This is a genomic window from Helicobacter sp. (assembly GCF_014799995.1).
Classification (GTDB): Bacteria; Campylobacterota; Campylobacteria; order Campylobacterales; family Helicobacteraceae; genus Helicobacter_D.
Genome location: NZ_JAAVGY010000058.1, coordinates 1 through 56,461 on the forward strand (window position 1 = coordinate 1; position 56,461 = coordinate 56,461).

Below are 56,461 nucleotides of genomic sequence, written 5' to 3' on the forward strand. Positions count from 1 at the left end.
CTAAATCTATTTAGCACTATAAAGCCTGACATATAGTATTTGTCAAGGCGAAGACTAAAATTTATCATAAAAGATTTTGTTATAATAACAGCATAAGGATTGATAATCGCAGAAAAAGCGGGGTGTAATGCTAACTTGGAATAAATCACTACAACCACACAAAGATGAAATCTTGTATGAGTTTAAGTATAGTTTTCCTAAGGGAAAATTTAATCGTTTTGAGCGGATAGTAGATAGAATAGCAACAATAATAGTTTTATTTGTCTCACTTGGATTGATTGTAGATTTTTATAATTATAGTGCAATCTATGATACGATGATTCTAATCTTTAGTTATCCTACATATTTGAGCTTAGAAAATTGGCTTGTTTTGGGGTTATATAGTATTCTTATTCCTCTGCCTTTTGCGTTGGTTTTATGGAGTTTAAACTCACTCTTGTTTCGTCAAAGAAATGCGATTTTTCTTACTAATGAGGGAATGTATATACGCTCTAGTGGTTTTTTAAAGCTATGGTATCAGCATAGATTCTATAAATATGGGGAATTTGGGTTTTATGTGCAGAAGATAGGTGGTGCTATCTATACGAGCAATTGGACGATAAGAATAAATGATATAAATACACAATATCGCCACTACTTTCATAATCTTTCAAACAAAGAATCTAAAGTTTATGTGATAGTTGATAATGATGAGCAAGATATGAAAAAGCTCCTTGAAATCCTAAGAGAAAAAACACAAGAAGCCTTAGAAAGACAAGGCAAGGCAAATCAATATGATTTGCGTGAGAAAATTAAACATTTACATATAAAGGAGTGGTAATGGGATTAGATTGGAGCAATTTTCCCTATATGAATGATTCAGATTATTTCCAAAGAGAAAAGATAAAACAAGAGGAGGAGCAAAGAAAGTTTCTCTATCGTAATGAAAAAATAGTATTTTTAAGATTAAAATACATTTGAAATTATAAAACCTGATACCTAGTATTTGTCAAGGCGAAGACTAAAATTTATCATAAAAGATTTTGTTATAATAACAGCATAAGGATTGATAATCGCAGAGAAAGCAAGGGGTGTAATGCTAACTTGGAATAAATCACAACAACCACACAAAGATGAAATCATTTATGAGTTTAAGTATAGTTTTCCTAAGGGGTGGTTTTATCGCGTAGAGAGATTAATGATAAAATTAGTTTTTTGGGTCGGTTCTTTGTTTACTCTTTTGATGTTGCAATACCAAATAGAATCTACACTCAACTTTATAACCTCTAATTTAATAATGCTACAAAATATTGAGATATTAGACTATATTATTCTTGCTTGCTTGTGTTTTATTATTTATATCATTCCTTGTCTTTTACTCTTTCTTTTTATTTGTGCTTGTATTAATATCCTTTTCTTATGTCCTTATCATTCTATCACCTTAACACACAAAGGTGTATATATCAAATATGCTCCTCTTTTTTCCATATTATCAATACAAATTTTATGCTTATGGGAATTTTTCATTTCATAGTTATTTTGGTGGAAAGATTTTTTGGGCAGTAAGAGTTTGTGATGATATAAGCAAAAATTATAAATTCTTTGATTTTAAGCACTCACATACAATACCCTTTTTAGAATATGTGGGAATGCAGTATGAACAAGAAATCATTAGAATCTTGCGCGAAAAGACGCAAGAAGCCCTAAAGAAACAAGGCAAAGCAGAAATATATAATATAAATGATAGAATTAAAAATATCCAAAAGGGGTAAAAATGAATGGTAATTGGAATAAATCACTACAACCACACAAAGATGAAATCATTTATGAGTTTAAGTATAGTTTTCCAAAGGGGTGGGGAGATAGGGTAGAGCGAATCATAGACAGGATTAATTGGCTTATTGTTTTATTGGCATCTTTATTGTTTTTGTGTGCTTTTTATGAGGGCATTTTTTACCCAACGATAAAGCCTATTTTTGCATCACATTTCAATATGCAAACATTGCTTGGAATATTTGTATTATTGCTTGTATTTTTTATCTTGCAACTCCCTCTAATCACTATGATAGTCTTTAGTCTGCACACTTTTATTTTACAACCCCACAATACTTTTGTCCTTACTTCTGATGGTATTTACATCAATGCTACACGTGGGATTTTATTATGGAAAACAAAACAATTCTATCCGTATGGGACATTTTCGTTGATGACGCAGAATATTTGGGGGCTTGGTTTCTCTCAATCCTCTTTGGCGATAAAAATTTGTGATGATATAGATAAAGAGTATAGATTATTTGATTTTAAACACTCAAAGTTTTTTACTTTTGCAATCAATGGCGAAAATGATATTAAAGAATTCTTACAAATCCTAAGAGAAAAAACACAAGAAGCCTTACAAAGACAAGGCAGAGCAGAAAAATATAACCTTAAAGAAAAAATTAAAGATATAGATATAAAGGAGTGGTAATGGAATTAGATTGGAGCAATTTTCCCTATATGAATGATTCAGATTATTTCCAAAGAGAAAAGATAAAACAAGAGGAGGAGCAAAGAAAGTTTCTCTATCGTAATGAAAAAATAGTATTTTATCAAATCGGGGATACTTTAGAAATTATGGTGCAAGGTGTTAAGTTTCAAGGCAATGGTTCGGATATTGGTATGGGAGTAATTGGGAGTATATTTGCCGCAATCAGTGAGGGGATTAAACAGGTTGGCAATCAATTTAAGGATACCAAAGGAAAAATACCTAAATCTTTTGGATTTGCTAAATGGACATTTATCCTAGAGGGATATTCTCTTGTGTTTGTGTATAATCAAGGCACAAAAGAATGGTATAGAGGGTTGGCAAGTGTTGGGTATGAAGTGATTATTTTTGGCATTACTGCTTCTATCATAGGCTTAATAAGTGCTTCTTGGTGGCTTGCCCTCATCATTGCAGCATTCATTGCCTTTATAGCTGCTCTTTTTGCAACCTCAAAATGGGGTAAAAGCGCATTAGAATTGATTTCAGAGAAAATACAGAATCTTACAGAAACCATTAAAGCCAACCTAGAAAAGGCAAAAGCATTTTTTGAGGCAAACGAGCAAGACTACTACAAGCCCTTTAGAAATAAAGATTTTATGAAAAATCTCTGTGAGGATTTGACTTGTAAGGATTTCAGTGAGCAGAGTTTGCGCGATTTACTCGTATATAGTAGCTATAAGAGAGATAATAATGAGTGGCAAACCTTTGTCTATTATCATACTCGCTTAAGTCTGCAAGATATATTTGATAGAGAAAATGGCACATTCAAAGCAAGCTATAAAGCAATGCGTGATACTGCTTTTGAAAGAGGAGTTGAATCTCAAAAAGAAGCACGACTTACCTACAATGCAAGTAAGCCAAAAATAACTTCTGTGTAGCAAAGATTTTATCTTGCTTAGAATCTCCTCTCCTCAAAAACTTTTTATTTCTTTTTGTCCTTATCTTTCATTTTGCCTCCTTGCTTTTTATGAGAATCTGCCCTCTAAGCATTAAAAATATAATGCTTAAAATCACCAAGCACACTGCCGCCAAAACTGCAAAACGTGAGCCGTTGAGTGAGATAAACAGCCCACAAAGCGAAGTGCCAAGCGTAAGACCGATATTTCCAGCACTGATAAAAAGCCCATTTGCGAGTTCCTTTGCCTCTGGGATAGGTGAGGTTACAACAAATTGCGCCATATTATTACCAACCCCCGCAAAGATTCCAAGAATGATGAGAATCACACTCGCACCCCACGCATTGCCTCCACCAAAAAAGAGTGCGACATATAACACAATGAGGCTCAAAGGCACGATTCTTAAAGTCGCATTGGGCGCACTCACAAGACTTTTACCCGCAATGAAATTGCCGATGACATTGCTTAGCCCATAGATAAGCAAAAGCGCGCTAATGAGATTAAAAGAAACCTGTGTGAAATTGAGCAAAAACTCACTCATATAGCTATAAAAGCCAAACATTGCGCCATTTAGGAGCATTACAACAATGACAGAAACCCACACTATGGGCTTTGCCAACACCTTAAATTGCCCTTTTTGCGTGGCTTTTTGCTCCTGCTTTTGACTTGGAATAAACGCAAGTGTAGCAAGGAGGCTTAAGGCATTTAGCGCACCAAAAAGATAAAAGACATTTCAAGGCTCGTATTGCTTGCGATAAAGCTAGTAAGCGGCACACCAAGCGTCATACCCGCAGAAACAGCGATAAAAATCTTTGCGATTGCCTTTGGGGATTCGTTGTGTGGGACAGAATCCGCTGCCATACTAAAGGCAAAGGCGCAAAAGATAGGGTGAAAAAACGCTGGAATTGCACGCAAGATAAGCAACACAATAAAATTTGTGCAATCGGCACAAGGATAGAAGAAATCCGCGCGGAAGCTTTGTTGCTTCCAAAGAAAAATATCGCACATAAAAGAGCTAACAATATCCCTACATAAATGGTGATTTGTCCATTATGATAAGCCTCACTCCCAACAAAAATTTCAAAGCTAGAAGTCAAAGTATAAGCTTGCAATCCATTAAATCCATAGGTAAAGCACAAAATCAGCGAAATCGCAAACACGATTCCAAATGCCCTAGAACCCAAAGCACTTTGTATATAATATGCAGGACCACCTTTATAGCCATTCTCTCCATCTTTTTGCTTATACACTTGCGCCAATGTGCTTTCAATAAACGCACTTGCCCCACCTAAAATAGCAGTTATCCACATCCAAAATAACGCGCCAGCTCCACCACTGCTAATCGCCACAGCAACCCCAACGATATTCCCAATGCCCACACGCGAAGCCGTAGAAATCATCAATGCACCAAAAGGAGAAATATGCTCCTTATGGCTTTTCTCTAGTAAAACAGAAAGGGCGGAGGGCAAAAAGCGAAGTTGTATGAAATTCGTGCGAATCGTGAAATAAAAACCACAAAACAATAACACGAAAACGAGAAAATAAGTATAAAGAAATGTGCTCGACACATTAACCAAGTTTGTTAATATTTCCATAAATTCCCCTTTGTTAGTCCAACTTTTTGCCTTTGTTTAAATTTTCGCAAAACTTAAAGGAGCGGATTTTAGCCATTCTCTCTTGAAATCTACTTTAATCATTAGAATATCTACCGAGTTGGGATACATTATAAAAGAGCGATTCTAGCCCTTGACAAACACCGAGTGTAAGGGGCTATAATATCAAGATTATTTTATAACAAGGAAAGTAAATGATAATTTATTATGGCATAGCCTTAATGATGGGGATTACTATCGCTATGCAAGCACCCATTAACGCCGCGCTTGGACGCTCTTTGCAAACGACTCCTTTAGTGGCGACTTTAATTTCTTTCATTGTAGGCTCACTTTGTCTTTTGTTACTTGTTTGTTTAAGTGGCGATTTTTCTATTGATACCATAAAGTCTTTGCCTAAACAAAGTTTGTGGAAATTCTTAGGCGGAATCTTGGGCGCATTTTGCCTTTTTGGTATGGTTTGGCTTGTGCCAAAAATTGGACTTGTTCATCTATTCTTATTTATGTTAGTTGGACAACTCATAATGGGAATGCTATTAGACCACTTTGGTGCTTTTGAATTAAATATAAAACCCATTTCTTGGTATAAGATTCTAGGGCTTAGCATTATATTCGGTGGGCTTTTAGTATTTTTTGCCAAAGAGATTAAAGAGGGATTCTAAACATTTGCTTGAAATTAAAATATTTTGTGCAATAGAATCATTCTTGGAGTTGTGCTTTGACGCCTAATTCTGTAACAAATAATTAATTTTTAAGCATATCCCACAAGCCATCTCCAATACCACAGATAAAACCACCATCGGTTTGGTTTCGGTTTCGGGTAAGAAACTCTCCGCTGCTCACTCAAAAATTCCCAAGTAAAATTATGCAGAAAAAGTCGTGAATAGCCATATTCTGCGCCATAATCATACACTTCTTGTTTCTTGCGTTCGTGCAAGGAGTAATTTGGAGATTCCCTTGTCCTTATTAAATTATGATAAGAGCTAGAATCCATTGTATTAGTTGATTCAATCCATTCCTTAGAACGAAATTTTTTGGGTAGATATTTTAATTTTGAACCGCTCCATTTATGTAGTTTTTTGAAACTATCATCTTCTCTGCCATAATGCCCAGCAAACTCTTCATCATACCCAAAAAACCGCATAAATCTAGCACGACTCATAAAAAACATATTGACATGCCCTCGGATACATTCTCCTTTTTCATTCTCACGATAAATCTTATATACATTGCGTCCGCAAGGCTTATGGCGCACCAAATGCCACAAAGTATTTTCAAAGAGATAAAAGTCCAAATCTGACAATACAATTTTATCGCTTACTGCGTAAGTTACTCCTAGATTCCTAGCCCCTGCTTGATTCCACGGAATATCTTCTTTGATTTTTATCCAACGCAAATTGAGATTAAAATGTGGAATCTCATAATGTAGTGGAGAACCATCATCTACTACTACAAACATTATCAAGTCTAAAAGTTCTGGGGAATAAGATTCGTAAAGCCTCAAAAGAGAAATCACAGAATCAATGTTTTTTTGATTACAATAAAAATGCGTAATGTAGGTTAGTTGAATCTGTGCATAGCCTTTAGCAAATAATTGGGGGGGGGGGGGCACTAGGTAATAAATGCTCGCCTACCATTGTAACTCCTAGTTTAAATTATTAAAGTTAAAATAATACAAAATATTTTGATTTATTTCAATGAATTTAAAGCCACCCAAAACAAACAACAAGAAACTTTATTCATTCCTCCCAATCTCCAAACTCTAAAGCCTTGCCACGATACAAATCTTTGCTTGCACATTTACCCAAAATTGCGTTTAAATACTTTGGTGCGATTCCATATCCCGGACGAATAGAGCGGATAGAATCCCTTGAAATCCTTTCGCCCTTTTTAATGTCTTTAATGACATACAAAGAACGCATAAAGGCTCTGCCCTCTTTGGATTTTTCACTTAACTCATAAGTTGGAATCCCAAGCAGCTCTTCTACTTCTCGCACCGCTTTTGCCATCTGTGAAAACTCCTGCGGCTCAAGGCTAAAGGTACTATCCACACCCCCAAGTTTGCGCTCTAAGATAAAATGTTTTTCAATCACCCTAGCACCAAGAGAAGCGGCGACAATAGGCGCAGTGATTCCTAATGTATGGTCTGATAGTCCAACTTCTACTCCGAAATCCTGTTTGAGCTTAGGAATCAAACGCAAATTTCCGCTTTTGAGCGGTGCAGGATAAGAGCTCGTGCATTGCAAGAGTGTAACCTCCGAATTTCCCGCTTGCCTGCATACTTCTATGGCTTCTTGAATCTCTTCTTTTGTCGCGATTCCTTTAGACAAAATTATCGGCTTGCCCAAACGCGCTATATAGGCAATCAATTCTAAATCCACAATTTCAAAAGACGCAACTTTATAAATAGGATTCCCTAACTCCTCTAAAAAATCCACGCCCTTTTTGCTAAAAGGGCTAGAAAAGCACACAAGCCCGAGTTTGTGCGCATAGTCAAATAGTTCCGTATGCCATTCCCACGGCGTCATTGCCTCTTGGTATAAATCATAAAATTTTTTCCCTTCCCACAAAGTTCCCTCTATACGAAAATCTTTCAAATCACAATCAATGGTTAAACAATCTGGCGTGTAAGTCTGTAATTTAATCGCATCTGCGCCAGAATCCTTTGCTGCCTTAATCGTCCGCAATGCCAAATCTTTATCTTGATTGTGATTCGCAGAGAGTTCAGCGACAAGAAATATTCTATCTTTTCTCACCCACACCTCCTTAAAAGTCTTTCAAATTTTGCTTAAGATTATATCGGAAAATATTATAAGGCAACAATAAATAGAAATTTTAATGAGATTCTAGGAGGAAATCATAATCCCTATAAAGCCATTATTATATAATTCTTCCTTGAGAATCTCTTATTGCTTTGGGATAATTGCGATAATGAATCTCTAATAAGCATCCAATTTCAAGCGTCCGACTCTTATTGTTTAAGATTCTTAATATCCTCATTGCACAAACGTGATACTCTTCAAATTCTATACCTTCTAGCCCATTGTCTGATTCATAACAAGTCTCTACGACTGCCTCCACTATATCTCCACTCTGAAGCGTCAAAAGATATTTTTCATAAATATTTGTAGAAATTGCTAAAAATAAATTTTCCATTATTTCCTTTTCTTTTTTGGAAAAAAACATAAAAATCCTTTTATTTTAAAACCCTTTAAAATAAAATAGTCTTTGCGAATCAGCCAAAATAACCACGAAAATCTTTTTTATATTGTCGTTAAGTTAAAAATGAAATTTAGAATAAGGTATAAAGAGTAAAGAAAAGTGGCTCCGGATGTAGGATTCGAACCTACGACCAAGCGGTTAACAGCCGCCTACTCTACCGCTGAGCTAATCCGGAATAAGCTCTATTAAAAAGAGGCAAAATTATATATAAAATCCTATTTAATGTCAAGGAATCTTATCGTTTTTTAAATATCTTGTAAATTTAAACTTAAAAATACTACAATTTGCTTCAAGTTAAATTACACAAAATGAGGTTTTTATGGGACGAGCATTTGAATACCGAAGAGCAAGCAAAGAAAAACGATGGGATAAGATGTCAAAACTTTTTCCAAAACTAGGCAAAGCAATCAGCATCGCCGTCAAAGAGGGCGGAAGTGGCGACCCTGATATGAACTCCAAACTCCGCACTGCCATAATGGCGGCTAAGGCACAAAATATGCCAAAGGATAATATTGAAGCGGCTATCAAACGCGCCTTAGGAAAAGACGGAATCCAAATTACAGAGGTAAATTATGAAATCAAAGCCCCTCATGGTGCTTTATTTTTCGTAGAATGCGCGACAGATAACACCACGCGCACGGTAGCGAATCTCAAAAGCTATGCCAATAAATTAGGCGGACAAATGCTAACCAATAATTCCTTAGAATTTATGTTTGCACGCAAAGCACATTTTGAGATTGACAAAGCCACTGCGGGAGATTTAGAGGAGCTAGAACTCACACTCATTGACGCAGGATTGGATTCTATGGAAATAGAAGAAGAAATCGTCCATATTTATGGAGATTATACGAGTTTTGGCACGCTTGCAAATGCGCTTGAAGAACTGAAATTAGAAGTCAAAAAAGCTGCATTAGAACGCATTGCGACAAATCCTGTTGAATTTAGTGAGGAACAATTAGTGGAGATTGAAAAACTGCTTGATAGAATTGAGGAAGACGATGATGTACAAGCGGTATTTACCAATATTGCTTAAATTTTGAATCTCTATTATTAAAAGATTCGGTTTTTAAGCACTTCAAATTTTGTAGATAAATCATTTAAGGATAATAAATGTTAGAAAAATTAACAAAAGCTACTTTTGAAAACACAATCCAAGAGGGAATCTGCCTTGTCATAGTCAGTGCGCCTTGGTGTCCGGATTGTCGCAAAATTGAACCCATTATTGAAATATTACGACAAGAATATGGCACACAAATGAAATTTTTTGCCATTATGGCAGACGAGGAAGAGGCACTTAAAGAATCTTTAAATGTGCGTAGAATTCCTACACTTATTTTTTATAAAAACGGCGTGGAAGTGGGCGAAAGATTAGTTGAGCCAAACTCCAAGCCTCTCATTGAAGAGGCAATCCATTCCGCACTCAAGGCTTAAATCATTTCTTGCGATTCTATTTTAAGAATCGCAAACTTTTTCACCCTCCCCTTAAAATCAATCATACGGCTTTAATTTCTTTAATTTTATTTATAAATAAGCACTTTTGGGTTAAAATGAAAGGTTATTTTTATAAATAATTTATAATTTTCAAGGATAACTCAATGCAAAATCCTCACGCCAAAGGTGGTTTTATCAAGATTCTTGGGCTTGTAGTGTGCATCATTGTCATTTTATTTGGAATGTTTATGTTAAGCTCCGATGGGTTTGAAAAAGAATCTCCTACGATTCATCTCAAAAGCACCTCTTGGAATCTCAAAGGCACATTCCCTATTGAAATCAGCGACAATGCAGGAATCAAAAGCTACAAGGTTTCCTTGATAGATAATGGGCAAAAGATTCCACTTGAGATACAAAATCTCACAGAACAAAATCCAATGTGTATGATAAAAAATGCAAATACTGCTCCTTTAGCGCAAAATATTACCACCCAATCCCCTGTAAAAAAATTTTGTATTGGTATCCAAAAGCCCGAAAATATCAAGAACAATGTGCAATCTCTCTTGCTTGAAATCAGCGTAACAGACACAAGCAAATGGAATTTCTTTAAAGGCAACACAACCACAGAGAAATTCCCGATTCAAATAGACACCAAAAAGCCGCAAATTGCGGTGATTGCAAACTCTTATAAAATCACCCAAGGAGGAAGCGCGCTTGTCATTTTCAAGGCAGAAGACGAGAATTTAAAAAGCGTCCGAATCACCAACGGGGATTTGGATTTCACACCCCAGCCTTTTTACAAAGACGGGTTTTATATCTCCCTCCTTGCTTGGTCTAAACTCCACGAGAACTTTAATGCCAAAATCATTGCAGAAGATAGCGCAGGCAATCTTAGCGTTGCACCCATTAACTATTTCAAGCAAAAAAAGCAATATCGTAACTCTACGATTCCGCTAACAGATGCCTTTATTGATGGCAAAATTTCTAGCCTTGTAGAAGAAATTGGAGAGAAAAATTTAGGAGATTTTGAAGATAAACTCTCAATCTTTCGCTATATCAATGAAGAAGTGCGCGAAGACACCTTTAATCGCATTTTAAAGGCTGCTTCGCTCATAGATACAGAATCTCTTGTAGAAAATTTCTCCATTGGAGCGTTCGCCCCTCTAAAGAATGGCGCGGTAATGGCAAACTTTGGCGACCACCGCACCTTTATCTATCAAGGAGAAAATGTCAGTGAATCCAATCATATGGGGTTAGACCTTGCGAGCGTGAAACAAGCACCCGTGATTCTTAATAATGCGGGCATTGTTACCCTCAATGAATTTGTAGGCATTGATGGAAATGCTCTTGTGATTTATCACGGACTTGGACTTTCTACACTCTATGCGCATTTGACGAGCACGGAAGTCAATGTAGGAGATACACTAGAAAAGGGTGTCATCATCGCAAACACCGGAAACACAGGACTAGCATTAGGCGACCACTTGCACTTTAGCGTGCTTGTGCAAGGCTATGAAGTATGGAATGCGGAATGGATGGATTCTGCTTGGATTAAAACAAATATCACCAATGTGATTGCACAAAGCAAAGAAATTATAGACAAACTCTAAGGGCAACGATGGTCATAGCAAGACAAAAAAACTTTCGTGCATTTATTTTTATGCAAGGAGACGCGCAAGAAACCATTACTTATATTGAAAAAAACTTTGTTTTGCTAAAAGACTTTTTGATGATTTTCGCTTATCCTGTCAAAACAGCTGATTCCACTTCGCTTTATGATTATCTTCTTTTTAAGAATCTAAATTTCATAGAATCGCCAGAAATCAAAAAGGGTGAAACGCTTGGGCAAATCCATTTGGGTTTGGAAAATCCTCAAACTCTTTCTGCGATTCCACCCAACAATCATAGCAGCATAGATTCTAATGCAGAATCCCAAACTACCAAAGACGAAGCAAAACCCACGCTCGTTTTTCATCGCACGATTCGTAGCGGGGAAGAAATCATCACGCAAGGGGACTTGACAATTTTTGGACGCATTAATAGTGGCGCACATATTCAGAGTGAGGGGAATATACAAATCTTCGGCAGTATTAGCGGCAATGTCTTTTGCAACGGAGATTATATGATTTTGGGCAAAGTTGTAGAGGGAAATGTCCTTTTTCACGGAGAAATTTTAGATAAGGAACGCCTACAACATAACCAAAACAAAATTTATAAAAAACAAAATGAAATTATGATAGAGGAGCTACAATGAAACAACAAACCATTGCAAAAAAAGTAGAATTAGTCGGCATTGGATTACATAAAGGCGTGCCCGTCAAAATGACTTTAGAACCTTTAGATGAAAATTGTGGCATTCATTTTTATCGCAGCGATGTAGGTGTCAGTATCCCTCTGCACCCAAATAATGTTATAGATACCACAATGGCAACGGTGATTTGCAAGGAGGGGCATAGAATCTCTACCATTGAACATTTGCTCTCCGCTATCCACGCCTATGGCATTGATAATCTAAAAATCACCTTAGATAACGAAGAAGTGCCCATTATGGACGGCAGCAGCATTGGATATTGTATGCTTCTTGAGGAAGCAGGCATTATCAAGCAATCCTCCCCTAAAAAAATCCTAAAAATCAAAACACCCATTGAGGTTAAAGAGGGGGATAAATTTGTGCGATTCGAACCCAATGACGCGTGTATTTTTGATTTCTCTATCCATTTTCCTCACCCAGCAATTGGCACACAATCTTACAAGTTCAAATTCTCTACCAAAAACTACAAAGAGGAGATTGCGCGGGCAAGAACCTTTGGTTTTTTAAGCGAAGTGCAATACTTACGTTCTATTGGTCTTGCGCTTGGAGGCTCATTAGACAATGCTATCGTGCTAGATGAGACAACGATTCTTAACAAAGAGGGTTTGCGCTATAAAGAAGAATTTGTTCGCCACAAGATTCTTGATGCAATTGGCGATATGTCGCTACTTGGGATTCCATTGCTTGGTGCATATGTCTCTTATGCAGGCAGTCATAAGCTCAACCACTTATTGACAAAAAAACTTTTTGAAAATAGCAATGCGTTTGAAATTTTAGAAAGTGAAGAATCCCAAAAGATTTACGAATACGCCCTACAAAATGCGTAAAGTCTTTATCCTACCTAATATTGCGGATCAGCCTACATTCGTTGGCGTTTATGCCAAGATTCAAGAATCTTGGAATCTCGCAGAATCTCACGCAATCACTTGCCCCCTAAGTGATGGGCTCGTGCCTTTATTTATGGATTTACAGAAGCAAGGAATCACATTAGAGAGTTTATACTTTGTGCGCGGTCCGGGGAGTTTTATGGCTCTTAAGCTCATTTACCTTTTTGCAAAGACCCTAGAAATTGCACAAAATGTGAAGCTTTACGCCACACACGCATTTCACTTTAACGAAAATTCCCCTATTAGAGCGTATGGAAATTGTTATTTTATCCGAGAAAATCCGCTATGTGCGAATAATGGAGATTCCATTCCCCACACACTAGAGGAGGAAGCCCAAAAGCTAAAAATTGCCTTACGAAGTTTTGATACTCCGCCACAAATCAAGCCCTTTGTATTGCCCAATACCTTAAATCTCACGCTTTTTGACACGCAATTAAAACCTCTTTATTTACTTCCACCTGTTTAAAGGTTCTCAATGTCTATTTCACACGATAACGCACCCAACCATTACCTAGCAGATTCCACAAAAAAACCCAAAATGAGCCTCCAACGTCAAGCCACGATTGTCTCAAGCCTCACTGCTTGCATATTGATATTAGTCAAATTTATAGTTGGAATCCTAAGCGGTTCTGTCGCCATACTTGCAAGCGCGATTGATTCCTTGCTTGACTTATTTGCCTCACTTTTCAATCTCTATGCCGTTACAAAATCCGAAAAACCTGCGGACTTCAAATATAATTATGGTATGGGAAAGATAGAATCGCTTGCTGCGGTGATTGAGGGGAGCGTGATTTTAGTTTCTGGTATTTTTATTTTATACCAATCTTTCAAGAAACTTATCTTTGGCGGGGAATTGGCTTATCTTGGTTATTCGGTTTATGTAATGGTTTTTTCACTTGTTTTGACGACTGCACTCGTTGTTTATCTCAACTATATCGCCAAAAAAAGCAATAACCTTGTCATCAAAGCAGACGCCCTCCATTATAAAACAGATATTTTGAGTAATGGCTCAGTGCTCATTGCGCTTATTCTAGTGCATTGGACAAACTTCCACGCAATTGACGCAATTTTTGGAATAGGAATCGGAATCTATGTAGCCCATTCCGCATTTGACTTGCTAAAAGAAGGCGTATTTATCTTACTAGATAGAACCTTAGATGCACAAAAGATAGATTCTATCAAACAAATCATTGCTGCTGCTCCACAAGTGCAGAGCTATCACGACTTGAAAACGCGTCAAAGCGGCGAAACAAACTTCGTAGAAGTCCATTTAGTCTTTGACCCACAAATCTCGCTACTAGACGCACACCAAGTTGCAGATTCTATTGAACACGCAATCTACAACCTAGAGGGAAAATGGGAAATCATTACACACCTTGACCCTTATGATGATGAAGGAACAATATGCAATATTTGCTAGATTTTTTGCAAACCAATCCCATTAACAAAACTAAAATTTATCCTTTTTTGAAATGCAATCACGAAGAAGCTTTGATTTTGCGCCATTTATGCGCGGAACTCTTAAAAGGCAATGATGAAAATCTCTGTTTGGACATCATTAATGCTCTCTTTATCCCGCAAGATGAAGCAGCGATTCTAGGATATTTGCCTCATTTTAAAAATCTTTTGGAGCTAGGCTGGATTAACCAACAAAGCTTTTTAAAGAATCTTAGTCAAGAAGTTATCTTGCTAGAATTATTAAACACGGCTTTTAGCTTAAGCTCTAGCTTTTTAAAGCTTCTTGAAGAGGGCGGAATCAATCCTAAGCTCCCAAAAATTGCCCCCTATAACAACCATTTAGAATATCTCAAAGACCAATTCCTCTCCATTGAGCTAATGCACAGCCTAAGCCCATACAAAAAAGACCATTCCACTTCCCCGCTTTTAAACAAAGGTATGCAGAAATTTAAATTACTCCAACAAAGAATTAACGAACGTTTAGATTTGACAAAAGAAAAGTTGAGTTTGGAAGTTTTATTTAAAGAATACAACCTCAACCCACAAGAAAAAATCATTTTTATTGCGCTCTTGCGTGAGGAATATTTAGGCAAAGAGAGCGAGGGAAGAGAATTAAACGCCCTCATTAATCTTGTGAGTATGAATGATTATGAAAGAATCAAGAATCGTGCCCTTTTAGACGATAGAAGTCGCCTAGTAGAAAAAGGCTTGGTGGATTATGATGAAATTCTAAGCCCTTTTGGAGGAATTAACCGCACCTTTTTTATCCCTGACGCGATTCTAAAAAGAATCACGCACCCACAAAATTACAACAAAAAAGAACGTATCAGCCTAAAATCACTCGTCTTAGAGCAAGAAATTTTTGAATTTTTACACCCAAAAATTCCTTTGAGCGAAGTTGTGCTAAGCCCAAGCACGAGAGCGACACTTGAAACACTGCTTAAACAAATGGATTCTAAAGTTTTACAATATTTAAAAGATTGGGGAATCAAAGATAAAAAACGTGGGATTGATGCGAAAATTATTTTCTATGGTGCGGCAGGCACGGGCAAAACATTAACCGCCTTAGCCCTTGCAAAATCCCTTAAAAAGCCTGTTCTAAGCTTTGATTGCTCTAAGATTCTCTCTATGTATGTGGGTGAGAGTGAAAAAAATGTCCGCAAAATCTTTGAATCCTACAAGGATCTTTGCACACACAGCAAACAAACTCCTATTTTATTGCTAGACGAAGCAGACCAATTTTTGAGCACACGCACGACTAATGGAAGCGGAGCGGATAAAATGCACAACCAAATGCAAAACATTTTCCTAGAACAAATTGAACGATTTGACGGAATCTTGATTGCCACAACCAACTTATTAGAAACACTTGATACCGCGTTTTCAAGACGTTTTAATTATAAAATTGAATTTAAAAAGCCAAACTTTGAAGAACGACTGCAACTTTGGGAAAAACTACTCCCCAAAAACGCGCCTTTTGAAGAAAATTTCAATATTAAAAAACTTGCAGAATTTTCTTTGAGCGGAGGACAGATTGCCCTTGTCGTCAAAAATACCGCTTACAATATCGCAAGCCTTAAAAAACCGCAATTTAGCACACAGAGCTTTTTAGACGAAATCAAGCGGGAGCTTCATTCTAATTTTGACGGAGGGCGCGAAATGGGATTCCACACTTAATGTTTGCCACAAATGCTGCGCAATTTTGCAATGGTAAAGGAATCGTGGGGAGTTTTATAAACTTCCGCAACCTGCAATAAGTTTGCAATTCCCAAAAATCACAATTTACATAAAATCTCTTTAAATTTCTTGAAAAAGCCTTTTATTTTGGCTTCCGATTCTGCTAAGATACGCGAAACATTTTAGGTGAGTTTGATGACAAGATTTTCCAAAGCGGGATATGTATTATCCACTGCTGGCAGTGCGATTGGACTTGGTGGAATCTGGGGATTCCCTTATTTGGTGGGACAAAATGGAGGATTTGCATTTGTTCTTGTTTTTGTGCTTGCGTTTTTGTTCTTTGGCGTGAGTGTATTTATCGTGGAAATGCTCTTTGGGCGCACAAGCGGACAAAATAGCGTAAGCACCTTTGAGGAATTTGCCCCTAAGAATCTGAAATTCTTAAAATATGGCGGATTTATGGTGATTTCTGGCGTCCTCATCTTTGCCTTTTATGTCGTTGTTTTAGGCTGGTTGGTACATTATATGTTCTTAAGCGTCATTGGATTACCAAAGACTTTAGAAGCTACACAAAACTTGTGGGGGGGGTTTATCAGTAGTCAAATTGGGTGGCAAATGCTCTGGCATTTTATCGTCGTCGCACTCTGTGCTTATGTCCTCAATCGTGGAGTTAAAGCGGGAATTGAGAAGCTAAACTTAATTCTAATGCCCTTGCTTTTATTCATCTTTTTAGGCTTGCTTGTTTATTCTATGGCTCAAGACGCTTTTATGGAATCTTTTAAGTTTTTGTTTAGCCCAAACTTTGAAAAAATCAATTCCGAAGTCATTATCCGCGCAATGGGGCAAGCCTTTTTCTCGCTTTCTCTGGGTGTAGGCGTGATTCTAGTCTATTCTAATTCTATGCCCAAAGAGGGAAATTTCGTCCGCTTTGCAGTGGTGATTGCCCTGCTTAACTTTGTCTTTTGTTTGGTGGCGGGTTTAGTGATTTTTACCTTTATTTTTGGTTATGGCGCAGAACCAACCGAGGGCGTTGGGCTAGTCTTCATCTCCTTGCCGCTCATCTTTGCCAATATGGGCACAGCAGGACAAGTGATTGCGTTTTTGTTTTTCGTTTCTTTAATTTTCGCCGGCATTACTTCAGCCGTCTCTATGCTTGAGCCTCTCAATAGTTATTTGATAGAACGTTTTTCTATGAAACGTCATCTTGCAAACCTCATTAGCGTTTTGAGTGCCTATCTGCTAGGTATTATCGCACTACTTAGCAATACAACTCTTTTTGCAACAGACTTAACTTTCTTTGGAAAAAATCTTTTTGATTGGTTTGTTTATCTCACAAGTTCCTTTATGTTGCCATTGGCGGGTGTTTTTATGTGTCTTTATATGGGTTGGCTTCTACCAAAAGAACGCGTTTATGCTATGTTGGAGGGGAGATTAACAGGAATCTATTTCAAGGGTTGGTATTTTGTGATTCGTTTCATCGCACCGATTGGAATCCTTGCGGCGATGATTAACCTCATCTAATTGTAATTCACAAAATTAAAAATTGGCTCGCGTTGCAAGCCCCAAAATCTCTTAAAATGTGGAATCCTTAAGGATTCCACATTGCATTTAGCTAATGATTTTTGGTTCGCTAAATGCAGTAACTTCAGGCAATGTGCCTGTGTATTTTTCAATATTAACCAAGCCGGTATGCGCGATATTGCCATTGGCTAGTTTTGAAGTAGGTAAATCTAGTGTGAGGACATTGGCGTTTCCGTATTTGCACAATCCGTTCGCGTCAGGGTCATACCAACCCCCTTCACAAAGGCGCACAACACCTTGCAAAATATCATTGCTCACCACAGCCCCCGCTAAGACTTCGCCTCTTTTGTTAAAAACACGTACCACATCGCCATTTTTGATTCCTAAATTCTTCGCATCTTGGGTGTTAATCAAAATCGGCTCTCTCCCTTTAACCGCATAACTTTCACGCAAAGCGGTATGACACATTTGTGAATGCAATCTGCCTGCGGGGTGATTAGTAAGCAAATGGAATGGTGCTTCTTTGGTTGCATTTCCCAACCATTCAATTGGTTCAAACCACATAGGGTGCGCCTTACAATCCTCGTATTTATATTTTGCAATCGTGCGAGAATAAATTTCAATTTTGCCTGATTCTGTGCCTAGTGCATTCAGAATCGGGTCTTCTAAAAAGTCGCTAAATCGCACATAATCTTCACTCTCTAGCGTAGGAATAAAAGTAATCGGCTTATTTTTTGCCCAAAATTCCTCAAAGCTAGGCATTGGAGTCGCAAACTCTTCTCCATAGGATTTTGTTTGTTGCAATGCACTTTCGTAATATTCTTTAATGAAATCTTTTGCATTCTTACCATTCTCTGTATAAGCGTTATAGACTTCCTCGCCATATTCCTTGCACAAATCCGCAAAAATCACATAATCATCGCGACTTTCACCCACAGGCTCTACCGCTTGTTTCATTGGCACAATTTGTAGATTGGAATAATCCCCCGCCATTGTCAAATCATCTCTTTCATACGAGCTTGTCGCAGGCATTACAATATCTGCCATTTTTGCTGTGGGCGTCCAATAGATTTCATTGACAACAATCGTTCTTGGTTTGCGCCACGCTTGGACATTGGTATTGGTATCTTGGTGATGCACCAGAGGATTCCCTCCAACCCAATAAATAAAGTCTATCTTTGGATAAGTGATTTTCTGTCCATTATGGTCTATCTTTTTGCCCGGATTTAGAAGTGCATCTGCGATTCTTGCGAGAGGAAAAGAATAGCTTGCGGTATTTTGCAACCATTCCGCTCCTCCTTGTGCCGCTCCTGCTTTGGGCAATCCTACGAATTTTCCATTTTTCCAAATCCCAACAGGACCTGCGCTGATTCCACCAATCACGCCTCCCTTACAAGTTGGCACGCCACCCCCGCTATAATGATAGCTCAAGCCGAATCCTCCGCCTTTTGTGCCAATTTGCCCCAACATTCCGCACAATGTTACTAACATCCAATGCGGCTGCTCTCCGTGGTGTGCTCTCTGCATTCCCCAACCGCTCATAATCATTGTCGGATTATCATAAAATCTTTCGGCTAGAGATTGAATCACATTTTCAGGGATTCCACAAATCGCACTCGCCCATTTCGCGTCTTTTTTAATGCCATCTTGCTTGCCCTCTAAATACTCCCTAAATTGCTCAAACCCAATTGTATAATTTTCCAAAAATTCATAATTCACTTTATTTGTAGCGATTAAATGGCTTGCCATTCCAAGCATCATCGCGACATCAGTATTTGGTCTAGGCGCAATCCACTCTGCATTTAAGAACTTCGCAGTCTCTGTTTTGATTGGGTCAATACAAATCACTTTAATTTTGCTCTTTTGCAATTTCTCAAAATATTCCATTCCTTTTTGTTCGTTTGCCGTCCAAGAGATTCTTAATGTCGTGATTGGGTCTGCCCCCCAAATCACCACTTGCTTGGAATGTTTCAAAAGGTTTTCCCAAGAAGTTTGCTGCTCATAGACTTCTAAAGAGCCAACCACATAAGGCATAATCACTTGTGAAGCACCGGTGGAATAATCTCCACTTACACCTACAAAACCTCCAGTTACATTTAAGAATCTGTGCAATAAGATTCTGCAATTTTGCATATTCCCGCTAGATTTCCAACCATAGCTTCCACCAAAGATTCCTTGAGTACCACTTTTTGCTCTTGTTTTTTTAAGCTCTTTTGCAATAAGCTTGATTGCTTCCTCGTAGCTTACGCGCACGAATTCTTCCTTGCCTCTTAAATGGGGTTTGGGATTGTCTGGATTCTCTAAATAGCTTTTGCGCACATAAGGATATTTGACGCGTGATTTATAAACCATATCCGCAGTATGATACCATAGCGGATTATCTGTTTTAGTGATTTTATCGTAAGGCTCACTTTTCGTGATTTTTCCATTTTTGATTGTTAGATTCAAAACGCCCCAATGCGCAGCAGTCAGCACCTTACCATTTTGCACCAATCCGGAATCTACCATATTCTTTGGTGGTTCTTTACTAAAACTCATATTAGGAATTAATGGCAAAGCACTTAACCCCGCTCCTAGTTTCAAAAATCTTCTTCTACCTAAACTCATTTAATGCCTCCTTTGAAATCTTTTGCATTTTTTTGTAAATATTCAATAACAAGCCAATGGTCTTTTTTGTCAATGCCTGTCCTGCTAACCATTGAGCGAAAAGTGGATTGCCATTGATTGACGCCAAACTCTTGTTCTTTGTGAAGTGCGTGACAGATTCCACAATTTTGTTCAAAAAGATTCTTTGCCTTAAGGAACATTTCTTGATTATCCTTAGCGAAATCCTTTTTTTCTGTCCAAACTTCAAGACTTACCAAATCCCATTTTCCTCCCTTGCCCGCAACCCTTTGTGTAAAATGCAAAGGAGTATCTTTAGAAAAAGCCGCAACCATAATCCTTTGAGAATCGTTAAAATAAATTGCAAAGGGGGCTTGCGGATTGTTATAACCACTGATACGAATCTTTACCCAATCTCCCTCTTGCTTGAGAATTTGAAATGGATTCGTTGGCAACAGCCTACCTACTGCCTTTGTCCCTTTATCAAGATAGAGCGACAACACTTCCTCGCTATAAAAGTCCTCTTTGCTATGCAAAAGCGAGATAATCGCTAAACACAGCAACATTATTTTTTTCATTCCACCTCCTTTTAGATTGTAAAATCTTAAAAGTATATAACTTTCCGCTAGATAGATTCAAATATATCCCTTTTAAAAAAATTTGTAATTTTTAAGTAAAGTTCTACTATAATTTAACCTTTAGGCTTAAGGATTAAGCAAACAGCTCTTCTCTATCTACTTTCTTTAGCTGTCATTTAATCTTTTTAGGAGTTTTTTATGAAATTGGCAATTTGGCCTATTTTGGCAGGAATTGCGCTTGGAGTTCTCGCGCCTATTTTGGTGTCTTTAGGGAATCCGGGCAATATGGGTATGTGTGCGGCGTGCTTTACGCGCGACATTGCAGGGGCATTAAATCTACATCAAGCGGGCATTGTGCAATACATTCGCCCCGAAGTGATTGGATTGATTTTAGGTGCATTGCTTGCGTCTTTAATCTTTAGAGAATTTCGCCCACGCGCAGGAAGCGCGCCGATTGTGCGATTTATGCTTGGAATCTTCGCAATGATTGGCGCATTAGTCTTTTTGGGTTGTCCTTGGAGAATGTGGCTAAGACTAAGCGCAGGAGATTGGACGGCGATTGCGGGCGTGTTTGGATTAATCTTTGGAATCCTCATTGGAATCTTTTTCCTCAAACGCGGATTCTCACTTGGACGCAATCGCCCTGCTAGCAAGATTGTAGGGCTCGTGTTTCCACTCTTTGCATTAGGATTGCTTGGGCTTCTTTTTTGGGGACTTATGGGGGAAAATACACCGATTAAATTTTCTGCCAAAGGTCCGGGCTCAATGCACGCGCCTTTAATCATTTCGCTTGTTGCTGGATTATTTTTAGGCGTTATCTTCCAAAAAAGTCGTTTTTGTATGATTGCCGCCGTGCGTGATACGATTTTAACAAAAGATACACATATTTTACAAGGTGTAATTGCTTTAGTCGTTGCTGGGTTTATTACGAATCTTGCATTAGGATTCTTTAATCCCGGATTTAGCGGACAACCCATTGCGCATAACGACACACTTTGGAATTTCTTGGGTATGGCATTAGCTGGAATCGCATTTACATTAGCGGGAGGTTGTCCGGGACGACAAATTATCCTTAGTGGCGAAGGAGACGGGGATGCGGCAGTGTTTGTGCTTGGGCTTCTTGTAGGTGCGGCATTTGCACATAACTTCGGACTTGCTAGCTCGCCTGCTGGAATCGGAGCAAACGCACCTATGGCAGTCTTAGCGGGCTTTGTTTTCTGCTTGCTTGTCGCAGTCTTTGCGAGAGAAAAACGATAAGGAGTATTGAATGGTAGAACTTGATGTGCGTGGGCTTAGCTGCCCCGAACCTGTGCTAAACTTAAAGCCTCTTTTGGATAGAGGAGAAAGCGAAATCAAAGTGCTTTGTAGCTGTGGTGCGAGTAGCGATAACATTCGCCGCCTCGCCAAAAATAGTGGATATAATGTGCTAAGCGAAACACAGAATGATGAGGACTTGGAATTTATCTTAAAAAAATCCTAAATCCTTCTAAATACAGAATCTTGCTATTTTTATTATTGTGAAACTCGCAATAATAGGCAAGATTCAAGATTCGTGTCATCTTTGCTTATTTTAATCCAATCCACAAGGAATCCCAAAATGCAATCACTAGCCCAAAACCTTAAAAATCACATTTATTTGGATAATGCCGCAACCACTTTTCCTAAAGCCCCCGGAGTCAAAGAAGCAGTGAGTGAGTTTTTGGAAAATATTGGTGCGAGTGCGGGGAGAAGCGGGCACTCTCTCTCCATAGAATCCGGTAGAATCCTCTATCAGACGCGCAAGGCTCTCGCTGATTTGGTGGGCTTAAAAGATTGCAAACGCGTCCTTTTCACACTCAATGCCACAATGGCGATTAATATGCTTTTGCAAGGATTTTTAAAAGAAAAAGACATCGTGGTTGTTACACAAATGGAACATAATGCGATTAAACGCCCACTCAATGCGTTAAAGGAGCGTTTGGGGCTAGAGATAAGAGAGATTCCTTGCAATCCTACGCACACGCTTGACTTGGCAGCTGCCAAAGAAATGCTTAAAGGCGCGAAGCTTTTGGTGTGTGCGCATATCAATAATGTTAGCGGCGCAATGATTCCGCTAGAGGATTTAAGCACACTTGCGAGGGCGCACCAAGTCGCTTTCTTACTAGATGGTGCGCAAAGTGTCGGCTGCGTAGAAATGGAATCTGTAATGCAACAAGTGGATTTTCTCGCCTTAAGTGCGCACAAAGGCTTGCTCTCACCAATGGGAGTGGGGGCATTGGTGGTTGCAGATTACTTTGATATTCAAAGAATTACACCTCTTGTTTTTGGTGGCACAGGAAGCTTGAGTGAGGCGGAGATTCAGCCTGAATTTCTGCCCGATAGGTTTGAGAGTGGCACACCCAATATGCACGGAATCGCAGGCTTAAAGGCAGGTTTAGAATGGATTAAGACACAAGGAGTTGCGAGGATTTGTGCGCACGAATTATCCTTGCGCCAACAACTGCTAGAGGGGCTAAGCGGAATCCCAAACCTCAAGATTTATCACACGCAAGGACGCAGTGGCGGGACATTGTCTATTGATGTGTGCAACCAAACGCTTTCAAGTGTGGGGGAGATTTTGGATAGAGAATTTGGAATCTGCGTGCGCGTAGGTTTGCACTGCTCACCCTCAAGCCACAGAAGTCTTGGGAGTTTTGAGAGAGGAGGCACGATTCGCTTAAGTCCGGGCGTGTTTAATACGAGTGCAGAAATAGAATTTGTTATTGAAGCACTCCGAAAAATCGCAACAAGAGATTCCAAATGATTAAGGGCTATATCCTCGTATTCACGACTTCTAGCGCATTTGAGAGTGAGGCAATCTTGAAAGATTTGCAAATGAATGTCAAACTCGTGCCAACGCCACGCGAATTTTCAAGCGATTGTGGAATCGCGGTGTATTTTGAGGTAGAAAATGAAGCAAAATTTGATAAAATTTCCAACGCACTTGGAGAGCAAAAGATTGAGTATGAAATCAAAAGAATCTAAATGCGTCCTTGCGCAATTTCGCTTGTAAAATCAAAGATTCTATTATAAATTTTCGTATGCAAGAGGATAGATTCAAAAGCAAGATTCTTTCATCTAGCTTGCCCTGCAAGTTTAAAAACTTGCTCGCAATGATTTAGGAAAAATAAAAATTTTGCTTTACTCCACCGTTACGCTTTTTGCTAAGTTTCTTGGCATATCCACATCATTGCCCAATCGCACTGCAACTTCTAATGCAAAAATTTGTAAGACTACCATCATCGCAAAAAATTCCACCATATAATGCGAATATTGTGGAATCTTTATCCAATCATCGCAGCCCTCATAATATTCAGCACTTAAAGAGCAAATCATCGCATCGCGCGCACTCAATTCCTCCACATTACTTTTGATTTTGTCATACAAAAGATTCTGTGGCATAAGGGCGACACAAAACAATCCCAAATCCGCCAACGCAATAGGTCCGTGCTTCATCTCGCCACTGGGATACCCCTCTGCGTGCAAATAGCTAATCTCTTTGAGCTTCAGCGCACCCTCAAGGGCTAGAGGATAGAAAATATCCCGCCCGATGAAAAAGAATCCGTGTCCGTGCAAATATCGTTTAGATAATCGCCTGATATGCTCGTGTGTCTTTTTATCTACCTTGGTTGCACGCACTGCCTCTAGCATTGTTTGCGTTTCTTGCTTGATACTTTCTTTATTTAGGATTCCAAATTTTTGCGCGATGAAATTTGCAAGAATCCAAAGCACCATTACTTGCGTGGCAAAGGCTTTGGTACTTGCGACACCCTTTTCAATTCCCGCACGCGTGAGCAAATTAAAATCACTCTCACGCACAATAGAGCTATTATCCACATTACAGATTCCAAGCGTCTTTAATCCGCTCTTTTTTGCTAGCTTCAAAGCCTCCAAGGTATCCGCTGTCTCGCCACTTTGGGAGATTACAATGAAAAGTTCTTTGGAATGCAAAATAGGCTTTCTATAACGAAATTCGCTTGCAATTTCTACCTTTGTCTTGAGTTTTGCTATCCGCTCTAGCAAATAACTTCCCGCAATCGCTGCGTGGTAACTCGTGCCACAAGCGCAAAGCGTGAGAGATTCCACACTGCTTAAATCCAATCCGTTCAATTCCTCTAGGCTAAAGGAATCCTCATTCACGCGCCCCATCATCGTTTCTAGCAAGACTTTATGTTGTTCGTAAATTTCCTTTTCCATAAAAAATGTAAAGCCGTCTTTCTGTGCAGAGAGTTTGTCTCCACTTAATGGCTTTGGATTAGGTAATGTGTGGAATCCTCCTACCTCTATCGCCCCCATTGCACCATCTTCTAAATAACACACTTCCTTTGCAAGCCCGATAAGCGGAGCGTCAGAGGAAGCAAAATAAATCGCCTCCTTGCCCAACGCGTCCTCTCCTCTACCAATAATCAAAGGGGAGCCATTTTTCGCATAATAAATCGTGTGGGGAGACTTTTGTGTAATAAGTAGAATCGCATACGCACCTTTGAGTTGAGAAATCGTGCGCTTAAATGCCGCCAATGTGTCTTGAGTATCCTCTAAATGCGATTCAAACAAATGCACAATCACTTCTGTATCGGTTTGAGAAATGAATGTGCGCCCTTGTTTTTGCAAAGCCTCTCTAATGCTTTGGTAATTCTCAATGATTCCATTATGCACGACATTGCTAAACTTTCCAAAATGTGGGTGCGCATTCACTTCCGTTGGTTTCCCGTGTGTCGCCCAACGCGTATGCCCTATGCCCACACCAAATCCACTAGAATGGAATCCCTCGCATTTACGTTCTAAATTGACTAATTTTCCCACTGCTTTAAATGTGCTTAACTCGTTATGGCTTAACACCGAAATGCCGGCAGAATCATAACCGCGATATTCTAACTCCTTTAAGCCATTCAATAAAATAGATTTTTTCTCATCATTGCCAATATAACCGATAATTCCACACATTGATTTGCTCCTATAAATAATTTTTATTGTGGCATAAAATATGTAAAGAAATAGTAAATAAACTGAATTTATATTAACTTTGTGATAAAATGATTATAAATTATCAATTTGTCATCAACAAAGCAATCCATACAAGGAGATAGAAATGGAAACTTATTTTTTCACAGGTGCGGCAGGTTATATCGGCTCACATACGGCTTATTATTTCTTGAAAAACAGTCAATGCAAAATCGTAATTTTTGATAATTTATGCAGTGGATTTAAGAAAAATGTAGAATTTCTTATCCATACTTTTCCTAACAGAGTAGAATTTGTGCAAGGCGACTTGGACGATTCTATCGCCTTAGAAAACGCACTTAGTCGCTACAATTATCACGCAATTATTCACTTTGCCGCAAGTTTAATTGTGCAAGAATCTGTGCAAAATCCTTTAAAATATTTTCAAAACAATGTTGCAAATACTACGAATCTCTTACAGATTGCACAAAAGCTTAACATTAATCAATTTCTTTTTAGCTCCACAGCTGCGGTCTATGGCGAGCCAAAGGAACACACTCCGATTCAAGAATCCGCTACACCTAGTCCAATCAACCCTTATGGAGAATCCAAACTAATGATTGAGAAAATTTTGCATTCCTTAGAAGTGGCGAATCCAAACTTCAAAAGCGTGATTCTACGATATTTTAATGTCGCAGGTGCATTAATGGACAAACAAGGTTCTTTAGGGCAGAGGACAAAAAACGCTACACATTTAATCAAAGTTGCCTGCGAATGCGCGACAAACAAGCGGGCAAAAATGCAAATTTTTGGGTGTGATTATGAAACTCACGATGGCACTTGCATTCGGGATTATATCCATATTGACGATTTAGCGAGTGCGCATTTCTGGGCTTTAAAGGCTCTTTTAGAATCGCAAACTTCAGAAATTTACAATGTAGGCTATGGCAAGGGATTTAGCGTCAAAGAAGTCATTGAGTGCGTTAAAAAAGTCAGTGGAAAGGATTTTGTCGTAGAATCTGCAAGTAGGCGCGAGGGAGACCCTAGCATACTCGTGAGCGATAATCATAAGATTTTAGCAAAAACACAATGGCAACCTCAATTTAATCAGCTTGAAACCATTTGCAAAAGCGCGTATTTTTGGGAAGAGAAGTTGTAGTATTGCTCCTCTCTTTTTAAGTTTGATAACTAAGGTGGTCTTTAAAGATTAATTAGAAATTTGTGTAGCTAAAATAAAGCAAAAAGAAGCGGCATTAACCGTTTCTTTTCTCCATAATTTCTTTGGAGATATTGCTTGGAACTTCTCCATAGTGGTCAAATTCCATTGTGTAAGTTCCACGTCCTTGAGTTGCCGAACGCAAATCCGTAGAATAACCAAACATTTCAGCCAATGGCACAAACGCATTCACAATTTTTAAGCCCATTCTATCGTCCATAGAATTGATTTGTCCTCTTCTGCGGTTCAAATCTCCAATCACATCACCCATATATTCTTCGGGCACTTCTACTTCTACTTTCATCATTGGCTCTAATAAAACTGCACCCGCCTTGCGACAAGCGTCTTTAAATGCCATAGAACCCGCGATTTTAAATGCCATTTCAGAAGAATCCACATCGTGATAACTACCATCAAACAATGTAACTTTGAAATCTACCACAGGATAACCTGCTAAAACACCATTTTGCATTGCTTCTTGAATCCCTTTATCAACAGCTGGGATATATTCTTTAGGAATCACGCCCCCACTAATATTATTGACAAATTCATAACCTTTGCCCGGCTCTTGAGGTTCAAGCTTGATAAAGACATGTCCATATTGCCCGCGCCCACCAGATTGTTTTGCATATTTGCATTCTTGCTCCACACTCTGACGAATCGTTTCGCGGAAAGCAACTTGAGGTTGCCCAACTTCTGCTTCTACCTTAAATTCTCTCTTTAATCTATCCACAATGATTTCTAGGTGTAATTCGCCCATACCAGAGATGATAGTTTGTCCTGATTCTTCATCGGTATGCACCCTGAAGCTTGGGTCTTCTTCTGCAAGTTTTGCAAGAGCTAGAGCCATTTTTTCTTGGTCTGCTTTAGTTTTTGGCTCAACAGCAATAGAAATAACAGGGTCTGGGAATTCCATTCTCTCCAAGACAACAGGCTCTTTTTCTGAACAAAGTGTATCTCCTGTGAGGGTTTCTTTCAAGCCTACAAACGCGCAAATTTCACCCGCATAGACTTCTTTAATATCTTCGCGTTTGTTAGAGTGCATTTTGAGCAATCTTCCTACACGTTCTTTTTTGCCTTTAGTGGAGTTAAGGACATAGCTTCCTGATTCCAAACTACCGCGATAGACACGTACGAAAGTTAATTGTCCTACAAATGGGTCTGTCATAATCTTAAATGCCAAGCCCGCAAACTCGCCATTATCAGTTGATTTGACAAACACTTCTTTTTCTTCATCTCTTGGATCTACTCCACGAATATCTGCAACTTCCGTTGGGGCTGGTAGATACTCTACTACGGCATCAAGCAAAGTTTGCACACCTTTGTTTTTGAAGCTTGAACCACAAAGCATAGGGATAATTTCCATTGCAAGACAACCCTTTTTGATTCCTGCTTTGATTTCTTCAATGCTTAATGTCTCCCCACCTAAATATTTTTCCATTGTCGCTTCGTCTTGTTCCGCCACAGATTCTAGCAATTTTTCACGATATTCTTCTGCTTTTTCTACCAACTCTGCTGGAATGTCCTCAATATCATACTTTGCTCCCATAGATTCGTCATTCCAAACAATTGCTTTCATTGTGATTAAATCTACAACCCCTTTGAAATTATCCTCTGCACCAATTGGAATCACGAGTGGCACGGGCTTAGCCTTTAACCTTGTGGCAATTTGGGATTCTACATTATAGAAGTTTGCGCCGATTCTATCCATTTTATTGACAAACACAATTCTAGGCACACCATATTTGTTTGCTTGACGCCAAACGGTTTCGCTTTGAGGTTGCACTCCACCTACTGAACAAAATACCGCGACTGCACCATCAAGGACACGCATAGAACGTTCTACTTCAATCGTAAAATCCACGTGTCCGGGGGTGTCAATTAAGTTAATTTGATAATCTTTCCAAAAACAAGTAGTTGCCGCAGAAGTAATTGTGATTCCACGCTCTCTTTCTTGTTCCATCCAGTCCATTGTTGCCGCGCCATCATGCACTTCACCAATCTTATGACTCACGCCTGTATAAAATAAGATTCTTTCTGAAGTCGTTGTTTTACCTGCATCAATGTGTGCCGCGATACCAATATTTCTAATTTTATTTAAGGGGGTTTTTCTTGCCATTTTTAATCCTTATGCAAAGATAATTTGAGATTTGAGATTTTGTAGAGTTTTAAGGAATTGAGAAAATCCCTTAAAAACATAATGATTACCAGCGATAGTGTGCAAAAGCTTTGTTTGCTTCTGCCATTTTATGCACATCTTCTTTTTTCTTAAATGCTGCGCCACGTTCATTGGCAGCATCAATGAGCTCATTTGCCAATCTATCAATCATTGTGCGCTCATTTCTTTTTCTTGCAGAATCCAATAACCAGCGAATGGATAAAGACTGCTGTCTTGCAGGACGAACCTCTACGGGAACTTGATAAGTCGCTCCCCCTACGCGTCTGCTTCTGACTTCAACCAAAGGTTTAACTTTTTCTAGTGCTTTTTCAAAGGTTTCGATTCCCTTTTCTTTGGTTTTTTCTTCAATTTTTGTAAAGGTCGCATAGATAATCTTTTCTGCTACACTTTTTTTACCATCATACATCATTTTGTTGATAAATTTTGTTACAACAATGTTATTATAGATTGGGTCTCCCAATACTTCTCTTTGTGGTGCTTTTCTTCTTCTCATTATTTTTTACCTCCCGCGTCTGCTTTACCTTTTTTCGCCCCATATTTACTACGTGAAACGGTGCGCTTAGCTACTCCAGCGGTATCCAATGCACCCCGAATAATATGATATTTCACACCGGGTAAGTCTTTAACCCTACCGCCACGAATGAGCACGATAGAGTGTTCTTGTAGATTATGTCCTTCACCGGGAATATAACTAATGACTTCAAAACCGCTAGTTAATCTGACTTTTGCCACTTTTCTTAACGCGGAGTTAGGTTTTTTAGGTGTTGTTGTATAAACACGAGTACAAACTCCTCTTCTTTGAGGGCAAACTACCAAAGCTGGAGACTTTGATTTCTTGATAACTTTCTTTCGTTCTTTTCTAATCAACTGATTAATAGTTGGCACTTGTCTTCCTTCCTAAAATAATTTAATAGAGAAAATGAAGCGGATTATAAGCAAATCACACTTTATTCTTACTTAAATTAAGGTTTGAATAACCTTAATTCACCTTTAATTTTCTTTAATTTTTACCCTCTTACCTTTGTAAATACCTGTTCCAACCGGAATCATACGACCCAATACGATATTTTCTTTCAAATCCTCTAAATGGTCAATTTTTGCCGCAATACTCGCCTCTGTGAGCACTTTAGTGGTTTCTTGGAATGACGCCGCCGAAATCACGGAATCACTACCGATTGCTGCACGCGTAATTCCTAACAACACGGGTTCAGCAATCGCTGGAATCCCACCCATTTTAATAATGCGTGCATTTTCTTCTTTAAAATGTCGCTTGCTCACCAAGTCTCCCTCAATGAATTTCGTGTTTCCACTATCATAAATTTTGACTTGTCTTAGCATTTGTGAAACAATGATTTCAATGTGTTTATCAGCAATGCTTACCCCTTGTCGGCGATAGACTTGCTGCACTTCGCTCACAATATATTTATAAAGTTCTTTTTCACCACCAATGCGCAAAATATCTTGACTTGCGACAACACCTTCTGTAATAGCTTCACCCGCATGGACAAATTCCCCTTCATACACAAGAATTTGCTTGGATTTGTCAATCAAATATTCTGTGCTTCTACCATCATTGGCTGTGAGGATAATTCTTTCTTTGCCGCGAATAGACTTACCATAACTTACGATTCCGTCAATTTCTGCTAATACCGCTGGATCTTTAGGTTTTCTTGCCTCAAACAATTCAGAAACCCTAGGCAAACCTCCAGTAATGTCTTTTGATTTTACAAGGGCTTTAGGCGTTTTTGCCAAAATATCTGCCATTTCTACTTTTGCACCATCAGAGACAAAAATAGCAGTTTTGGGGTCTAGTGCATAACGAATCAATCCACCATTTGCCGTAGATAGAACAAGTGTTGGCTTGTGCGCACTTGCAATATATTCATTGACAACCAATCTTGTTTGCCCTGTTAATTCATCGGTTTGTTCTGACACGGTGAGTCCGGGTATAATATCCTCAAACTTAATCGTTCCCGCTTCTTCAGAAATAATAGGGTTAGAATAAGGGTCCCAATCCGCAATAACGATGTGTTCATCACTCTTTGGTTTGGCAATTAGAGTATTTTTCTCCACCTGTTGATTGTCTTGAACCTCAATAATAGAACCCCTTGCGATATAATGACGTGCGGCTTCTTGGTCATATTCATCAGCAATCACAGCAAACACACCTTTTTCGGTGATTTCTTCTCCCTTTTGGAGTGCGCGGTATCGTTCTAGGTGGTCGCCTTGCAAGTAATAATACTTCACGATACCCTCTTCTCTTGCATAAATTTTTTGCGTAATAGGTGCGTTATCCTCAACCTTTAAATCACTCGCATAAGAGATTCTGTTAGGAATATTCCAACTATCCTTGATAATATCTACAATACTCCCCTCATCGCGCACATAATGCCCACTAGGATAAGGGATATAAAACTTCCCTTCAATCTTACCTGTAACGCCAGCCAATTCATTGGGTTTAGCAACATCAGACTTTCTTAGTGTAAATTTTGCAGTTTCTTTCTCGCCAATGACTGAAACAATCACTTCATCATGCACTATATCTACTTTTAATTCACCCTCAAAAGGAGCTTTAATCTTTGGCTCTACCAACAAAATCGCGGCATTTCTTCTATTAGAAACGATAGTCTTGCCCTCGCGATTCTTATAAGTCTTGACATTATAGTAACGAATAAAGCCCTCTTTATCCGCAATGACTTGGTGTTCCTCTTGACTTCTGCTTGCTGTTCCACCAATGTGGAAAGTTCTTAGCGTCAATTGTGTTCCGGGCTCACCGATAGATTGTGCGGCAACCACGCCGACTGCCTCACCGATTTTAGAAATCTTGGATTCTCCAAGGTTTAGCCCATAACACTTCGCACAAACACCCTTTTCGGCTTTACAAGTAACAGGTGTGCGGATAATTACAGATTTCACTCCCGCTTCTTTTACTTTGCGTGCTTTTTCCTCATCAATCATTGTGCCCTCACTGATGAGTACTTCATTTGTAATTGGGTCAATGATATTCTCTGCAATCACGCGTCCGAAGATTCTTTCTTCTAATGGCTCAATGAGTTCGCTCCCCACAGTAATATCTGTAATCTCAATTCCCTCATTCGTGCCGCAATCATCTGCTACAACTTTAACATTTTGGCTCACATCAATTAGCTTTCTTGTCAAATAACCGGCGTTAGCAGTTTTCAAAGCGGTATCTGCCAAACCTTTACGCGCACCGTGTGTAGAGATAAAATACTCCAACACATTCAAGCCCTCTTTGAAGTTTGAAGTAATCGGTGTTTCAATAATCGTTCCATCAGGTTTTGCCATAAGTCCCCGCATAGCAGAGAGTTGCCTAATTTGCCCCGCACTACCTCTAGCACCAGAATCTGCCATCATATAGATAGAATTGAAGCCCGCCTTATCATTTTCAATTAACTTCATCATCTCATTCCCCAACGCATTGTTGGTGTCTGTCCAAACGTCAATAATCTTATTATAACGTTCTTGTTCTGTCAATAAGCCTGCTCCAAATTGTGCTTGAATATCCTTAACCTTTTTCTTCGCACCCTCTACGACTTTATTCTTATTGTTTGGCACGATAATGTCATCGGCGGAAATAGAGATTCCTGCTTTGGTTGCATATTTAAATCCTAGATTTTTAAGATTATCTAAAAAGCTTGCGGTAATTCCCACTCCACCCTCTTTATAAACATAATCAATCAAGGTCGCAATGTCTTTTTTCTTCAACACTTTATTCCACAAATGCACAGGCACAAAATCTGGCAAAATGGATTTCAGAATCATTCTACCAATCGTTGTATTAATGATTCTATCTTCTACAAATGCGCGCACTTTAGAGCCTACCTCCACTACCCCCGCTTCTAAGGCAATATGGATTTGGTCAATATTGGAGAAGAGTTTATGTTCTCCCTTAGAATCGTCTTTTGCCAAAGAAAGATAATAAAGTCCCAAAACCATATCTTGACTAGGCACGGTAACTGCCTTACCACTTGCAGGCAAAAGAATATTCATAGAGCTTAGCATCAAAAGCTTACACTCTGTAATTGCCTCTTGAGAAAGTGGCACATGCACCGCCATTTGGTCTCCGTCAAAATCCGCATTAAAAGCGGCACAAACCAATGGGTGCAACTGAATCGCCTTACCATCAATCAATTTAGGGTGGAATGCCTGAATGGATTGTTTATGCAAAGTCGGCGCACGATTCAGCATAATCGGATAATTCATAACGATTTCTTGCAGGCTTTCCCACACTTCATTGGTTTTTTGCTCAATCATTTTCTTGGCTTGTTTGAGTGTAGTCGCATAGCCTTTTTCTTCTAACTTTGCCAAAATATGTGGCTTAAATAACTCTAATGCCATATTTTTAGGCAATCCGCATTGGTCCATACGCAAGTTTGGTCCTACGACAATAACAGAACGTCCGGAGAAATCTACGCGCTTTCCAAGCAAGTTTTGACGGAATCGCCCTTGCTTACCCTTAATAATTTCAGACAATGATTTGAGTGGGCGTTTATTTGCACCTTTAACAGCATTCGCATTGCGTCCATTATCAAAAAGTGCATCTACGGATTCTTGAAGCATACGTTTTTCATTGCGCACGATAATCTCTGGTGCGTCTAGCTCAATCAATCGTTTCAAACGTTGATTGCGGTTAATAACGCGGCGATAAAGGTCATTAACATCACTCACCGCAAATTTACCGCCATCTAAAGCAACCAATGGGCGCAAATCCGGAGGCAACACCGGCAACACGGTTAGCATCATCCATTCTGGGCGATTCTGCCCACCAGAGACTACGAAGCTTTCTACAACTTTGAGACGCTTGATGATTGTTTTCTTTTTGGCTTCAGAGTTTGTGGCTTTGATAGCTTCTTTTAACTCTTGAATTAAATCTACTAAATCAATTCCCTCAAGCAAATCTTTCACTGCTTCGCCACCCATTTGTGCGATGAATCCTGTATGCTCAAAACGTTGAGAAAGGCTCTGGTATTGCTCTTCATTCAACACATCATATTTTGCGACAGGCTTTGTTCCCTCATTGTCATAATAAGCTTCGCCCGGCTCTTTTACAATATAGGCTTCATAATACAATACGCGCTCTAAATCTTTCATTTTCACGCCAAGCAATGTTCCGATTCTGCTTGGCAAAGAATTGACATACCAAATATGCGCTACGGGCGTTACAAGCTCAATATGCCCCATACGTGAGCGGCGCACTTTAGAGCTTGTTACTTCCACACCGCATTTTTCACATACGATTCCTTTGTAGCGCATTTTTTTGTATTTACCGCAGAGACATTCATAATCTCTTACAGGTCCAAAAATCTTAGCACAAAACAATCCATCTCGCTCGGGTTTTAGTGTGCGATAATTAATGGTTTCTGGTTTTTTAACTTCTCCATTACTCCAACTACGAATCTTCTCTGGGCTTGCAAGCAAGAGTTGGAACGCATTAAAATCACTTGGTCTATCGTCCTCTTTGATTGTAACCACCTCATCTACACCCTCTTTGTTTTTGGCAAAAACATTCACATCTAACGCCAAGCTTTGGAGCTCTTTTGTCAAAACATAAAAAGTTTCTGGAATCTCGGATTCCTTAACTGCTTCGCCTCTTGTAATTGCCTTATAGGCTTTTACGCGCCCCTCTACATCATCGGACTTAATGGTAAGCATTTCTTTGAGTGTATGGGCTGCACCATAGGCTTCAAGAGCCCAAACTTCCATTTCACCGAATCTTTGCCCTCCAAAGAGTGCCTTACCTCCAACAGGTTGTTGTGTTACAAGACTATAAGGTCCCGTGCTTCTCGCATGGACTTTTTCATCAACCAAGTGGTGGAGTTTGAGCATATACATATAACCCACATTGACACGTTCCATCATTTTTTCGCCCGTGCGTCCATCGTAAAGCTCTGTTTTACCATCATTGTCAATTTTGGCGAGTTTAAAGAGTTTTTCAAATTCTTGCGCATTTACACCTTCAAAGACAGGAGTTGCGAATTTCACGCCTTTGCTCCAATCTCTAGCGAAACTCAACAATTCTTCATCACTTAATTTTTCTAAAAATGCCTTAGAGCTTTTCATTCCAGAATTTTCAGCAATTTCTTGCATTTTAGCCCTAAGTTCGCTTGCCCATTTACCTTTTTCTTCTTCAAAGATATCGGCAATTTGCTCGCCTAATTGTTTGCCTACCAATCCCAAATGCACTTCTAAAATCTGTCCGATATTCATACGACTAGGCACACCTAGAGGATTCAAGACGATTTCAACTGGGCGACCATCTTTAGTGTAAGGCATATCTACTTCTGGAACAATATTGGAAACAATCCCTTTGTTTCCGTGTCGCCCCGCCATTTTATCACCCACTTTTAATTTGCGTTTTGTAGCGACATAAATTTTAACGAGCTTGACTACCCCACTTGGCAAAATATCATCTTTCTCAATAATAGAAAGCTTTTCTTCGTGCTCTTCGCTTAGATTCTTTTTCTGTTCCAAAAAATTAGCTTTTAGTGCATCGTATTTGTTTTGAATCTCTTTTGAGTAACTCTTAATGAGCGTTCCCATAGCAAAACGATTAATATTCTCTAATTCAGCCTTAGGAATCACTCCACCCTTTTTATACTCTTTATCTCCTACTTTTGCCGCACTTGTTAGCTTTTCTTTAGAGAGAATAGAGCTGATACGCAAGGATTCTTCCCTATCAAGCATTAAAAGCTTATCGTGATGTTCCAAATCTAAACGAGCTTTTTCCTCCTCATAAGCGACAATGGCGCGTCTATCTTTATCATAACCCTTTTTAGTAAAAATCTTGACATCTACCACTGTCCCCTCTAGGCTTGGAGGGCAATAAAGAGATTTATTGACGACATGCCCTGCTTTCTCGCCAAAAATCGCTCGTAGCAAACGCTCTTCAGGCGTTGGCTTAACCTCACCTTTGGGGGAGGCTTTCCCTACCAAAATCATTCCACCGCTGACATAAGTTCCAATTTTTACGATTCCGCTTTCATCAAGATGCGCCAAATCTTCTTCGCGAATATTTGGAATATCCCTTGTAATTTCCTCCACTCCGTGCTTTAGCTCTCTTGCTTCAATTTCTTTTTCATAAATATGAATAGAAGTAAAGGCATCGTTACGAATCAGTTTTTCACTCACTACAATCGCATCTTCAAAGTTATATCCATTCCACGGCATAAAAGCCACACGAATATTTTTGCCCAATGCCAACTCGCCTTGGTCCATATTCGGACCATCTACAATCACTTGACCCGCCTTGACTTCATCTCCTGCTTTCACGATTGGACGTTGAGAAAACGAGGTATTTTGATTGGTGCGGAGGTTTTTTTGTAAAGAATAATGGTCAATAAATGCACCATTTTCATCTTCTCCTAAAATATAAATATTTTTAGAATCTACTTTTTCTACGACTCCTGCACGTGTAGCCTTGATTGCTTCCCAAGAATCTCTTGAGACGATTTTTTCAATTCCTGTGCCTACCAATGGAGCATCTGGACATAAAAGTGGCACTGCTTGACGTTGCATATTAGAACCCATTAAAGCACGGTTTGCATCATCGTGCTCTAAAAACGGAATCAGACTTGCTGCAACTCCAACAACCATTCTAGGACTTAAGTCAATCAAATCTACTTTCTTGGATTCCATTAGAGCAATTTCGCCATCTTTTCGGACTTCAATCATTTCTTCTTTAATAGTTTGATTGCTTGTTAAGATTGTGCTTGCTGGCGCAATCACTGCTCCCTCTTCTTGTGTGGCTGTCAAATACACAATTTCATCGGTTACTTTACCATCTACCACCTTACGATAAGGTGCTTCAATGAATCCTAACTCATTGACTTTTGCGTAAGTTGAGAGCGTATTAATCAAACCGATATTTTGTCCCTCTGGTGTCTCAATCGGACAGATTCTACCATAATGCGTTGGATGCACATCTCGCACTTCAAATCCCGCTCGCTCTTTGACCAAACCACCCTCACCCAATGCAGAGAGTCTTCTTTTGTGTGTTACTTCAGAAAGTGGATTGGTTTGGTCCATAAATTGTGAAAGTTGCCCACCTGTAAAGAATTCTAAAACCGCACCTGTTATCATTTTAGAATTTACCAAATCGTGTGGCATTAATTCCTCTAACCCTGTGCTAATCGTAGAGAGTTTATCGCGAATGGCTTTTTGCATTTTAACTAAACCTATATGCAGTTCATTTGCTAATAATTCCCCAATTGCGCGGATTCTACGATTTCCTAAATGGTCTCTATCGTCAATGCGCCCTTGTCCATTCTTAACATGGATTAAGTATCGCACGGTTTTGATAATATCTTCATGTGTTAGCACGGTAACATAATCTGGCACGCCAATATCTAGTTTATGATTCATTTTCATTCGCCCAACACGCGTTAAATCGTAACGCTCAGGGTCAAAGAATAGTTGTTGCACAAACTGCTTCGCTGCTTCTTTGGTAACAGGCTCACCCGGACGCATAACTTTATAAATACGAATCGTTGCCAAGTCGTTTTCATTATCAATCTTTTCAGTTTGTTTCAAAAGCTTTAGCGATTCCGCATCGGCAATAAACGCATTAATGATAGAAGCATCTACGCCTGTCGCCAAATCATTGGCAATCACAAAGTCGTTAATGTTTAATTCTGCTAATTTTTTGAGCTTGCTTTCGTCCATTAAGGTTAAAGCATCAAACAAGATTTCCCCTGTTTCTTTATCTATAATGGGTTCTGCCAAATAACGTTCCATTAGAATCTCTAACGGATATTCAATCATATTGAGTTTTTCTTCTTTGAGTGCTTTGGCTTTTTTAGCTGTTAAACGTTTCCCTGCTGCAATAATCAAATTTCCCTTAGAGTCTTTAATGTCAAACTCTACGCGTCCTACAAATTCCTCTGGGTCAAAAGCAATCAAATATTTGCCGCCCTTGCATTTGATATTCAAAAGAGGATAAAACATTTTCAAAATGTCTTGACGCGAATAACCTAATGCGCGGAATAATATTGTAACAGGCACTTTTCTACGTTTATTTACACGTACAAATAAGGTATCTTTCGCGTCATATTCAAAATAAAGCCACGAACCCCTATCGGGAATAATTTGTCCTGTATAAACTAGCTTATTTGAAGTGCTTGTAGATTCCTCTTCTTTAAAAATAACGCCCGGGCTTCTATGCAGCTGATTCACAACCACACGTTCTACGCCATTGATAATAAAACTCGTGCGGTCAGTCATCAATGGAATCTCGCGCACAAAAATGCTTTGCTCTTTAATATCCTTGACGCCTAGCTTCTCTCCTGTCTTTTCATCTCTCTCCCAAAGCACCAATCGGATTTTTATTTTTAAGGGAATTGAGTAAGTCAAACCTCTCTCCATAGCCTCTCTAACGGTGTAACGTGGCTTACCATACTCACAACCTGCGTATTCAAGGCTGATTCTGTTTTGTGCATCGTGTATTGGGAAAATAGATTTAAAAACCTTTTCAATCCCTGAATCGCCATTATCTTGCCCCATTAGAAAAGAATCGTAACTATTTCTTTGTAATTGGAGCAAATTAGGAACAGCAATATTTTGAGGGATTTTCGTAAAATCAACTCTTAATCTATTTCCGGATTTTAAACTTACTGGCATATTTATTACCTCATATATCAATGTAGAATTTTGGAAGAAAAATGAAAGGGAGAAAAAATCTCCCTAAAATTATTTAATATCGACTTTAGCACCTGCTTCTTCAAATTTAGCTTTGATTGCATCAGCGTCTTCTTTTTTGATGCCCTCTTTAACGGTAAATGGAGTTTTTTCTACTGCATCTTTTGCTTCTTTCAAGCCAAGACCTGTTACCTCACGAACGACTTTAATTACATTGATTTTCTTATCACCACTATTGGTTAAGATAACATCAAATTCAGTCTTTTCTTCAGCAGCGGCTGCACCACCACCTGCAACTGCACCGGCTACAACTGTTGGAGCAGCAGACACACCAAATTTTTCTTCAAACGCTTTTACAAGCTCTGAAAGTTCCATAACAGAAAGATTTCCGATATATTCTAATACATCTTCTTTTGAAATTGCCATAATTTTCTCCTAAAATTTTATTCCGCTTCTTTTTGTTTGCGCAAATTATCCAACCCTGTAACAAAGTAACGAGCAGGAGCAGTCCAAACGGACAACAACATACCGATAAGTTCTTCTTTGGAAGGCAATTTTGAAACGGCTTCAATATGTTTTGCATCTACAATTTCGCCTTCAAAGTAACCTGATTTTACTACAAGCTTGCCACCCACAGAATCCGAGAATTTACAAATTGTTTTTGCGAGTGAAATTTGGTCTTCACCCCAAGCAAAAATATTATTCTCTTTTAACTCTAATCCCTCAACTCCAAAGTTTTTAAGCGCAATTAGTGCAAGAGTGTTTTTGATGACTTGAACTTTCACTTTTTGTTCTCTTGCGTTTGCTCTTAAAGTTTCTAATTGTTTGACGGTTAATCCTTTGTAATCACAAACCGCAATGGCATTAGAAGCCTTAAACTCGGTAGTAAGATTCTCAATTAGAGCAGTCTTTTCTGCTTTTGTCATTTCAACCTCCTTTCAGACGAAAGACTTATATGGGGTAAGTTTTAAGCATTCGCCCCCATAGTCATTAGTCTAAGATAAAAACAAGAATAAATTATTTCATATCCATTAATTCTTGAGCATCTAATGTCAAAGATGGGCTCATAGTTAAAGAGATTGTCGCATTTTTAATATACTTACCTTTAGCACTTGCAGGTTTTTGCTTATTGATATTTTTTACCAATGCAATAATGTTTTCTTCAAGTTTTTTCGCTTCAAAACTTGCTTTACCCACAGGAGCATGCACAATACCCTTTTTATCCACACGATAATTAACTTGCCCACTTTTTGCGTTGCTGACTGCTTTGGAAATATCCATTGTAACAGTGCCTGTTTTAGGATTCGGCATCAAGCCTTTTGGTCCTAGTATTCTACCTACTTTACCCACAAGAGCCATCATATCTGGTGTTGCAATCACCATATCAAAGTTCAAATCTCCACCTTTAATTTGCTCTGCCAAATCTTCATCTCCCACAACATCAGCCCCTGCCGCTTTTGCTTCATCGGCTTTAGCACCTTTTGCAAAAACCGCTACACGCACGCTTTTGCCCGTTCCATTAGGCAATACGACTGCACCGCGAATCATTTGGTCTGCATGTCTTGGATCAACTCCTAAACTCAACGCAACCTCAACTGTTTCATCAAACTTAGCCGATGCTAAAGATTTAACTGTTGCAGAAGCGGTTGTAATATCGTATATTTTTTTGCAATCTACCTTATTGATTAGATTTTGCATTCTTTTTGTTAGTTTTTTTGCCATATTTTATACTCCAACGCGTCTTTTTAATCTACAACTTCAATGCCCATACTACGAGCACTTCCCTCAACAATTTTAATTGCTGCTTCTTCTGTATTTGCATTCAAATCGTCCATTTTTGTTTTGACAATATCTAAAACTTGTGCTTTTGTAAGTTTTCCCACTTTATTTTTTAGAGGATTGTCTGAACCTTTTTGGATTCCTGCCGCTTTTTTAATCAAATCGGTAACAGGTGGTTTTTTGGTGATAAAGGTGAAACTTTTATCTTGATAAACCGTAATAATTACGGGAATATTAAAGTTCCCCATATCTTTTGTTTTTTCATTAAATGCTTTACAGAATTCCATAATATTGACACCACGTTGACCCAATGCTGGTCCTACGGGCGGTGAGGGATTCGCTTTTCCAGCTGGAATTTGAAGCTTAAGTTCGCCAATAATTTTTTTTGCCATAACTTATCCTTGTTTTTAGTTGTTAAACTATTTTTTCCACTTGTGAATAAAGTATTTCAATCGGAGTGCTGCGACCAAAGATTGAAACATTAAGCTTTAACTTTCTGTGTTCCATATCGTATTCTTCTACGGTGCCTGTGAAGTTTGCAAAAGGTCCTTCTATGATTCGGACAACCTCGCCTGCCTCAAAAATAATTTTTGGTTTAGGAGCTGCGCGATTCTGCACTTTTTCAATAATGTGATTAATATCCGCTTCACTCAAAGGTGTAGGTTTTTTTGCCTCACCGATAAAACGACTAACTTTGGGTAAGGATTGAATAGTATGCCATAATGCAGTGTCAAGATCTACTTTAATAAAAACATATCCCGGATAAAGACTTCTTTCGCTAATTTTTTTCTTATTGTTTTTGACTTCAATAATATCTTCTGTTGGAACAACAATATCTGTCAATCTTTCTTCTAAATGATGTTCTTTGACGAGATTCTCAATACCACGTTTCACAGCTTGTTCGCTACCAAAATATGTTTGAATCGCATACCAATACAATGCCATAAACAAATCCTACTAATTATAAAATACTTGAAACAAAGCTACCAAGAATGAAATCAACCAATGCCAAAAATAGAGCAATAACCGTTACAACAACAATGACAGAAATAAAAGCATTTCTTACTTGTTCTTTTGTAGGAAAGATAACTTTGGATAGTTCTTCTTTGGATAATCTATAATAGGTAATCAGTTTTTTCATTACTTTGTTTGTCTCTCTTTATTCCAAAAATGGCAGGCCAGGAGGGACTCGAACCCCCAGCATTCGGTTTTGGAGACCGACGCTCTACCATTGGAGCTACTGACCTATAATTTACATTGCTAAGGGAAGCCCCTTAGCTTTTTAACTTCACTTCTTTGTGAATGGTATGTTTGTTTAATCTTGGGCAGAACTTTTTAAGCTCCAGTTTTTCTGTTTTGGTTTTTGCATTTTTTACAGTGCTGTAATTAATGTCCCCGCATTCAGAGCATTTGAGTCCGATTTTTACACGATTACCTTTAGCCATAATTGAGCCTATTCAATAATTTTTGTAACCACACCAGCACCCACAGTTCTACCACCTTCGCGAATCGCAAAACGTGTTCCATCTTCAAGTGCAATAGGATTGATTAATTCCACTGTGATTTTAATATTATCGCCCGGCATTACCATTTCTACACCCTCTGGCAATGCAATAGAACCTGTAATATCTGTTGTTCTAACATAGAATTGTGGTCTATAACCATTAAAGAATGGTGTATGTCTTCCACCTTCGTCTTTGGATAGAACATAGATTTCACCCTCAAATTTTTTGTGTGGAGTAATAGAAGATGGCTTACATAGAACCATACCTCTTTCTACTTCTTCTTTTTTTGTTCCTCTTAATAGAACCCCGACATTATCTCCCGCTTCACCTTGGTCTAGTTCTTTTCTAAACATTTCAACACCGGTTACGGTTGTTTTTTGTGTTGGGCGGATTCCTACGATTTCAATTTCATCACCAACTTTTACGATTCCTCTTTCAATTCTTCCTGTAACAACAGTTCCACGACCTGCGATTGAGAAAACATCTTCAATTGGCATCAAGAAAGTTTTATCAGTTTCACGCACAGGAGTTGGGATATATTCATCTACCGCATCCATAAGCTTCATAATTTTTTCACTCCACTCACCTAGATTGCCTGATTTTGCTTCTTCTAGTGCTTTGAGTGCTGAACCTGCGACAATTGGTGTATCATCGCCGGGGAATTCATAGCTTGAGAGAAGTTCTCTGATTTCCATTTCTACCAATTCTAACAATTCTTCATCATCTACCATATCTTGTTTGTTCATAAACACAACGATATAAGGAACGCCTACTTGGCGAGACAATAAGATATGCTCTCTCGTTTGTGGCATAGGACCATCCGCAGCAGAAACAACTAGAATCGCTCCGTCCATTTGCGCCGCACCTGTAATCATATTTTTAACATAGTCTGCGTGCCCGGGGCAATCCACATGCGCATAGTGTCTTTTTTCTGTTTCGTATTCAATGTGTGAAGTTGCAATGGTAATACCGCGCTCTTTTTCTTCTGGAGCGTTATCAATATTATCATAATCCTTCATTTCTGCTAGACCTTTTGTTGATAGAACAGCAGAAATCGCAGCACTTAAAGTTGTTTTACCGTGGTCAACATGCCCAATTGTTCCAATATTTACGTGGGGTTTAGACTTGACGTATTTTTCTTTAGCCATAAGCTTCTCCTAAATTTAAGTTAAATAGCGGTAATTCTACACTATTTTTACCAATTTTAAAATTAAGAATCGTAACATTTTCTACAATTCCATCACAATCTTTGAAAAACTGGAGCCCATAAGCGGGATTGAACCGCCGGCCTCTTCCTTACCAAGGAAGTGCTCTGCCACTGAGCTATATGGGCATAATAATTAAAAAGTGTTTTGCTGATTAAAATAAGATTTCGTAGAATCAGCTCCCAGTATGGAGCGGGAAACGGGGCTCGAACCCGCGACCCTCAGCTTGGAAGGCTGATGCTCTAGCCAACTGAGCTACTCCCGCATGGCTTATGGTGGTGAGACGTGGATTCGAACCACGGAAGTCATAAACAGCAGATTTACAGTCTGCCCTCGTTGGCCACTTGAGTATCTCACCCCAAAATATTATCAATAAAACTGGTCAAACACTGAAAAATTATAATAAATTATGGAGCTGGCAAAGGGACTCGAACCCCCGGCCTGCTGCTTACAAGGCAGCTGCTCTACCAACTGAGCTACGCCAGCATTCTTACATTTTTCATAAAAATGAGATGAGATTCTACTACTTTTTATTTTAATTGTCAATACTTTTGTTTAAAATTATTTCGGTATAATCCTGTTTGCAAATGATTTTTAAGTCCAAGATTTCGGTATCTTAAGACTTAAAATCTTGCAAAATCTCATTTGAAAGGCTTAAAATATGCAACACAAGCATAAAGTTCTACATCCTAAAGGGTTTAGAAAGAAATACTTTTCACTTGCGGCAATTTTGGCACTCAATAGCGCGCTTTTAGCGCAAAGTCAAAACATCGCCTTGAATGAAAAGTCAAATCTTGTAGAATCTCAAGACTTGAAACTTTCTATCACCCACGCAAAAGAGTTTGTAGAAAATGACGATTTCAAAGAAGAATTTAGTGCAGAGGAAATCCAACAATCCAATGCTCAAAATATCTACGACTTCTTGAATCAACATTCTCTACTTAAAATCACAACATATGGCAATCCCTACACTGCGAACATTGATTTGCGCGGATTTGGACAAAATGGACATAAAAATCTCGCTATCATTGTAGATGGAATGCGCCTAGACAATATTGATTCTACGCCTGTTTCTTTGAGTGGAATCCCACTAGATTCTATCCAAAAAATAGAAATCTTAAGAGGCAAAGGCACAACCAAATATGGCAATGGTGCGACAAGCGGAATCCTAAAAATCACTACGAATCGCAAAGCAGGAGGTGCATTGAATGTGGGTTATGCGAGCTATGACACACTCAATTCACAATTTTTTGCGCGTCATGTAGGGGATACTTTGAACATTGGAGTGTATGGACAATACCAGCACAACGAGGGTGCAAGAAAAATTACACAAGGGAGCGAAGAAAAAGACGGAAGCCATAATAAAAATGGCGGAATCACAGCCTTTTACTACCCTAGTGATTCCACACTTTTTAGGACGAACCTCAACTATTCCCAATACGCTATCAAGTATGCAAGCCCTCTTACAAAGGCACAATTTGATAGCAATCCCACACAAGCCCCCTTACCCTCTGCTTGGGGGGGGGACACTTTCACACACCAAAGACGTTGGGATTTGATTTATAGTTTGGGCTTCACACATTTTGGAGATTCTGGAATCATAACTGATGTTAATTTTGGCGGTATGCGCAACGAAAGTGAATATATTAACTTTGACAATAAATACAATGGCAAAGGAATCTTTGGAGATTTTAACTCCTCTTTTCGCAACGATTCTTATCTTGCAGAAATTGGCGGCGAACTCAAGACAAATTCACGCATTAACAACCGCATTACTAAGGCGCAAGTGGATTCTGTGCTCCTCTATCTTAATGGAGAAAAATACTTCGGGGATTCCACCCTCAATGCTGGAATCTCTACGCAAAGGGTGATTTCCAAACAAAATGGAGAGGGAGCTTATAGCAAGCAAGATAATTTATGGGGCGGTGAGCTGGGATTTCATTATCCCTTAAGTGCGCAAACTTCACTCTTTGCTTCTTATTCCCGCAGTTTTATTACACCCAATGTGGATTGGATGTTGCGCTATGACCCGATTACTTATGCTCCAATCCCAAATAATATTATTGACACTGCGACCTTTGATACTTATCAAATCGGCACAAAAAGTTTGTTTGGAATCCACGAGTTAAGCGGAAATCTTTTTTGGATTAATGGCAATAAAGAAGCTTATTATGGCTTAAATAAAATGACAGGCATTTATGACAATCAAAGCCTTGATAAGACGCGTAGAATTGGGGGAGAAGCGAAATTCACCACACATTTTAATGCACAAGTGCATTCTAGTCTAAGTTATGCCTATGTTGATGCGACAATGCAAGGCGATGAGGGATATAAGGGCAATACGATTCCGGGCGTCTCTAAGCATACACTAAGCGCAAGCCTCAACTACTTACCTATCACGCAATTAAATCTTGGAATCTCTTATAAATATGGCTCACGAGCGTATGATTATAACGACTTTGACAATGCCAATACCAAAGCCCCAAACTATCAAAGTCTCAATCTCAATGCAAGCTATCAGCTAAAAGGCTTTGAAATCTACGCCTATGTGCAGAATCTCACCAACCACAAAAATGCGATTGTTGTCTCTCAAAGCTACTATCCTTATGAGTTTGAGCGCGTTTTTGGCGGTGGCATAAAATACTCTTGGTGAGATGATGCGCAGCATTTCTCTGCGATTCTATTGCGCCTATAAACTCTTAAACTCCCTTTTCTTGGGGGTTTCATTAGGGACAATTTTCATCATCTATGCTCCTTTAAGCCCCAAAACCTATTCTATTGGTGGAATCTCACTCGCACTGGGCGCGTTTGTTTTGACGTTGTTTTATACCAAAATCCTCCAAACAAAGCCTTACAAAAGGATTCTTTTAGGCTTGGAAGTTGTGCCCTTTGGCTATATTTTGGCTTATTTGCTCTTTCCTGATACTTTGTTTGGTGCGATAATGATTTACGCACTTTACCAAATTACCTTTATCTTTGGGGATTATTTAGGACGCGCAGAAACATTGATTTTTTCACGCAAAGTGATTTTATCCGCATTGGACAAACACAAACAAATCGGCTATCTTTTGGGACTCGGAATCGCATTTGTGTTTTATACAACCCTAGAATTTTTTGGAATAGAGCAAAAAGAATCGCAAGTTTATAGCATACATTTTTTGCTGCTTTTGCTACAATGCGCTGTATTTATGACACTTTTTTATTCTTTCAAAAAGACAAAGGGACAACAATGCAATCGCAAGGCTTAAAGGCAACCTACCGCAAGACTTTCAAGGCGAATCTCATCAAAACACGAATGCGCAAAAACCTCTATGGGCTAGATTCCAGAATCCAAAAACAACTCAAAGCGCATTTGCAATGCTATATCCAATCCCATAAAAAGCACTCCAAATATCCTATAAATTTGCTTTTTTATTCGCCTTTGCCCTTAGAATTTGACATTAGAAAACTCTTGAGATTCTATCGGAAAACAAAAAGGGTGCGGGTATTCTTGCCCTTTATGCACGAAGAAAGCTTCAAAGCCGTGCCCTATCGACTTCCTTTACAAAAGAAATCCTTTGGGGTTTTTGAGCCTAGCGATTCTAGCTATCACGCAACCATAGATTGTGCGATTGTCCCTGTGCTTGGAGTGGATAAAGAATTGCGGCGCATAGGGTTTGGTAAGGGAATGTATGATAGATTTTTCGCGCCTTATCAAGCCTCGCGCAAGACTCCAAAAATCCTTTTTGTTTGCCGCAATTTTAACTATGCTTCAGAAGTCATCACGCAAGACTATGATATTCGGGGCGATGTGTTGATTACTCCTCTTTATGCGCTCTCTCATCAAAGTAACGCACGACATTCACTTAAAACAAAATAACAAAACAATTACTTAAAAAAGCTATTCTAAAACAATGGGTTGGCTCAAAGGCATATGCGCACCCACTACCGGTATTTTTTCACTTTTCAGTCGTTGCAAAACCTCTTTGCGTGTTTTGATAGCCTCGTCCTTATCCACATCAAAAACCAATGCAATCTCTGGCATTGCAATTTGCAAGGCATAAAAGTGCATAATATCAGCCCAAAAAAGAAGTTTGTCCTCTTTGTGCTGCAACAAAATCATATTATGCCCTGGAGTGTGTCCATAGGCTGGAAGCGCGAGAATCTCTAAATCCCCCTGAAGCAAGGGTTTGTTTGGAGTGAAATAAACAATTTCTTTAAAGCTATTAATGGAATCTTTAGCGTGTTTATCTCCGACATTCTGCCAATAATCAAACTCTCTTTTGTCTATCATTAGTTTGGCATTAGGGAAGTTATTTTGCCCCTTTTCATCTAGGATTCCGCCGATATGGTCTCTGTGCGCGTGTGTAATAAAGATATGCGTAATCTCATCAAAAGAAACATTCAATGCTTCTAATGCAGTTTTGAGATTCTTTTGCGTATGGGGATACCCTGTATCTACTAATGCCGTAAAATTGGGAGACTTAATCAGCAAAATATTATGCTCATTGGGTGTGAGTTTGGCAGAATTTTGCTCTACGAATTGTTTTTGCTTCTCATCTTGCAAAGCGAGAAAATCCAAGCTCAACGCACTTGTTTGCAGAGAAATCACATAAACTTCGCTGCTTGCCATTTTGATTGGAGAGACATTCCCCCCAAAAGCAAAATTTAAAAAAAGAAAAAATACAAATAAAGGCTTAAACATTCCCTCTCCTCTTGGTTTTGTGGTTGGATTATATCACAAAAAATCCTTAAGATTCTAATCATCAAAAATCCTTCCATTGTTTAATTTATGAAGTGCATTATGATAGATTGCCACGAAGTCTTACGACTTCTCGCAATGACGAGAAATGGGACTTAGAGGCGAGATTCCAAATTATAGATTGCTTCGTCATTTGTTTTACTCATTCCTCGCAATGACGCAGTGGAGTATTTGCGTATTCCTTTCTTGTCATTGCGAGGGCTTGCCCGAAGCAATCCATAATCTCGCAAATCTATAGCTTTAAATCTTCCTTTAAAAATTACTTAAACTCTCATTAAACTAAAAAAGAGTAGAATAAGAATTTATAAAGATATAAAGATTTTCAATAATTAATCAATTATATCAATTCAAGTTAGGGTAACAAGTTTAATAAATTACAAAATCTAAATTTCTCCAAATTATAACAAGCTTGCTTTTAAACCTTTGTTTTCCTAACGAATCTTAAAGGTATTAATATGGTAATATGGGTGATTACGAGTTCTGTATTGTCCGCTTTGCTTGCCGGAGGTGGAAGCTATCTTATCTCACACAAACTCTCGCGTGCGGATTCTAAAGTCTTGCTAGAGCAAGCAAAGGCAAAGGCAAAAGCAATAGAATATGAGGCGGAAAGATTCCTACAAGAATCTAAAATCAAAGCCAAAGATATAGAGATAGAAGCAAAAGAAAAATGCGATAGAGAGAGTGCTAGAATCATCAAAGAATACGAGCTAAACTCATTAAATTTTGAGAAAGAAAAATTGAGAGAATCCCAACGCATTGAAAGGGAACTCTGCCGACTTGATAATGAAAAACAGCTACTTAGCAAAGACCGCAATGCGTTTTTTGAAGAGCAGAGTGCGCTGAAAAAACTCAAGAATACTTATCAACAAAAGCTAGAAGAGCTTACAAAAAATCTCTCTAAAGTTGCTTATTTGACCAAAAACGAAGCCAAAGGTATGCTACTAGAACGTATCAAAGAAGAAGCCAAACTAGAGTGCGCAAAAATCATTAGAGAACAAGAAGCAAACGCCAAAGCCGAAGCAAAGGCAAGAGCAAACTATATCCTAGCAATGGCGACTTCGCGCTTCGCAGGGGAGTTTGCCGCAGAACGTTTGATTCATACGATTGTCCTGCCAAGTGATGATTTAAAAGCACGCATTATTGGCAAAGAGGGACGCAATATCAAATGTCTAGAAATGATTTGTGGCGTGGATATTATCATTGACGACACTCCCAATGTGATTACTGTGAGCTCTCACAATCTCTATCGGCGTGCGATTGCAGTAGAAACGATTAATCGTCTGGTAGAAGACGGACGGATTCAGCCTGCACGCATTGAAGAAATCTATCAAAAATGCTTTGAAGATTTTGAAGAAAATGTGTATCAAGAGGGCGAACGCGTGGTGCTAGATTTGGGCTTAAATGGAATCCACCCCGAGATTAAAAGGCTCATCGGCAAGTTGCGTTATCGTGCAAGCTATGGACAAAATGCCTTGACACACAGCCTAGAAGTCGCCAATCTTGCAGGGATTATTGCGGCAGAATTGGGCGGGGATTGTATGCTTGCCACGCGCGCGGGATTATTGCACGATATTGGTAAAGCCCGCACACACGATTTCAAAGGCACGCACGTAGAGTTGGGGGCAGAAATCGCAAGACGATACAATGAACACCCTGTCGTGCTCAATACGATTCTATCCCACCACGGCGATGAGGAGATTAAGAGCGTGGAAGCTGCGGCGGTTTGTGCGGCTGATGCTCTCTCCGCTGGGCGTCCGGGCGCAAGACGTGAGGTACTAGAAAACTATCTAAGGCGCGTCAGTGAGATAGAAAAAATCGCAACTTCCAAAATGGGCGTTTTACACGCTTATGCAATTAACGCGGGGCGCGAAGTGCGTGTGATTGTCAAGTCTGAAGACATTAGCGATGAGGAATCCTATCTACTTGCCAAAGACATTGCCAAAGACATAGAATCGCAAGTGCAATATCCCGGCGAAGTCAAAGTCAGCGTAATCCGAGAAACAAGAGCGTATGCGGTGGCGGGGTAAAGAAAACCTAGTTTATAGAGGAGATTTAAAATGTTAAGAGATTTTATCAAGAAAATTCATAATGCAACCCCAGCCAAACGCAAACACTTTGCAGAAATTAAAAGACTACAACAAGAATTATTTAGATTCTATTTCAATCCTTATGGGACACACAAACTTGAGTTAATGCTCCGTAACGCTAGTGTTCCCGAGCAACATTACAACATTTTTTATAAAATGCTATCCTTACAGAAATCAAATCATTATGATTTCTATTATGAGGATATGATACCCCCCCCCCGACAGCAGAGTAAAACAAGACAATCCACCTTTGGTATGTATTGATGGCGGAGCCCACAACGGCGTAGTTACAGACTTAATTTTATTTTGCGGTGGAATCTCTTATGCTTTTGAGCCAAACACTATCCTCAATGGACTTTTGCAGCTAAAATACAAAGATAATCCAAATGTAATTGTAAGCAGCAATGCACTTTCAAACAAATTCTATTCTACAAAATTTCTCATAGACAAAGGAGGAATTCTTTCGCAAGGGAATCGCATTGGGCAGAGTGATATGGACGCCACTCAAGAATCTTATGATGTCAAAGTTATTGATTTAAGCCAAGTGATTGAAAAAATCATCCTGCCAAAATATCAAAGAATCTATCTACTAAAACTAGATATTGAAGGTGAAGAGTTTAATGTTTTGGATTCTATCTTAACTAAAAAACTCTACCAACACATTGATTTCATTGTTTGTGAAACACATGAGAGATTTTTTTCTGATGGTGATGTCAAAATGCAAAAACTTAAAAGTCGTATTCAAGAATATGGAGCAAAAAATATATTCCTTGATTGGATTTAAATCAGAAAATGCAGTTTATTATACACCCTTAACAAATCTGACCAAATCCCGCATAAATCTCGTTGGATGTCGCCAATAAAGTCTAATGGGGTTTTCTTGGCATTTTTCTTGGCATTTCTGAAAATAAATTTCCATATACTTTGGATGAGCAATATACAAAGGCTCTTCAGGGATTAAGCCTTTGTTCTCTAACAAATGAACTTTTGTTTGATGAACAAACAATAATAAATTTTGCCTATACCAAAAACAAATTTTTTCATTGTTCCAAAAATTTTTGCGAATATCAAAGCATACATAACCAAATTCAGAGAATAAATCTGCCCAATATTTTGGGGGTTGCTCATTGAAATGGTCTGTTCCTCCTTGATAAGGAATTGCAGCAGAAAACAAAACAATATCTGAAAATTTAGTCAAAAGATCAATAAAATTTTTGGCATATTGTGCTTCTAAATGTTCCGCTACCTCCAAACTTTCTGCCAAATCAAAAGGCTTAGCCTCATACTTTGCCCCTGAATCTTGACATACGATTTTAAAAACCTCATCTGCATTCTTTCTTAAATCCACTCTCTTATAATAATCTTTTTGGGAAATATAAAACAATCTTTCGTCTACATCGTTGCCATCAATGCCAAAAATTCTAATGTTTGGTTTAATATCCTGCCACGCCTTTAACCAAGTTCCAACACCACAACCAATATCTATTATGCTTTTTATGTCGGTAAATGCCCCCCCCCCCCGCTAAAATACCAGAAATAACTTCTTTTGCAGAATCATAACTTTCTTGTGCTTGAGAGTGATAAAAATTCTCATCATAATTGTTTTGCTTTTTTGACATTTGCATCTTCCTAAAAACAAAATTTTATATTAAAATACCAAATAAAAAAGGATTTTACCATAAAAAATACGATTCATAGTTTTTGGTTTAGCAAAAACATTAAAAAAAATGCTATTAGCGACATGGAAATATTATGTATTGCTTCCTATCTTTCCTGTAATCATCCTTTTACACTTTATACTTATACACCACAAGATGCTTCTATGCTGTATTTAACAGAAAGATTACAGCTCCATAAAAATTTTTCTAATTTTTCCATTAAGAATGCAAATGAAATAGTGTCGCAAGACAAGATTTTTTTTGATAATAGAGGCGAAGTTGGAATCGCAGCCTTTAGCGACTATATTAGATACTATATTCTTTATAAAGAAGGGGGCTGGTGGGTAGATACAGACACGATCTGTGTCCAAAATTTAAAATCCCTTGATATGCCTTTTGTTTTTGCTTCCGAAAGACAAAAAGACGGTTCTATCATTCCAACCACATGCGTTATAAAAGCCCCAAAAGGTTCTCCAATGTTACTAAAAATTATTCAAGAAATGGAACAAATAATCTCGGATAAAAAAAATAGAGCCGGAAGGTTAAAACTCGAAAATATCTTGAGATTTAATTTCCCTATAAAAGTCAAATGGGGAATCATCGGTCCACTCTTTTTAGGAGATTTTATTGTGCGGCATAAGCTAGAAAATTATGTTGTTGATGCCAAATACTTTTGTGATATTAATTGGTTTGAAACCAAAAATTTCATTACGCCACATACCAAGATAACAATTAATAAAGATATATATATATATATATCATCTTTGGAATGCTATGTGGTCAGATTTACAACTTGATAAAAACGCGGAATATCCTAATAGCCTTTGGGAATATTTTAAGAAAAAATATCTAGCATTGAGTGATAATTAAAATGTCAAAACTTTCTTGCATTATTATTGACCACATTAATTCTAGCGACCAATATTTTCTCTCAGAACAATACAATATTATTGCTTTAGTTACTAGAGATATTGAAGCAGCAAGAGTCAAATATGGAACATTTTGCGAACACTTTCTCTCCTTTAAAGTAACACAAAATTTTGAAGATAACTACAAAAATAATTACAATCTCACTTATGCTGATATAGAAAATTTTAGATCAACTCAACTAAAAATTGAACATGGATTGCAAAGAAAATTTACAGATATGGGTACTATCCAACAAAAATATCTTAACGCTCTTGCGTATTGGTTAGAAATTTTTGAATCGCACACGGTAGACGCTGTAATATTGATGGGACAAAATCACTCAATGCCTTATGATTGCATTCCTATTGATATTGCTGTCTTTAAAAATATTCCCACCTTTAATATTTGCACTCCTTTAGGATATGGCAGTGTTTCTCTTGTGCAAATTATTTCATTGAATCAAAAGAAATTTATCAAAATCAACAACAGCTCAAAACACTTGCACAACATACATACTTTTGTAAATGGGTTACAAGAATATTATCAGAAAAATCTATTTAAAAAGAAAAGGATTGGCTTTGCACACCCATATAAATTCTTTTTTAAAAAGCAGGTTAGAAATTTTCCATACTTCATTGCTGATATTTTAAAAACTCCTTATCAAAAATACAGACAATCTTTCATCAAACAGCCATTGCTTACAAGAGGTGAAATCTTTACTTCTAGCATATATGTAAAAAATCTCAAAAAACTATATGACAAAATATCAATAACCCCATCTTTAGAGCAAAACTATATTTATTATTCGCTGCACCAAGAACCAGAAGCAAGCATTATGGCTACAACCACTTTAAATGCTCAACTTTTTATTATACAATGGCTATCTGAATGCTTGCCGAAAAATTGGAAACTATACATCAAAGAACATCCAAGCACTTTCTTCTGCTATGATACAAATGATTATTTTCTGAAAAACATTCATTACTTTAGAAGTCCATATTTTTACAAACAAATACAACTGCTTCCAAATACTTGTTTAATAAGTATTGAGATGTCAAGCAATATACTAATACAAAATGCAAAAGCAGTTGCATCTATATGTGGTTCTGCGCTTTTGGAATCTATTATGATTCATAAGCCTATAATAATATTTGGGGAAAATACATTATGCCTTGAACTGCTTAAAGACGCTTTTAAAATTAACTCAAAAAACTCACTTCAAGAAGCTATCAATAAAATAGGGGGGTATTCGCCCTCTTATTCAGACTTCGACGAAGTAATATCCAACTTCACTCTTTTAAGCAACGATATCAATTTCAAACAGAAAATGAAACAAATCATCTTAAATTCTATTGTTCAACAAATTAATAAAGATGCAAATTAAATTTTTTATTATTATCCCTATTTACAATGTAGAATCATATTTGCCCAAATGTTTAGATTCCATCTCAAATCAAACTTATCCTCACTTTGAAGCAATTTTAATCAATGATGGCAGCACAGATTTTAGTGAAAAAATCGCTCAAGAATATGCAAACAAAGACCAAAGATTTATACTTTTCTCTCAAGAAAATCAAGGGTTATCGTTGGCAAGAAATAGAGGGCTAGAAGCAGTCAAAGATAAAATAACGAATTTTGATTCTACAAACAAAGATAAATTCTATATTTGTTTTGTGGATTCTGATGACTATTGGGAAAAAGACGCATTAGAAATTTTCTCACAAATTGTTTTTTCAAATACAGATAAAAATATAGAAATCATTATGACAGATTCTATTTTTAAAATACAATCCCAATCAAAAATATTAATAAAACATTATTTCTTGAAAAATGAGCAAATTTTGGAAAACACCGTTGCTCCCACATTATTGATAGAATACCTAAAAGATAATTTGCACTCTGTTCCACAATTTGTTTTTCAAGCCAAATTTCTTTTTAAATCCAAAACAGCTTTCATACCTCATATCATTCACAAAGACAATCCTTTTTGTTTGGAAATAATTTTAAAAACAAAGGCAATCTATATCAACTCCAAACCATATTATAATTACACTTTTAATGATAATTCAATTACTAAACAACAAATGTCACTATCATATATAAAGAAAAAAATATACTCTTATTACACAATTATTAAATATTATGACGAAATTTTAGCTTACTATGATTCTCCTATCATTCAAAATCATATCAAATCACAAATAACTCTTTTACTACAATCCTTAATTCGATTTCTTCAAATCATTGGCTACTCTAAGGATTTGAAAATCTCTAAAGCAAATCTGTTGCCTTATGCTCGCTTTTTAAATTATAGAAAAAGATTTTGTCTTCACTTTCCTTATGTTTATGGTCTGCCAAAAAGAATCAAACAATACTTAAAATCTAAATTCCAGACTGGGAAAATATAAATGCGCATACTTTGTATTACCGACAAGCCATACAATGAAGAAGAATGCACGCTTAAAGGCGTTTTTGAGAAATATCTCTTAGAATATGCAGAAGTGCATTGTGCCTATTTCACTAAGGATTCCAGAGTCTGCCAACCCCAATTTAAAGCGAATCGCTTTATCCTACCCTATTCTACTAAGCATAGAAAATTTATCCAATGCTTTCTCAATCTTGGGGGAAACTTGCTAGATTATGATTACATCATCGTGCGCAATTTTTATGGAATCGCTAAGCAAATCCTACCTTTTCACAAACAGGTGATTTTTTGGGAGACTTTTCCACATGATTACCGCAGGCTCTATGAGGCACAAAGGGACAAAAAGCACCTATGGCGCAAGAAGTTAGAATACAAGATTAAATTCTTTTTGCACAACAAAATCCTAAACAAATGTATAGCTTATATGGGCTCTACTTTACATTTTAAATCTTTTCATCAGCTAAATATCCCCATTTTTTCTCTCCCAAATGGTATTGACTTTGACCTTTTAGATTTAGAATCTATCTCGCACAATACACACTCCATAAATCAACCCTTAAAACTAATTTATATCGGCTCTATTGACGCAAATAGAGAATTAGCAAAGATTGTAGAGGCAATTTCTGAAGCAAAAGGGGAGTTTGTCTTGGATATTTTTAGCGGAAGTTCTAATAAAGAAGTGGAAAAAATCCTCCACATTTCTACTCAAGATAGTAGAATCACACTTCACCCGCCCCTACCTTTTACAGAAATGCTTCAACGGCTAAGCATTTACGACATCGGATTGGGCATTATTCCCAACACTCCCCTTTATAGTGTTTCTTCTCCGATTAAAGCAATGGAATATGCGGGCAATGGTGTGATTCCATTGCTCAATGATTTACCTGAATATTTGCGCCTCTTTGATGAATCCACTGCATTTTTTACACAAAATAGTCCAAACGCTATCACGCAAAGCATAGAAAGAATCTTAAATACACCCAAAGAACATTTACTTAGCAAAAAACAAGCCACTTTCAAAAACGCTCAAGCAAAAATGGATTATAAAGTCATTGCAAAAAATACCTATGAATTTTTGCTCTCTTTGCATTCCAACAATATACCAAACCAAATTTTAGGAGATTAAATGCTAATTTATGTCAAAAGATACTTGGCAAAATTCCTTTGCGCCTTTATCCCTATTAAATCCTTGCGTCAAAAATTACGCAAAAAGATAGAGAATCGTTGTATCACAATCACAAGAGATGCAATAGATTCTTTTATCCCTCATTCTATTGCACATTCTATCAATACCTTTTGCAACGAGGATTTTTTAGCTCTAAACTTCGCCAAAGAGCATAATTTACCTATTACGCAAGAAATTTTGAATCTCTCCAATGCCTCAAAAACCTCTAAGCCTTATGTTGTAGAATCGCAAAAAGCCTTAAGATTAAGGACATTACTTAG

General features: G+C 38.1%; 53 protein-coding genes, 6 tRNA genes and 2 pseudogenes. 32 read left to right on the plus strand and 29 right to left on the minus strand.

The genetic code is table 11. The annotated features are described in order from the left end of the window. Positions 1 to 127: 127 nt before the first annotated feature. The 5 genes from HDT10_RS08780 to HDT10_RS08800 all read left to right on the plus strand — a co-directional run bounded on the left by HDT10_RS08780 (position 128) and on the right by HDT10_RS08800 (position 3,381). A complete protein-coding gene (locus tag HDT10_RS08780) occupies positions 128 to 820 on the plus strand; it encodes a hypothetical protein (protein WP_290882440.1) in 693 nt (230 codons plus the stop codon). Beyond that, positions 820 to 960 carry a hypothetical protein gene (locus tag HDT10_RS08785; protein WP_290882443.1) on the plus strand — a complete coding sequence of 47 codons (141 nt, stop codon included), beginning with the start codon at positions 820 to 822 and terminating at the stop codon, positions 958 to 960. The genes HDT10_RS08780 and HDT10_RS08785 overlap by 1 nt, the downstream gene beginning before the upstream one ends. Positions 961 to 1,448: 488 nt before the next feature. Beyond that, positions 1,449 to 1,751, plus strand: coding sequence for a hypothetical protein (locus HDT10_RS08790; RefSeq protein ID WP_290882445.1), 303 nt, complete (start codon positions 1,449 to 1,451; stop codon positions 1,749 to 1,751). Positions 1,752 to 1,753: 2 nt separating this feature from the next. After that, entirely contained in the window at positions 1,754 to 2,446 is a 693-nt protein-coding gene (locus HDT10_RS08795; protein ID WP_290882448.1) for a hypothetical protein, read from the plus strand. Then, positions 2,446 to 3,381: a hypothetical protein gene (locus HDT10_RS08800; protein ID WP_290882449.1), complete on the plus strand. Its 936-nt coding sequence runs from the start codon at positions 2,446 to 2,448 to the stop codon at positions 3,379 to 3,381. The genes HDT10_RS08795 and HDT10_RS08800 overlap by 1 nt, the downstream gene beginning before the upstream one ends. A 67-nt stretch (positions 3,382 to 3,448) precedes the next feature. On the opposite strand, the pseudogene HDT10_RS08805 reads toward HDT10_RS08800, so the two are convergent. Continuing rightward, positions 3,449 to 4,284 (minus strand): annotated as a pseudogene (locus tag HDT10_RS08805) (MFS transporter). Further along, positions 4,182 to 4,994: an alanine:cation symporter family protein gene (locus HDT10_RS08810; protein WP_290882454.1), complete on the minus strand. Its 813-nt coding sequence runs from the start codon at positions 4,992 to 4,994 to the stop codon at positions 4,182 to 4,184. The pseudogene HDT10_RS08805 and the gene HDT10_RS08810 overlap by 103 nt, the downstream one beginning before the upstream one ends. Before the next feature lie 212 nt (positions 4,995 to 5,206). On the opposite strand from HDT10_RS08810, the gene HDT10_RS08815 reads away from it, so the two are divergent. Further along, a complete protein-coding gene (locus HDT10_RS08815; RefSeq protein ID WP_290882456.1) occupies positions 5,207 to 5,671 on the plus strand; it encodes a DMT family transporter in 465 nt (154 codons plus the stop codon). 89 nt (positions 5,672 to 5,760) lie between these two features. Here HDT10_RS08815 and HDT10_RS08820 read toward each other — a convergent pair whose 3' ends face one another. The 4 genes from HDT10_RS08820 to HDT10_RS08835 form a co-directional block, all read right to left on the minus strand. Continuing rightward, on the minus strand, positions 5,761 to 6,621 hold the full coding sequence (locus tag HDT10_RS08820) for a glycosyltransferase family A protein (protein WP_290882458.1): 861 nt from the start codon (positions 6,619 to 6,621) through the stop codon (positions 5,761 to 5,763). Between the two features lie 127 nt (positions 6,622 to 6,748). Further along, on the minus strand, positions 6,749 to 7,765 hold the full coding sequence (gene pseI / locus HDT10_RS08825) for a pseudaminic acid synthase (protein ID WP_290882460.1): 1,017 nt from the start codon (positions 7,763 to 7,765) through the stop codon (positions 6,749 to 6,751). A gap of 124 nt (positions 7,766 to 7,889) precedes the next feature. Beyond that, positions 7,890 to 8,195 carry a hypothetical protein gene (locus HDT10_RS08830; protein WP_290882462.1) on the minus strand — a complete coding sequence of 102 codons (306 nt, stop codon included), beginning with the start codon at positions 8,193 to 8,195 and terminating at the stop codon, positions 7,890 to 7,892. 136 nt (positions 8,196 to 8,331) lie between these two features. Then, positions 8,332 to 8,406 (minus strand) — tRNA-Asn (locus HDT10_RS08835). Positions 8,407 to 8,550: 144 nt separating this feature from the next. On the opposite strand from HDT10_RS08835, the gene HDT10_RS08840 reads away from it, so the two are divergent. The 9 genes from HDT10_RS08840 (at position 8,551) to HDT10_RS08880 (ending at position 17,516) form a co-directional block, all read left to right on the plus strand. Beyond that, complete coding sequence (locus tag HDT10_RS08840) at positions 8,551 to 9,264, plus strand: YebC/PmpR family DNA-binding transcriptional regulator (RefSeq protein ID WP_290882464.1); 714 nt, start codon at positions 8,551 to 8,553, stop codon at positions 9,262 to 9,264. 77 nt (positions 9,265 to 9,341) lie between these two features. After that, complete coding sequence (locus tag HDT10_RS08845) at positions 9,342 to 9,662, plus strand: co-chaperone YbbN (protein ID WP_290882466.1); 321 nt, start codon at positions 9,342 to 9,344, stop codon at positions 9,660 to 9,662. 164 nt (positions 9,663 to 9,826) lie between these two features. Continuing rightward, positions 9,827 to 11,272, plus strand: a complete 1,446-nt coding sequence (locus HDT10_RS08850) for a M23 family metallopeptidase (RefSeq protein ID WP_290882467.1) — start codon at positions 9,827 to 9,829, stop codon at positions 11,270 to 11,272. An 8-nt stretch (positions 11,273 to 11,280) separates the two neighbouring features. Continuing rightward, on the plus strand, positions 11,281 to 11,916 hold the full coding sequence (locus HDT10_RS08855) for a septum site-determining protein MinC (protein WP_290882469.1): 636 nt from the start codon (positions 11,281 to 11,283) through the stop codon (positions 11,914 to 11,916). After that, positions 11,913 to 12,800: a UDP-3-O-acyl-N-acetylglucosamine deacetylase gene (gene lpxC / locus HDT10_RS08860; protein ID WP_290882470.1), complete on the plus strand. Its 888-nt coding sequence runs from the start codon at positions 11,913 to 11,915 to the stop codon at positions 12,798 to 12,800. The genes HDT10_RS08855 and lpxC overlap by 4 nt, the downstream gene beginning before the upstream one ends. Continuing rightward, positions 12,793 to 13,326 carry a hypothetical protein gene (locus tag HDT10_RS08865; protein ID WP_290882472.1) on the plus strand — a complete coding sequence of 178 codons (534 nt, stop codon included), beginning with the start codon at positions 12,793 to 12,795 and terminating at the stop codon, positions 13,324 to 13,326. Before lpxC ends, HDT10_RS08865 begins: the two co-directional genes overlap by 8 nt. Before the next feature lie 72 nt (positions 13,327 to 13,398). After that, positions 13,399 to 14,280 carry a cation diffusion facilitator family transporter gene (locus HDT10_RS08870; protein WP_290882569.1) on the plus strand — a complete coding sequence of 294 codons (882 nt, stop codon included), beginning with the start codon at positions 13,399 to 13,401 and terminating at the stop codon, positions 14,278 to 14,280. Then, a complete protein-coding gene (locus tag HDT10_RS08875) occupies positions 14,265 to 15,995 on the plus strand; it encodes an ATP-binding protein (protein ID WP_290882474.1) in 1,731 nt (576 codons plus the stop codon). Before HDT10_RS08870 ends, HDT10_RS08875 begins: the two co-directional genes overlap by 16 nt. Positions 15,996 to 16,190: 195 nt before the next feature. After that, positions 16,191 to 17,516 carry a sodium-dependent transporter gene (locus tag HDT10_RS08880; protein ID WP_290882476.1) on the plus strand — a complete coding sequence of 442 codons (1,326 nt, stop codon included), beginning with the start codon at positions 16,191 to 16,193 and terminating at the stop codon, positions 17,514 to 17,516. An 87-nt stretch (positions 17,517 to 17,603) separates the two neighbouring features. Here HDT10_RS08880 and HDT10_RS08885 read toward each other — a convergent pair whose 3' ends face one another. Both HDT10_RS08885 and HDT10_RS08890 read right to left on the minus strand, forming a co-directional pair. Then, on the minus strand, positions 17,604 to 20,123 hold the full coding sequence (locus HDT10_RS08885) for a molybdopterin guanine dinucleotide-containing S/N-oxide reductase (protein ID WP_290882480.1): 2,520 nt from the start codon (positions 20,121 to 20,123) through the stop codon (positions 17,604 to 17,606). Beyond that, positions 20,120 to 20,698, minus strand: coding sequence for a cytochrome C (locus HDT10_RS08890; protein WP_290882482.1), 579 nt, complete (start codon positions 20,696 to 20,698; stop codon positions 20,120 to 20,122). The genes HDT10_RS08885 and HDT10_RS08890 overlap by 4 nt, the downstream gene beginning before the upstream one ends. Before the next feature lie 198 nt (positions 20,699 to 20,896). Here HDT10_RS08890 and yedE point away from each other — a divergent pair, with 198 nt between their 5' ends. From yedE to HDT10_RS08910, 4 genes are all read left to right on the plus strand, one after another. Beyond that, on the plus strand, positions 20,897 to 21,955 hold the full coding sequence (yedE, locus tag HDT10_RS08895; protein WP_290882485.1) for a YedE family putative selenium transporter: 1,059 nt from the start codon (positions 20,897 to 20,899) through the stop codon (positions 21,953 to 21,955). A 10-nt stretch (positions 21,956 to 21,965) separates the two neighbouring features. Then, the gene (locus tag HDT10_RS08900; RefSeq protein WP_290882487.1) at positions 21,966 to 22,178 is read left to right on the plus strand and encodes a sulfurtransferase TusA family protein; all 213 of its coding nucleotides are present in this window, start codon (positions 21,966 to 21,968) and stop codon (positions 22,176 to 22,178) included. A gap of 117 nt (positions 22,179 to 22,295) precedes the next feature. Continuing rightward, positions 22,296 to 23,480 carry an aminotransferase class V-fold PLP-dependent enzyme gene (locus HDT10_RS08905; protein ID WP_290882489.1) on the plus strand — a complete coding sequence of 395 codons (1,185 nt, stop codon included), beginning with the start codon at positions 22,296 to 22,298 and terminating at the stop codon, positions 23,478 to 23,480. Continuing rightward, entirely contained in the window at positions 23,477 to 23,701 is a 225-nt protein-coding gene (locus HDT10_RS08910; protein WP_290882491.1) for a DUF3343 domain-containing protein, read from the plus strand. Before HDT10_RS08905 ends, HDT10_RS08910 begins: the two co-directional genes overlap by 4 nt. Positions 23,702 to 23,857: 156 nt before the next feature. Here the strand turns inward: HDT10_RS08910 and glmS are convergent, their stop codons facing one another. Further along, complete coding sequence (glmS, locus tag HDT10_RS08915) at positions 23,858 to 25,660, minus strand: glutamine--fructose-6-phosphate transaminase (isomerizing) (RefSeq protein ID WP_290882493.1); 1,803 nt, start codon at positions 25,658 to 25,660, stop codon at positions 23,858 to 23,860. Positions 25,661 to 25,805: 145 nt separating this feature from the next. Here glmS and galE point away from each other — a divergent pair, with 145 nt between their 5' ends. Further along, entirely contained in the window at positions 25,806 to 26,816 is a 1,011-nt protein-coding gene (galE, locus tag HDT10_RS08920; protein WP_290882496.1) for a UDP-glucose 4-epimerase GalE, read from the plus strand. A 94-nt stretch (positions 26,817 to 26,910) separates the two neighbouring features. Here the strand turns inward: galE and fusA are convergent, their stop codons facing one another. The 17 genes from fusA to HDT10_RS09005 all read right to left on the minus strand — a co-directional run bounded on the left by fusA (position 26,911) and on the right by HDT10_RS09005 (position 43,681). Then, a complete protein-coding gene (gene fusA / locus HDT10_RS08925) occupies positions 26,911 to 28,992 on the minus strand; it encodes an elongation factor G (RefSeq protein ID WP_290882497.1) in 2,082 nt (693 codons plus the stop codon). 85 nt (positions 28,993 to 29,077) lie between these two features. Further along, complete coding sequence (gene rpsG, locus HDT10_RS08930; protein WP_290882500.1) at positions 29,078 to 29,545, minus strand: 30S ribosomal protein S7; 468 nt, start codon at positions 29,543 to 29,545, stop codon at positions 29,078 to 29,080. Beyond that, positions 29,545 to 29,937, minus strand: coding sequence for a 30S ribosomal protein S12 (gene rpsL, locus HDT10_RS08935; protein ID WP_290882503.1), 393 nt, complete (start codon positions 29,935 to 29,937; stop codon positions 29,545 to 29,547). Before rpsL ends, rpsG begins: the two co-directional genes overlap by 1 nt. A gap of 105 nt (positions 29,938 to 30,042) precedes the next feature. Further along, positions 30,043 to 38,688, minus strand: coding sequence for a DNA-directed RNA polymerase subunit beta/beta' (locus tag HDT10_RS08940; protein WP_290882506.1), 8,646 nt, complete (start codon positions 38,686 to 38,688; stop codon positions 30,043 to 30,045). A 69-nt stretch (positions 38,689 to 38,757) separates the two neighbouring features. Then, a complete protein-coding gene (gene rplL / locus HDT10_RS08945; RefSeq protein ID WP_290882508.1) occupies positions 38,758 to 39,132 on the minus strand; it encodes a 50S ribosomal protein L7/L12 in 375 nt (124 codons plus the stop codon). 17 nt (positions 39,133 to 39,149) lie between these two features. Beyond that, positions 39,150 to 39,632 (minus strand): 50S ribosomal protein L10, encoded by a 483-nt coding sequence (gene rplJ, locus HDT10_RS08950; protein WP_290882511.1) that lies wholly within the window; start codon positions 39,630 to 39,632, stop codon positions 39,150 to 39,152. A 91-nt stretch (positions 39,633 to 39,723) separates the two neighbouring features. Beyond that, positions 39,724 to 40,428, minus strand: coding sequence for a 50S ribosomal protein L1 (gene rplA / locus HDT10_RS08955; protein WP_290882514.1), 705 nt, complete (start codon positions 40,426 to 40,428; stop codon positions 39,724 to 39,726). 23 nt (positions 40,429 to 40,451) lie between these two features. Continuing rightward, positions 40,452 to 40,877: a 50S ribosomal protein L11 gene (gene rplK, locus HDT10_RS08960; protein WP_006802142.1), complete on the minus strand. Its 426-nt coding sequence runs from the start codon at positions 40,875 to 40,877 to the stop codon at positions 40,452 to 40,454. 22 nt (positions 40,878 to 40,899) lie between these two features. Next, positions 40,900 to 41,424 carry a transcription termination/antitermination protein NusG gene (gene nusG / locus HDT10_RS08965; RefSeq protein WP_181881664.1) on the minus strand — a complete coding sequence of 175 codons (525 nt, stop codon included), beginning with the start codon at positions 41,422 to 41,424 and terminating at the stop codon, positions 40,900 to 40,902. A gap of 22 nt (positions 41,425 to 41,446) precedes the next feature. Beyond that, complete coding sequence (secE, locus tag HDT10_RS08970; RefSeq protein ID WP_026944110.1) at positions 41,447 to 41,626, minus strand: preprotein translocase subunit SecE; 180 nt, start codon at positions 41,624 to 41,626, stop codon at positions 41,447 to 41,449. 30 nt (positions 41,627 to 41,656) lie between these two features. Beyond that, positions 41,657 to 41,732: transfer RNA gene (locus tag HDT10_RS08975), tRNA-Trp, on the minus strand. Between the two features lie 27 nt (positions 41,733 to 41,759). Then, complete coding sequence (gene rpmG, locus HDT10_RS08980) at positions 41,760 to 41,930, minus strand: 50S ribosomal protein L33 (protein ID WP_290882529.1); 171 nt, start codon at positions 41,928 to 41,930, stop codon at positions 41,760 to 41,762. Between the two features lie 8 nt (positions 41,931 to 41,938). Continuing rightward, entirely contained in the window at positions 41,939 to 43,138 is a 1,200-nt protein-coding gene (gene tuf, locus HDT10_RS08985; protein WP_290882532.1) for an elongation factor Tu, read from the minus strand. A gap of 110 nt (positions 43,139 to 43,248) precedes the next feature. Further along, positions 43,249 to 43,323, minus strand: a tRNA-Thr gene (locus tag HDT10_RS08990). Positions 43,324 to 43,383: 60 nt separating this feature from the next. After that, positions 43,384 to 43,460, minus strand: a tRNA-Gly gene (locus HDT10_RS08995). A gap of 8 nt (positions 43,461 to 43,468) precedes the next feature. Continuing rightward, a tRNA-Tyr gene (locus HDT10_RS09000) sits at positions 43,469 to 43,553 on the minus strand. Between the two features lie 52 nt (positions 43,554 to 43,605). Next, positions 43,606 to 43,681, minus strand: a tRNA-Thr gene (locus HDT10_RS09005). A 175-nt stretch (positions 43,682 to 43,856) separates the two neighbouring features. On the opposite strand from HDT10_RS09005, the gene HDT10_RS09010 reads away from it, so the two are divergent. The 3 genes from HDT10_RS09010 to HDT10_RS09020 are packed head-to-tail and all read left to right on the plus strand — an operon-like array spanning position 43,857 to position 47,054. Next, entirely contained in the window at positions 43,857 to 45,848 is a 1,992-nt protein-coding gene (locus HDT10_RS09010) for a TonB-dependent receptor (RefSeq protein ID WP_290882534.1), read from the plus strand. A 4-nt stretch (positions 45,849 to 45,852) separates the two neighbouring features. Next, complete coding sequence (locus tag HDT10_RS09015; RefSeq protein WP_290882536.1) at positions 45,853 to 46,443, plus strand: hypothetical protein; 591 nt, start codon at positions 45,853 to 45,855, stop codon at positions 46,441 to 46,443. Further along, positions 46,425 to 47,054 (plus strand): 5-formyltetrahydrofolate cyclo-ligase, encoded by a 630-nt coding sequence (locus tag HDT10_RS09020; protein WP_290882538.1) that lies wholly within the window; start codon positions 46,425 to 46,427, stop codon positions 47,052 to 47,054. The genes HDT10_RS09015 and HDT10_RS09020 overlap by 19 nt, the downstream gene beginning before the upstream one ends. A 21-nt stretch (positions 47,055 to 47,075) precedes the next feature. Here HDT10_RS09020 and HDT10_RS09025 read toward each other — a convergent pair whose 3' ends face one another. Then, positions 47,076 to 47,879: an MBL fold metallo-hydrolase gene (locus tag HDT10_RS09025; RefSeq protein ID WP_290882541.1), complete on the minus strand. Its 804-nt coding sequence runs from the start codon at positions 47,877 to 47,879 to the stop codon at positions 47,076 to 47,078. A gap of 145 nt (positions 47,880 to 48,024) precedes the next feature. Between HDT10_RS09025 and HDT10_RS09030 the strand changes: the two genes are divergently transcribed. The 4 genes from HDT10_RS09030 (at position 48,025) to HDT10_RS09045 (ending at position 50,807) form a co-directional block, all read left to right on the plus strand. Continuing rightward, positions 48,025 to 48,174, plus strand: coding sequence for a hypothetical protein (locus tag HDT10_RS09030; protein ID WP_290882543.1), 150 nt, complete (start codon positions 48,025 to 48,027; stop codon positions 48,172 to 48,174). 217 nt (positions 48,175 to 48,391) lie between these two features. Continuing rightward, positions 48,392 to 49,963: a ribonuclease Y gene (gene rny, locus HDT10_RS09035; RefSeq protein WP_290882545.1), complete on the plus strand. Its 1,572-nt coding sequence runs from the start codon at positions 48,392 to 48,394 to the stop codon at positions 49,961 to 49,963. 30 nt (positions 49,964 to 49,993) lie between these two features. Next, the gene (locus HDT10_RS09040) at positions 49,994 to 50,287 is read left to right on the plus strand and encodes a hypothetical protein (RefSeq protein ID WP_290882548.1); all 294 of its coding nucleotides are present in this window, start codon (positions 49,994 to 49,996) and stop codon (positions 50,285 to 50,287) included. Further along, positions 50,274 to 50,807, plus strand: coding sequence for an FkbM family methyltransferase (locus HDT10_RS09045; RefSeq protein WP_290882551.1), 534 nt, complete (start codon positions 50,274 to 50,276; stop codon positions 50,805 to 50,807). Before HDT10_RS09040 ends, HDT10_RS09045 begins: the two co-directional genes overlap by 14 nt. 18 nt (positions 50,808 to 50,825) lie before the next feature. Here the strand turns inward: HDT10_RS09045 and HDT10_RS09050 are convergent, their stop codons facing one another. Both HDT10_RS09050 and HDT10_RS09055 read right to left on the minus strand, forming a co-directional pair. Then, positions 50,826 to 51,521 (minus strand): class I SAM-dependent methyltransferase, encoded by a 696-nt coding sequence (locus HDT10_RS09050; protein ID WP_367159077.1) that lies wholly within the window; start codon positions 51,519 to 51,521, stop codon positions 50,826 to 50,828. Continuing rightward, complete coding sequence (locus HDT10_RS09055) at positions 51,457 to 51,642, minus strand: hypothetical protein (RefSeq protein ID WP_290882556.1); 186 nt, start codon at positions 51,640 to 51,642, stop codon at positions 51,457 to 51,459. The genes HDT10_RS09050 and HDT10_RS09055 overlap by 65 nt, the downstream gene beginning before the upstream one ends. A 203-nt stretch (positions 51,643 to 51,845) precedes the next feature. On the opposite strand from HDT10_RS09055, the gene HDT10_RS09060 reads away from it, so the two are divergent. The 5 genes and pseudogenes from HDT10_RS09060 to HDT10_RS09080 form a co-directional block, all read left to right on the plus strand. After that, positions 51,846 to 52,478: a glycosyltransferase gene (locus tag HDT10_RS09060; protein WP_290882558.1), complete on the plus strand. Its 633-nt coding sequence runs from the start codon at positions 51,846 to 51,848 to the stop codon at positions 52,476 to 52,478. Between the two features lie 74 nt (positions 52,479 to 52,552). Further along, positions 52,553 to 53,974 carry a hypothetical protein gene (locus HDT10_RS09065; protein WP_290882560.1) on the plus strand — a complete coding sequence of 474 codons (1,422 nt, stop codon included), beginning with the start codon at positions 52,553 to 52,555 and terminating at the stop codon, positions 53,972 to 53,974. Beyond that, positions 53,943 to 54,998 (plus strand): glycosyltransferase family 2 protein, encoded by a 1,056-nt coding sequence (locus tag HDT10_RS09070; protein WP_290882562.1) that lies wholly within the window; start codon positions 53,943 to 53,945, stop codon positions 54,996 to 54,998. Before HDT10_RS09065 ends, HDT10_RS09070 begins: the two co-directional genes overlap by 32 nt. After that, a complete protein-coding gene (locus tag HDT10_RS09075) occupies positions 54,999 to 56,141 on the plus strand; it encodes a hypothetical protein (protein ID WP_290882565.1) in 1,143 nt (380 codons plus the stop codon). After that, positions 56,142 to 56,461, plus strand: a pseudogene (locus HDT10_RS09080) (hypothetical protein); the annotation flags it as partial.

Bases quoted from the DNA above. Each gene is read 5' to 3' on its own strand.
- HDT10_RS09075 (WP_290882565.1), top strand. From the start codon at position 54,999: ATGCGCATACTTTGTATTACCGACAAGCCATACAATGAAGAAGAATGC.
- HDT10_RS08795 (WP_290882448.1), top strand. From the start codon at position 1,754: ATGAATGGTAATTGGAATAAATCACTACAACCACACAAAGATGAAATC.
- rpmG (WP_290882529.1), bottom strand. From the start codon at position 41,930: ATGGCTAAAGGTAATCGTGTAAAAATCGGACTCAAATGCTCTGAATGC.
- HDT10_RS08880 (WP_290882476.1), top strand. From the start codon at position 16,191: ATGACAAGATTTTCCAAAGCGGGATATGTATTATCCACTGCTGGCAGT.
- HDT10_RS09010 (WP_290882534.1), top strand. From the start codon at position 43,857: ATGCAACACAAGCATAAAGTTCTACATCCTAAAGGGTTTAGAAAGAAA.
- HDT10_RS09055 (WP_290882556.1), bottom strand. From the start codon at position 51,642: ATGTCAAAAAAGCAAAACAATTATGATGAGAATTTTTATCACTCTCAA.
- HDT10_RS08875 (WP_290882474.1), top strand. From the start codon at position 14,265: ATGCAATATTTGCTAGATTTTTTGCAAACCAATCCCATTAACAAAACT.
- HDT10_RS09065 (WP_290882560.1), top strand. From the start codon at position 52,553: ATGTCAAAACTTTCTTGCATTATTATTGACCACATTAATTCTAGCGAC.
- rny (WP_290882545.1), top strand. From the start codon at position 48,392: ATGGTAATATGGGTGATTACGAGTTCTGTATTGTCCGCTTTGCTTGCC.
- lpxC (WP_290882470.1), top strand. From the start codon at position 11,913: ATGAAACAACAAACCATTGCAAAAAAAGTAGAATTAGTCGGCATTGGA.
- HDT10_RS08845 (WP_290882466.1), top strand. From the start codon at position 9,342: ATGTTAGAAAAATTAACAAAAGCTACTTTTGAAAACACAATCCAAGAG.
- HDT10_RS09040 (WP_290882548.1), top strand. From the start codon at position 49,994: ATGTTAAGAGATTTTATCAAGAAAATTCATAATGCAACCCCAGCCAAA.
- HDT10_RS08855 (WP_290882469.1), top strand. From the start codon at position 11,281: ATGGTCATAGCAAGACAAAAAAACTTTCGTGCATTTATTTTTATGCAA.
- yedE (WP_290882485.1), top strand. From the start codon at position 20,897: ATGAAATTGGCAATTTGGCCTATTTTGGCAGGAATTGCGCTTGGAGTT.
- HDT10_RS08790 (WP_290882445.1), top strand. From the start codon at position 1,449: ATGCTCCTCTTTTTTCCATATTATCAATACAAATTTTATGCTTATGGG.
- rplA (WP_290882514.1), bottom strand. From the start codon at position 40,428: ATGGCAAAAAAACTAACAAAAAGAATGCAAAATCTAATCAATAAGGTA.
- HDT10_RS08800 (WP_290882449.1), top strand. From the start codon at position 2,446: ATGGAATTAGATTGGAGCAATTTTCCCTATATGAATGATTCAGATTAT.
- HDT10_RS09060 (WP_290882558.1), top strand. From the start codon at position 51,846: ATGCTGTATTTAACAGAAAGATTACAGCTCCATAAAAATTTTTCTAAT.
- HDT10_RS08890 (WP_290882482.1), bottom strand. From the start codon at position 20,698: ATGAAAAAAATAATGTTGCTGTGTTTAGCGATTATCTCGCTTTTGCAT.
- HDT10_RS08910 (WP_290882491.1), top strand. From the start codon at position 23,477: ATGATTAAGGGCTATATCCTCGTATTCACGACTTCTAGCGCATTTGAG.
- HDT10_RS09020 (WP_290882538.1), top strand. From the start codon at position 46,425: ATGCAATCGCAAGGCTTAAAGGCAACCTACCGCAAGACTTTCAAGGCG.
- rplK (WP_006802142.1), bottom strand. From the start codon at position 40,877: ATGGCAAAAAAAATTATTGGCGAACTTAAGCTTCAAATTCCAGCTGGA.
- HDT10_RS08905 (WP_290882489.1), top strand. From the start codon at position 22,296: ATGCAATCACTAGCCCAAAACCTTAAAAATCACATTTATTTGGATAAT.
- secE (WP_026944110.1), bottom strand. From the start codon at position 41,626: ATGAAAAAACTGATTACCTATTATAGATTATCCAAAGAAGAACTATCC.
- HDT10_RS08830 (WP_290882462.1), bottom strand. From the start codon at position 8,195: ATGTTTTTTTCCAAAAAAGAAAAGGAAATAATGGAAAATTTATTTTTA.
- HDT10_RS09030 (WP_290882543.1), top strand. From the start codon at position 48,025: ATGGGACTTAGAGGCGAGATTCCAAATTATAGATTGCTTCGTCATTTG.
- HDT10_RS08900 (WP_290882487.1), top strand. From the start codon at position 21,966: ATGGTAGAACTTGATGTGCGTGGGCTTAGCTGCCCCGAACCTGTGCTA.
- HDT10_RS08840 (WP_290882464.1), top strand. From the start codon at position 8,551: ATGGGACGAGCATTTGAATACCGAAGAGCAAGCAAAGAAAAACGATGG.
- rplL (WP_290882508.1), bottom strand. From the start codon at position 39,132: ATGGCAATTTCAAAAGAAGATGTATTAGAATATATCGGAAATCTTTCT.
- glmS (WP_290882493.1), bottom strand. From the start codon at position 25,660: ATGTGTGGAATTATCGGTTATATTGGCAATGATGAGAAAAAATCTATT.
- HDT10_RS09015 (WP_290882536.1), top strand. From the start codon at position 45,853: ATGCGCAGCATTTCTCTGCGATTCTATTGCGCCTATAAACTCTTAAAC.
- HDT10_RS08870 (WP_290882569.1), top strand. From the start codon at position 13,399: ATGAGCCTCCAACGTCAAGCCACGATTGTCTCAAGCCTCACTGCTTGC.
- tuf (WP_290882532.1), bottom strand. From the start codon at position 43,138: ATGGCTAAAGAAAAATACGTCAAGTCTAAACCCCACGTAAATATTGGA.
- HDT10_RS08885 (WP_290882480.1), bottom strand. From the start codon at position 20,123: ATGAGTTTAGGTAGAAGAAGATTTTTGAAACTAGGAGCGGGGTTAAGT.
- fusA (WP_290882497.1), bottom strand. From the start codon at position 28,992: ATGGCAAGAAAAACCCCCTTAAATAAAATTAGAAATATTGGTATCGCG.
- HDT10_RS09025 (WP_290882541.1), bottom strand. From the start codon at position 47,879: ATGTTTAAGCCTTTATTTGTATTTTTTCTTTTTTTAAATTTTGCTTTT.
- HDT10_RS08810 (WP_290882454.1), bottom strand. From the start codon at position 4,994: ATGGAAATATTAACAAACTTGGTTAATGTGTCGAGCACATTTCTTTAT.
- HDT10_RS08780 (WP_290882440.1), top strand. From the start codon at position 128: ATGCTAACTTGGAATAAATCACTACAACCACACAAAGATGAAATCTTG.
- rpsG (WP_290882500.1), bottom strand. From the start codon at position 29,545: ATGAGAAGAAGAAAAGCACCACAAAGAGAAGTATTGGGAGACCCAATC.
- galE (WP_290882496.1), top strand. From the start codon at position 25,806: ATGGAAACTTATTTTTTCACAGGTGCGGCAGGTTATATCGGCTCACAT.
- HDT10_RS08940 (WP_290882506.1), bottom strand. From the start codon at position 38,688: ATGCCAGTAAGTTTAAAATCCGGAAATAGATTAAGAGTTGATTTTACG.
- rplJ (WP_290882511.1), bottom strand. From the start codon at position 39,632: ATGACAAAAGCAGAAAAGACTGCTCTAATTGAGAATCTTACTACCGAG.
- HDT10_RS08865 (WP_290882472.1), top strand. From the start codon at position 12,793: ATGCGTAAAGTCTTTATCCTACCTAATATTGCGGATCAGCCTACATTC.
- HDT10_RS08815 (WP_290882456.1), top strand. From the start codon at position 5,207: ATGATAATTTATTATGGCATAGCCTTAATGATGGGGATTACTATCGCT.
- HDT10_RS08785 (WP_290882443.1), top strand. From the start codon at position 820: ATGGGATTAGATTGGAGCAATTTTCCCTATATGAATGATTCAGATTAT.
- HDT10_RS08850 (WP_290882467.1), top strand. From the start codon at position 9,827: ATGCAAAATCCTCACGCCAAAGGTGGTTTTATCAAGATTCTTGGGCTT.